Here is a 44766-nt window from a genome sequence, read left to right as displayed (position 1 = left end):
CTCGATCCTGGATGTAGTGGCTTTCCGGCGCTTCGTGGCCACTACATCCTGGATCGAGCATGACCTTGGTGGCCGCACGCACCCCGAACCCTGCTCCGGCCGGTCAGGCACAGGTTTGTCGTCAAGATCCGCGCAACATCAGGGATGTTGCTGCATCCCGCGCGTCGGAGGCAGCAACATCCGGGAAGTTGCGCGGATCTCGACGCGGGGCGCGGGGCGCGGGGCGCGGGGCGCGGGGCGCGGGGCGCGGGGCGCGGGGCATGAGGGGCGGACACGCGGGAGCCCCCGGTCCCGCTGGGGACCGGGGGCTCCGGACGTCGTCAGCTCAGCCGGCCTGCTCGGCGAGTTGAAGGAACTGCCGCTTGGAGGCGAGGGCCTGCTCAGCCTCCTTGATCCGGCGTGCGTCCCCGGCGCTCTGCGCCCGGGCCAGCCGGTCCTCGGCCTCCGCCACCTGTGCCCGCATCTGGGCGAGCAGGGGGTTGTCCTCCTTGGTGGTGCGGCGCCACGCCGAGTCCATCACGTCACGGACCTTGTCGTCGATGACGCGCAGTCGACGCTCCAGCCCGGCGGCCGCCTCGCGGGGCACCCGGCCGGCCTCGTGCCACTGGGCCTGGATCTCCCGAAGCTTGGCCTGGGCGCCCTTCGGGTCGGCGTCGATGTCCAACGCCTCGGCCTCGGCGATCAGGGCCTGCTTGCGCTCCAGGTTGCCGCGCTGCTCGTTGTCCCGTGCGGAGAAGACCTCGCTGCGCCGGCTGAAGAAGGCGTCCTGCGCACCCCGGAACCGTTCCCAGAGCTTCTGCTCGGCCTCCTTGGAGGCGCGCGGAGCGGCCTTCCACTGGGTCATCAGGTCCTTGAGCTGGTTGGCGGCGGCGGCCCAGTCGGTGGAGTCCGAGAGCTTCTCCGCCTCGGCGACCAACTCCTCCTTGGCGGTCTGCGCCTGCTTGCGCTGCGAGTCCAGGGAGGCGAAGTGGGCACCCCGGCGGCGGGTGAAGCCGTCCCGGGCGGCGGCGAACCGCTTCCACAGCTCACCGTCGGCCTTCTTGTCGACCCCGCGGATGGTCTTCCACTCGTCGAGGATCTCCTTGAGCCGGTCCCCGGCGGTCTTCCACCCGGTGGATTCGGCGGCCAGCTTCTCGGCCTCTTCGACCAGCGCGGTCTTGCGGGCCAGGGCCTCGCCGCGAGCGGCGTCCCGGGCGGCGCGCGCTTCGCCAGCCTTCTCCTCGGCGAGGGTCGCCAGCTTGTCCAGGCGGGCGGCCAGCGCGTCGATGTCGCCGACCACGTTGGCCTCGGGCAGCGTGGTACGGATCCGCCGGATCGTGCTCAACGAGTGCCCGGCGTCCGCCGCACCCGACTTGAGTCGCGCCTCGGTCAGGTCCACCTCGGTCACCAGGTCGGCGAAGCGACGGGCGAAGTGTGCCAGGCCCTCCTCCGGTGCTCCCGCCTGCCAGGATCCGACCACCCGCTCTCCCTCGGTGGTCTTGACGTACACGGTGCCGTCCGCGTCCACCCGTCCGAAGGCAGTCCAGTCGCTCATGTGCCCATCCTCGTTCTCCCGGCGTCGAGGGATCGATCCCCCGTCGCCGCCACGGCGCAGCCAAGTTGCTTCCGGCATTGTCACAGGTCCGACCCGGTCCGCGTCGAGCGCCTATCGCCGACCGTGACCATACGGTGTCCTAGGGGCCTAATGACCGGATCGGCTCGGAGACGCACCGGGGATTCCCGCTACGGTGGACGGGTGCCACTGGTCTCCGCCGCCGTCTGCCCGCATCCGCCCCTGCTCGTGCCCGAGGTGGCCGGTGCCGCGGCCCCGGAGCTGGACGATCTGCGGGCGGCCTGTGACACCGCCGTGCGCCGGCTGTTGGCCACCAATCCGGACATTGTGGTGCTGGTGGGCACCGGCCCGGTGACCGGCCCGATCCGCACCCCGGCGACCGGTTCGCTCCAGCCCTGGGGTGTCGACCTGGACGTGCCGCTGGTGTCGGGTCAACCGGACCGGGGCGCTGTGCTGCCGTTGAGCCTGACCATCGGCGCGTGGCTGTTGGCCCGCCACGGCACCCCACCGCCGGTGACCGCCGTGCAGGTGGCCGCCGATGCCGGCCCGGCCGAGCTGGCCGCGCTCGCCCAGGAGGTCGGCGCCACCGGTGACCGGGTGGCGTCGCTGGTGCTCGGGGACGGGTCGGCCTGCCGCGGCGAGAAAGCACCCGGGTACGACGACGCGCGCGCCCTCCCGTACGACCGGGGGGTTGCCGCGGCGCTGGCCGGCGCGGACCTGGACGCCCTGCTCGACCTCGACCCGGTGGTGTCGACGGAGCTGAAGGCCGCCGGTCGCGGCCCCTGGCAGGTGCTCGCCGGCGCGGCCCGCGCGGCCGGTGGTGGGTGGCGCGGCGAGTTGCTGCACGACTCCGCCCCCTACGGGGTGGCCTACTTCGTGGCGTCCTGGGGGCGGGTGTGACCACCGCCGGTGTCGGCACTGTCGTCGCGGTGGTCGGCCCGACAGCGGCCGGCAAGTCGGCGCTGAGCATCGCGTTGGCGCACGCCCTGGACGGGGAGGTGGTCAACGCCGACTCGATGCAGCTCTACCGGGGCATGGACATCGGCACCGCCAAGTTGACCCTCGCCGAGCGGGACGGGGTGCCGCATCACCTGCTGGACATCTGGGAGGTCACCGAGCCGGCGAGCGTCGCGGAGTACCAGCGACTGGCCCGCGCGGCGGTCGACGATATCCTGTCCCGGGGGCGGGTGCCGCTACTGGTCGGTGGCTCCGGGCTGTACGTGCGGGCGGTGCTGGAGCGCTTCGAGTTCCCCGGCACGGACGCCGCGCTGCGGGAGCGGCTGGAACGGGAGTTGGCCGAGGTCGGCCCGGCCCCGCTGTACGCGCGGCTGCGTGCCGCCGACCCGGTCGCCGCGCAGGGCATCCTGGCCGGTAACGGTCGGCGGATCGTGCGGGCCCTGGAGGTGATCGAGCTCACCGGCGCGCCGTTCGCCGCCTCGCTGCCGCAGCCCACGCCGTACTACCCGTCGGTGCAGCTCGGCGTCGACCTGGACACCGGCCCACTGGACGAGCGGATCGCGCTGCGGGTCGACCGGATGTGGGCCGACGGCCTGGTGCCGGAGACCCGTGAGCTGGTCGGGCGCGGCCTGCCCGAGGGGCGGACGGCGAGTCGGGCGCTGGGCTACCAGCAGGTGCTGCGCCTGCTCGCCGGTGAGCTGACCGAGGCGCAGGCGCACGACGAGACGGTCCGGGCGACGCGGCGTTTCGTCCGCCGGCAGCGGTCCTGGTTCCGGCGCGACCCGCGGATCCACTGGCTGGACTCGACGACCCCGGACCTGATCGGGGCCGCCCTGCGTCTGGTGCCGGCCGAGACGCGATAATGGGGCAGTGGAGTTCACCAAGGGCCACGGCACCGGCAACGACTTCGTCCTCCTGCCCGACCCGGACGGTCAGCTCGACCTGACCCCGGAGCTGGTCGCGGCGCTCTGCGACCGGCGTCGGGGCATCGGCGCGGACGGCGTACTGCGGGTGGTCCGCGCGGCCAAGCATCCGGACGGCGCGGGTTTGGCCAGCGAGGCCGAGTGGTTCATGGACTACTGGAACGCCGACGGTTCGTTCGCCGAGATGTGCGGCAACGGCGCCCGGGTCTTCGTGCGCTACCTGCTCGACACCGGGTTGGCCACGCCGGCCGGTGCGGCGCTGCCGGTGGCCACCCGGGCCGGCGTGGTGCGCGCGCTCGTCGAGGGTGACGTCGTGTCCGTCGAGATGCGCCGACCCCAGGTGTACGACAGTTCCGCCGCCACCCTCGGCGGGCTGACAGTGACCGGTGCTGTGGTGGACGTCGGCAACCCGCACCTGGTCTGCGTGCTGCCGGCCGGCGTGGAGCTGTCGGCGCTGGACCTGACCGTCGCACCCGGGTTCGACCCGGCGGTCTTCCCGAGCGGGGTGAACGTGGAGTTCATCGTGGCGGGTGACCCGGTCGACGGCACCGACGAGCACAGCCTGATGCGGGTGTACGAGCGCGGCAGCGCCGAGACCTTGTCCTGCGGCACCGGTGCCTGCGCGGTGGGTGCGGTGGCGCTGCGCGACGCCGGCCGGGACACCGGCGTGGTCGCCGTTGACGTGCCCGGCGGCCGCCTGACGGTGACTGTCACTGCCGACTCCTGCTGGCTCTCCGGCCCCGCCGTCCTGGTGGCCACCGGCGAGCTCAGCCTCCCCACGCTCCGCCCCTGACGCGTGCCCCACCGCCACCTGCGTTGATCAAGAGGTTTGCGTCAAGATTCGCGTGATTCCTGACGCAAACCTCTTGATCAACGGCATGGCTTACGGGGTGGCGCTGGCGCTGGCCGCGATCTCGGGGAGGTCGGCGGGGCCGGGGTCGGCGGCCGGGAGCGGGCTGGGGTTGTGCGCGGCGGCGCGGACGGCGGCGGCGACCGCCGGGGCGACCCGCGAGTCGAAGACGCTCGGCACGATCACCGTCGGGTTGATCTTGTCCTCCCCGACGACGTCGGCGATGGCCCGGGCGGCCGCGAGGGCCATCTCCTCGGTGAACTCCTCGGCATGCGCGTCGAGCATTCCGCGGAACACCCCGGGGAAGGCGAGCACGTTGTTGATCTGGTTCGGCTGGTCGGAGCGGCCGGTGGCGACCACCGCGGCGTGCTTGCGCGCCTCCCGCGGGTCCACCTCCGGGTCCGGGTTCGCGAGGGCGAAGACGATCGAGTCCTTCGCCATCTGCGCGATGTCGTCGCCGGTGAGCAGGTTCGGCGCGCTGACCCCGATGAACACGTCGGCGCCGCGGATGGCGCCGGGCAGGTCACCGGAGTAGTTCTCCTTGTTGGTGTTCTCCGCCAGCCACTGCCAGGCCGAGTTGAGCCCGGTCAGCCCGCGGTGCAGGGCGCCCTCCCGGTCGTACGCGATGATGTCGCCGACGCCCTGACGCAGCAGCAGCTTCATGATCGCGGTGCCGGCCGCGCCGGCTCCGGAGACGACCACCCGGACGTCTTCGAGCCGCTTGCCCACCACCCGCAGCGCGTTGGTCAGCGCGGCCAGCACGCAGATCGCGGTGCCGTGCTGGTCGTCATGGAAGACCGGGATGTCCAGCGCCTCGCGCAGCCGGGCCTCGATCTCGAAGCAGCGCGGCGCGGCGATGTCCTCCAGGTTGATGCCGCCGTAGGCCGGCGCGATCGCCTTGACGATCTGCACGATCTCGTCGGTGTCCTGGGTGTCCAGCACCACCGGCCAGGCGTCCACCCCGCCGAAGCGCTTGAACAGCGCTGCCTTGCCCTCCATCACCGGCAACGAAGCGGCCGGGCCGAGGTTGCCCAGGCCGAGCACCGCCGAGCCGTCGCTGACCACCGCGACGGTGTTGCGCTTGATGGTCAGCCGCCGCGCGTCGGCCGGGTTCTCCGCGATCGCCATGCAGACCCGGGCCACCCCCGGGGTGTACGCGCGGGACAACTCGTCGCGGTTGCGCAGCGCGACCTTCGAGGTCACTTCGATCTTGCCGCCGAGGTGCAGCAGGAACGTCCGGTCCGACACCTTGCGCACATCCACGCCGTCCAGCGCGGTCAGCGCGTCGACCACCTGGTCGGCGTGACCGGCGTCGGCGGTGTCGCAGGTCAGGTCGACGATCACGTGGGTCGGGTCCGAGTCCACCACGTCCAGCGCCGTGACGATCGCCCCGGCCTCGCCGACGGAGGTGGTGAGCCGCCCGATCGAGGAGGCGTCCGCGGTCACGGCGATCCGAATGGTGATCGAAAATCCGGCGCTGGGCATTCGGGTGATGGCCACGGGATCCCTCCGTAACGGCTGTGCGGCCGATCGGCCGCCGCCCGCATTTCTACCGGGTTGTCGCGGCCGACCAGCATTCGCCCCCACTTTTGGCGACCTTCACCATGGGCATATAGCAGGTGCGTTCGGCGTTGTGTCATGTCAGGATTACGTTCTACTTATCAAAACGGACAGGAGAACCGCTTGCGAGACCAGGAGAGCTTTGTCCCCGTCGAGGACGAGCTCGACGACGTCACCACCGGCGAGATGGAGCTGTCGGAGCGACAGTCCCTCCGACGCGTCCCGGGTCTGTCAACCGAGCTCACCGACGTCACCGAGGTGGAATACCGCCAGCTGCGGCTGGAGCGGGTCGTTCTGGTGGGCGTCTGGACCGAAGGTACCGTCGCCGACGCGGAAAACTCGCTGACCGAGCTCGCCGCGCTGGCCGAAACCGCCGGTTCGCAGGTGCTCGAAGGGCTCATCCAGCGTCGTACCCGACCCGACCCGGCCACGTACATCGGCCGTGGCAAGGTCGACGACCTCGGCGCAGTGGTGCTCTCCACCGGCGCCGACACTGTCATCTGTGACGGTGAGTTGTCCCCGTCGCAGCTGCGCAACCTGGAGCAGCGCACCAAGGTCAAGGTCGTCGACCGCACCGCGCTGATCCTCGACATCTTCGCCCAGCACGCCAAGAGCAAGGAAGGTAAGGCGCAGGTCGAGCTGGCCCAGCTCCAATACCTGCTGCCCCGACTGCGCGGTTGGGGTGAGACGCTCTCCCGGCAGACCGGTGGTTCCGGCCGGGGCGGCGGCGCCGGCGGCGGTGTGGGTGTCCGTGGTCCCGGTGAGACCAAGCTGGAGACCGACCGGCGGCGCATCCGTCACCGCATCTCCCGGCTGCGTCGCGAGATCAAGAGCATGAAGACGGTACGCGTGACCAAGCGCGCCCGACGTTCCCGCAACTCCGTTCCCGCGGTCGCCATCGCCGGCTACACCAACGCCGGCAAGTCCAGCCTGCTCAACCGGCTGACCGGCGCGGGCGTGCTGGTGGAGAACGCTCTGTTCGCCACGCTGGACCCGACCACCCGCAAGGCCACCACCTCGGACGGGCGGCTCTACACCCTCTCCGACACCGTCGGCTTCGTCCGACACCTCCCGCACCAGATCGTCGAGGCGTTCCGCTCGACGCTGGAGGAGGTCGCGGAGGCGGATCTGGTGGTGCACGTCGTGGACGGCACCCACCCGGATCCGGAGGAGCAGGTCCGGGCGGTCCACGCGGTGCTCGCCGAGGTCAGCGCTGACCGGCTTCCCGAGCTGTTGGTGGTCAACAAGACCGACGCGGCCGACGAGGACACTCTGCTGCGGCTCAAGCGGCTCTGGCCAGACGCGATCTTCGTGTCCGCGTACTCCGGGCGGGGCATGGACGAGCTGCGCGTGGCGATCGAGGAGCGGCTGCCGAGCCCGGCCGTGGAGGTCCGGGCCGTGCTCCCGTACGACCGGGGCGACCTGGTGGCTCGGGCGCACCGCACGGGCGAGGTGCTCAGCACGTCGCACCTGCCGGAGGGCACTCTCCTGCACGTCCGCGTCGGCGCGGAGTTGGCGGCGGAGCTGACGGCGTTCGACGTGGAGCGGCAGGGGCAGGCGGCCGGCAGCCGGTCCTGAGCGACCACGGCGTCATCCACCGGAAACGCGCGGCATGCGACACTGGCCGAATGCGCCGCGTTGTTTCCTCGGTCACGGTTGCCCTCGGCCTGCTCGGGGCAACCGTGGCGCTCGCCGGAGTCGCCGCAGCGGCTCCCGCCCCTGGGGCGTCCGGGCCGCCCGCCGCGAACCCTGGCCAGAAGCGGTGCACGATCGCCGACGAGCGCCTACGGGAGCTGTCCGGGCTGGTCGCCACCAAGAGTGGCTACATCGTCATCAACGACGGCACCGAGGTCCCGGAGCGTAAGCGGGTCTTCTTCCTCGACAGCAAGTGCAAGATCTCGAAGGAGCCGGTCCGCTACTCGGGGCAGGGTCCGTTCGACACCGAGGATCTTGCCCTGTCCAAGGACGGTAAGACCCTCTGGATCGCCGACACCGGTGACAACCCCGACTCGAAGGAGCGCCGCAGCCGCGTCGCGCTCTGGTCGATGCCGGTCACCGGCGCCAAGGCGCCGACGCTGCACCGGCTCTCCTACCCCGAGGCCAAGCCGCACGACGCCGAGGCGCTGCTCATCGGCGACGACGGAAAACCGGTGATCATCACCAAGGTGACCAGCGGCAAGGCCGAGATCTACACGCCGTCGGCGGCCCTCAAGAGCGGCGACACCGCCCCGGTGCCGATGCTTAAGGCCGGCGAGCTCACGCTGCCGAAAACCCAGACGGAGAACACCCTCAACACGTTCGGCCGGATCGCCATCACCGGCGCGTCCCGGGCACCGGACGGCTCCCGGGTGGTCCTGCGCACCTATGCGGACGCCTTCGAGTTCGACGTGACAGGTGGCGACATCGTGGGCGCGCTCACCACCGGCAAGCCGCGGGTGACGCCGCTGGCCGACCCGTTCGGCGAGGCCATCAGTTACACCTCGGACGGAAAGTCGTTCCTCACCGTCTCCGACGCGGGCCGGTTCACCGAAGACGAGCCGCTCGACATCCTCAGCTACGCCCCGTCCACGTCGACCGCGGTGCCACTGGCTGCCGAGGACGGCGCCAAGCCGGCCGCCTCGAAATCCTGGACCGACGGGCTGAGCCTCGACGACATCACGTACCTGGTCGGCGCGGTCGGGCTGATCGGCCTGCTGTTGGTCGCCGCCGGCATCTTCGGCATCGTTCGCGCCCGCCGTCGCCCGCCGACCGCTGACGCGTCCGACCCGTCGGAGCCGGATGGCGAGCCGTTCGGCCCGCGCGCGGGCCGTGCCGTCGACGGGTTCCCGGCCGACGATGACCGCAGGGGTGGTGTCTACGGGGGCGGCGCGCCGGCCGGCGGCGCTGTCTACGGCGGTGGTGCGGGTCGTGGCGGCCCAGCCCCCGCAGGTGGTGCGGGTCGCGGTGGCCCGGCCCCAGCGGGTGGTGCCGTGTACGGCGGTGGCGGTCGACCGGCCTCGGCTGACGGTGGCTACGGTGCGCCGCGACCGGACGGCGGCGGCGGCGGTGCTGGCGTGTACGGCGGTGGCGGACGCCCTCCGGCCAGTGGCGGTGGTCGTCCCCCGGCTGGCGGTGGTCGTCCCCCGGCTGGTGGTGGTGGACGCCCTCCGGCCAGTGGCGGCGGCCGTCCGCAGGGTGGCGGCGGTCGCCCCCAGGGCGGTGGCGATGGTCGTCCTGGCAGTGGCGTGTACGGCGGCGAGGGCGGTCAGCCCGGTCGCGCGGAGCCGCCACGGCGCGGTGGGCAGGAGCCCGACTACCGGGGTCAGCGGCCCGGCCGCCGACGCGACGACGACGACGCGCCGCCGGTGGACCCGTACGGGCAGTATCCCGGGGGCGGTCGCGGTCACCGGGGCGACCGTTACTGATCGGCGCTGAGGCGCTCACCCCGCCCTGAACGAGCGGTGCGGGTGGGCGCGCCGTCAGCACCCACCCGCCGATCGGTCAGATCCGGCGTAGCACCGCCACGACCCGGCCCATGATGGTGGCGTCGTCGCCGGGGATCGGGTCGAAGGCCGGGTTCTGCGGCATCAGCCAGACGTGCCCGTCGCGCCGCCGATAGGTCTTCACTGTCGCCTCGCCGTCGAGCATGGCGGCCACGATCTCGCCGGAGTCGGCGGTCGGCTGCTGCCGGACGACCACCCAGTCGCCGTCGCAGATCGCCGCGTCGAGCATCGAGTCGCCCTTGACCTGGAGCATGAAGACCTCGCCCTCACCCACCAGCTCGCGGGGGAGGGGGAAGATGTCCTCCACGGCCTGCTCGGCGAGGATCGGCCCACCGGCGGCGATCCGACCGAGCATCGGCACGTACGCCGGGGTCGGGCGCTGTGCCCTCGACAGCTCGTCGTCGATCGCCTCGCTGGGGGCGCGGACGTCCACAGCGCGCGGCCGGTTCGGGTCGCGGCGCAGGAAGCCCTTCTTCTCCAGCTCCTTGAGCTGGTAGGCGACGCTGGACGGCGACACCAGGCCGACCGCCTCGCCGATCTCCCGGACGCTCGGCGGGTAGCCGTGTCGTTCCACCCAGGTGCGGATGAACTCCAGGATGCGCCGCTGGCGGGCGGTCAGGTCGACCGTCGCCGGGTCGGGGAAGGCGCTGACCACCGGGGTGACCTGGCGCACGGCGGGCTGACCCGTCCGGCTGCGCGCGGCGCTGCGGCGTCGGGTGGCTGGAGGGCCCGCCTCGGTGATCTGCTGCGGGCTCTTCGGCCGGCTGGCCCGGTCCTCGGTCACGTCCGTCCTCCCTGGTCGGCGCTGGGTGCCTCGTCGGCTCGTGGTGCGTGCGGTGGTGCCACGTTGTTCATGACCGTATAGGTGAGATCAGTCATTTTCAAACATCTGTACGACCTCTCACCGGCGTGTCGGGGTGAAAAAGCGCTCCGCTCGTACGGATGTTCTGATAAATGGTACGTCAGGTAGCACTGGTGTTCGATCGTGGACCTTTTTCCGGGCGGATCCGGCCGGCTGGCCGGTAACCCGGCCGGGATCGTGACGTTGGGTCTTCGGGCGTTGTGCGGGGCGTGGATGACCGGGTGGTCCGTGACGCGCCGGACACGCCGGCCAACTTGACCCGGCTTCCCCGGCGACATACGGTCGACCCCTAGATGTAGTAGTGACACGGGCGTAAGTTGCCTACAGGTTGGGTCTGACTACCGACCGCACTCCCGTAACGTCGATCACGGCGGGCGTCGTCCGAGGATGGCACCGTCGGGGTCGGTCGTGCCCGGGAGTGTTCGGTGTGCTCGCAGTTGATCATTATTTGGAGGTGGGCGATGCGGTGTCCGTACTGCCGGCACGCTGACTCCCGGGTGGTCGACTCGCGGGAGGCCGACGACGGCCAGCTCATCCGACGGCGGCGGTCCTGCCCGGAGTGCGGCAAGCGGTTCACCACCGTCGAGGAGGCGGTCCTCGCTGTCGTCAAGCGCAGCGGGGTGACCGAGCCGTTCAGTCGCACGAAGATCATCGGCGGGGTGCGGAAGGCGTGCCAGGGCCGGCCGGTGGACGACGACTCACTCGCGCTGCTCGCGCAGCGGGTGGAGGAGACGGTCCGGGCCAAGGGGGCCGCCGAGATCCCCAGCCACGACGTGGGCCTGGCGATCCTGGGTCCGCTACGCGACCTGGACGAGATCGCCTACCTGCGGTTCGCCAGCGTCTACCGCTCGTTCGACTCGCTCGCCGACTTCGAGCGCGAGATCGAGACGTTGCGGGCCGCGGCGCGAGCCCGGGAGCAGGGCCGGGCCGATGCGGTTGAGGCCGCCGGCCGTACCAGCTGAGTCTTCACGGTTTTTCACAGAGATTGGGACGCGCGGTGGGTGACCGCGCAGACGAGGGGGGCGACGGCGTGACAACTAGCCGTTCACGGAACAAGGCAGGCGCGGGGCTGAAGATCGAGCGGGTGTGGACGACCGAGGGGGTCCACCCGTACGACGAGGTCTCCTGGGAGCGCCGTGACGTCGTGATGACGAACTGGCGGGACGGCTCGATCAACTTCGAGCAGCGTGGGGTGGAGTTCCCGGAGTCGTGGAGCGTCAACGCGGCCAACATCGTGACCACCAAGTACTTCCGGGGAGCGGTGGGGACCCCGGAGCGGGAGTGGTCGCTCAAGCAGCTGATCGACCGGGTGGTCACCACCTACCGCACAGCGGGCGAGGAGTACGGCTACTTCGCCAGCCCGGCCGACGCCGAGGTGTTCGCGCACGAGCTGACCTGGATGCTGCTGAACCAGGTGTTCAGCTTCAACTCGCCGGTCTGGTTCAACGTCGGCACGCCGTCGCCGCAGCAGGTCAGCGCCTGCTTCATCCTGGCCGTCGACGACTCGATGGACTCGATCCTCGACTGGTACAAGGAGGAGGGGCTGATCTTCAAGGGCGGCTCCGGCTCCGGGGTCAACCTGTCGCGGATCCGCTCGTCCCGTGAGCTGCTCTCCTCCGGCGGCAACGCCTCAGGCCCGGTCAGCTTCATGCGCGGCGCGGACGCCTCCGCCGGCACCATCAAGTCCGGCGGCGCGACCCGCCGGGCGGCCAAGATGGTCATCATCGACGTCGACCACCCGGACATCCAGGAGTTCGTGGTCACGAAGGCGCGCGAGGAGGACAAGATCCGCGCGCTGCGCGACGCCGGGTTCGACATGGACCTCGGCGGCTCCGACATCGTCAGCGTGCAGTACCAGAACGCCAACAACTCGGTCCGGGTCTCCGACGAGTTCATGTCGGCGGTCGAGAACGGCAAGGGCTTCGACCTGCGCGGCCGGCTGGACGGCTCGGTGATCGAGACCGTCGACGCCAAGAACCTCTTTCGCTCCATCTCCCAGGCCGCCTGGGAGTGCGCCGACCCGGGCCTGCAGTACGACGACACGATCAACGACTGGCACACCTGCCCGGAGACCGGGCGGATCACCGCGTCGAACCCGTGCTCGGAGTACCTGCACCTGGACAACTCCTCGTGCAACCTTGCCTCGCTCAACCTGATGAAGTTCCTCCGCGCCGACGGTGGCTTCGAGGTGGAGAAGTTCGTCAAGTCCGTCGAGTTCGTCATCACCGCGATGGACATCTCGATCTGCTTCGCGGACTTCCCGACCGAGAAGATCGGTGAGACGTCCCGCGCCTACCGGCAGCTCGGCATCGGCTACGCCAACCTGGGCGCCCTGCTGATGGCCACCGGCCTGCCGTACGACTCGGACCAGGGCCGCTCGGTCGCCGCGTCGATCACGTCCCTGATGACCGGCACCGCCTACCGCCGCTCAGCCGAGCTGGCCGGCGTCGTCGGCCCGTACGACGGCTACGCCCGCAACGCCGAGCCGCACAAGCGGGTCATGCGCAAGCACGCGGCGGCCAACGACGAGATCAAGCCGACCAGCCCGGTGGCCACCGCCATCGTGCGTGAGGCGACCAAGCAGTGGACCCAGGGCAACAAGATCGGCGACAAGTTCGGTTGGCGCAACGCGCAGGCGAGCGTCCTCGCCCCGACCGGCACGATCGGCTTCATGATGGACTGCGACACGACCGGCGTGGAGCCGGACCTGGCGCTGGTCAAGTTCAAGAAGCTGGTCGGCGGCGGCTCGATGCAGATCGTCAACCAGACGGTGCCGCGCGCCCTGCGCAGCCTCGGCTACCCCGAGGAGCAGGTCGAGGCGATCGTCGAGCACATCGCCGACCACGGCCACGTGGTCGACGCCCCGGGCCTCAAGCCGGAGCACTACCCGGTCTTCGACTGCGCCATGGGGGAGCGGACGATCGCCCCGATGGGTCACGTGCGGATGATGGCGGCCATCCAGCCGTTCGTCTCCGGCGCCATCTCCAAGACGGTCAACATGCCGGAGGCGGCCACCGTCGAGGACGTCGAGAAGATCTACTTCGAGGGCTGGAAGCTCGGCCTCAAGGCGCTGGCGATCTACCGGGACAACTGCAAGGTCGGCCAGCCGCTCTCGGTGGCCAAGTCCAACAAGTCCACCGAGCCGGCCTCCGTCGAGACCGCACCGGCCGCGCCGGCCGCGGTCGAGAAGGTCATCGAGTACCGGCCGGTGCGTAAGCGCCTGCCGAAGAAGCGCCCGTCCGAGACGGTCAGCTTCTCCGTCGGTGGCGCCGAGGGCTACCTGACCGCGTCGTCCTACCCGGACGACGGCCTCGGTGAGGTCTTCCTGAAGATGTCCAAGCAGGGCTCGACCCTGGCCGGCGTGATGGACGCCTTCTCGGTGGCCATCAGCATCGGCCTGCAGTACGGCGTGCCGCTGGAGACGTTCGTCAGCAAGTTCACCAACATGCGCTTCGAGCCGGCCGGCATGACCGACGACCCGGACGTGCGGATGGCGGCCTCGGTGATGGACTACATCTTCCGTCGCCTGGCGCTGGACTTCCTGCCCTACGAGCGCCGCGCCGAGTTGGGCATCTTCACCGCCTCGGAGCGGGCCGCGCAGCTGCGGGCCGAGGCCGACGCGGAGGCCGCCGGCGTCACCGGCGCCGAGCTCACCGCGATGGCGTCGTCCGCGCCGGTCGAGACCCCGGCCAAGCCGGAGGCTGTCGCCCAACCGGCCCAGGAGATGGCCGACGTGGCCGCCGCCAAGCCGGCTCCGAGCGTGGGTTCCAGCACCGAACTGCTGGAGGCCGTGATCGGCAAGGCCGCCGACGCGCCGCTCTGCTTCACCTGCGGTACGAAGATGCGCCCCGCCGGTAGCTGCTATGTCTGCGAGGGCTGCGGCTCCACCAGCGGCTGCAGCTGACGTAGAGCCCGCGGCAGGAGCACGGGAGTGAGTTGTACCTGATCTTCGCAATCGACTAGTTGTCAAGATCTAGGGCTATCACTTCCAAGGCGATGGGTGCTAAATCGCACGAACGAACACGGCCCGGTCCCTCGCCGTGAGGGACCGGGCCGATTCGGAGCACGAGTTGCCCGTACACCGACCGGGCGATTCGCTTGCCGCCGCCCACGGGGACGGCATCAGGTCTTCTCGGCCGGTCGGGATAGCCGGCGCGGGATGTTCAGAAGAAGGGGGCTGCAGAGGCCCAGACAAGTCAGCGGAGGGCCGGCCTGGCCGGGCCGGCCCTCCGTGGCACTGACAGACCTGTCAGATGCGGGCGATCATCCGTATCAGACCACTGTCTGCGCCGACTTGTCACATCGACGCGGGCAGGAGGTGAGAAATGTCTAGCAGGAACACCAAGCAGACCAGCGCCAAAGCGGCGCGGGCTGCAGGCAAGGTGCTGAGCAATCCGAAGGCGAGCAAGGCCGCGAAGTCGGCTGCCGCCAGCGCGTTGTCCCAGACGCCGAAGCGGAAGTGATTCCGGGGCGGTCCTCTCTTCGAAGGGGAGGACCGTCATCTGGCCGCAGCGCCGTAGCTTCTCACCTCGCTTAAGGAGTACCAGTGACACGAACCACCAGCAAGACTGCTGAGTTACTCGACATCATCCGTAGCCAGATCGCCCCAAAGGACGAAGCGCTTAAGGAGGCCCGGGGTCGCCGCGATGCCGTTCGCGGTGCCGCAGACGCCTTCGGTTCCACCAACCGCACCTTTGCCTCCGGGTCCATCGCCCACCGAACCGCGAACTGCCCAGTCCACCGGCGCGACGCTGGGCTGGACGCCGACTGCGGGGTGGTCTTGGACCGGCGCGCTTACTCCCACCTCGGACCAGACAGTCTGCTCGGGCAGGGTCCGAACAAGGTCGTGAACCAGATGGCAGACCACCTCCAGCGTGAGCTGAAGGGCACCTACCCCAAGGTCAAGGCCAAGGTGACTAAGCGCGCCATCCTGCTAGCCTTCGACGAGCCGCTGTCGGGCGGGGAAGATCCAACCGTAGATATCGTCGTCGGACTTGACCGTGCCCAACTGCCGGGCCTATGGATTCCAAACACCGAGAGCGATACCTGGGACCCTTCGCACCCGGAGAAGCACACCGAGTTGCTTACCGCCGAACCGGCGACTCTCCGCCTGGTCCGTCAGCACGCCATCCGCCTCGCGAAGGCCGAGAACAAGCGCACCGAGCGTCCGCCGCTGTGCTCGTTCAACATCGAGGCGTTCGGCTGGATGTTCGTCAGGCCCGGCATGAGCGACGCCGAGGCACTGCTGGCCATTTGGCGTGACGGAGCCGCGGACTTGGCGCAGAGGCTGACACCGGACCCGGCCCAGGTGTCGGCGGACATCAAGGTCGAGGACTGCGACTTGGCGCTGTTTCGTCTCAGGTATGCCGCCAGCCAGCTCCAGAGCGCCTTGGATCACGACGATGACGCGGAGTGGGTCCGCCGGGCACTCGCGCCGCTGTTCCCCGAGTTTGTACCGCCGGCCCTCGACGCCTTCTCGAAGGCACAGGTGGTCGCAGAGTCCCGTGACCCGGGCTCGCAGTTGCGCTTTGGAGCTGGCGGTGTCCTCGGGCTCTCCGGCGCACTGGTGAACACTTCGGTGCGGTCCTTCGGCGAGCAGGGCTGAGTGATTACGCCCCGCGGGACGCCGAAGCGGCCTTGGTCGTGGCTCGATGATCCGCTCCGTCGAGCGAAAACCGAGAGCTGCGCACGTCGTGAGCTTCCTGACCTGCACTACCAGCACCGGCGGCGCTTGTCGGGTTCGGTCGACATCTGGGTAGCAAGCGTGCTAATCGATCATGACCTGAGACGGATGGTCAGGATTGAGTTTCACCGACGATATCCAAGTCACCCAGATGTATATGCCGATGGGCCCACTGAGTCGCCGCACCGTTACTCGGAGCGAGGTCGGACAAGGCTGTGCTTGTGGCTGCCCGGCGATCAGCCGGAACGCCGTTGGCGGGTGGCGGAGGGTCTTCTGGCGCTGTTCGCCATTGCCGCACACCACCTGTTCAAGGAAGCGTGGTGGCGCGAAACAGGTGAGTGGCTGGGAGAGGAGGCGCCTCACGAAGACGACCTCCGCGATGAAGTCAGTCCTGCCTCGAGCTGAATGTCGTCTCGGTGCCTCCCTCCCGGGTAAGCCCAGACCGTGACAAGGTGAGGGGAGAAAATGGGTGGATCACCTGAGATTTTGGGACTGGAAGCTGTTCGACAACTTCACCTGGGCCAACGGCGCAACCCTCCTAGCTGCTCTCATCGCTGTGACAGGCGTTGCGATCGGGTTCGGTGTCACCAGTGCCCATAGCCGACGCGAACGGCGCGCCCAGACCTACGCCGAGTCCATTCAGGCGGTTTCGGAGTACGTCGAGGGCCCCTACCGCGTTGCTCGGTGTCACAACAACGCTACAGAGCGGGCATCGCTCTCAGCGGACTTCAGCGCCATCCAGGCCCGCCTTGACGCCCATAAGGTGCTGCTGCGTCTACATGCACCGAGAGGCGTCGCCGACGCGTACGACGCCTACGTCGCCGCTGCTCGCACCGAGGCCGGGAGGCAAATGAGCGCACAGTGGAACAAGCCGCCAGCCAAGCGACATCGTGACATGAACGTGGTCCGTCCCTTCGACCGCTCCGTGTCACTAGCGAAAAAAGAGGTGCTTCTAGTGGCCATGGGGCGCGACCTGGGCCGTCGGTGGTGGAAGTTCTGGCGGTGGCTCCAAGCCTGACCTACCTGGGTCATGGCCTATTGGCTTGCTGCATTGGCAGGGTCGCCGATCCCCCGCCATGCTGCCTGCGGTTTGAAGATGCACCCAGCATCCGCCTGCCAGTCTGCGAGAGCTGTGGCCGTAGCGGGCGTGCGCGGAAGGCCCCGCTGTCCCGGTCTCTCTTATCCGTGTAGGGGCAGCGCGGTTGCAGGATCCTCGGGAGTGTGCGGAAGATGCTTGCCGTTAGTCACGATGCTTTGAGTCATCAAGATGACTCAAGGCACTGAGCCCGGGCACCAACGGCCCTACTGATACAAATTCGGCGATCCTTGTCGCCCGCGCTTGAGAGAAGGGGCGGTTGCACCTGGCGATTCGTCTTCCGACAGATGCATGCATTCACCGCGAGCCCACAGCACGCTTACTGCGCCGTCGTTGAGCTACCGAGTACTCCGAACAAACCGCGACCAGGCGCTTCTCGTGAAGCGAAGGGTCGACCCGTTGGGATCCTTGCTGTCGCGTACCGCGATGCTCGTATCCACTTCGGCTACTTCGACACACGCGCCGCCGTTGTTGTCGCTGTAGCTCGACTTGTGCCAGACCAGGCGATCCGAGGTTTCCATGATCACTCTTTCAGGTCTGTTGCCGCTCCACGTCGTCCGCCATCCGCAGGATGAGCTTGCGCGACTCTACCGGCCCGAGAGCGGCTGCCCGGAGTCGGTCCCACAGTCGAGTGTAGGCGCGCACGGCGTCGGGCCGGTCAAGGTAATCCGCGTCGGTGAAGGTCTCGACGTAGACCACGTCGGATGCCGCGTCATCGCCGAAACGCAGGATGATGAAGCTGAACGACGCCGTCTCGTAGGTCTGCGCGTCGAACGGAAATACCTGCAACGCGACGTTGGGCTGTTCGCTGACCTCCGCCAGGTGCAGGAGTTGGCGGCGCATGGTCGTTCCGTCGCCGAGGCTTCGTCGGAGCGCCGACTCGCTGAGGATGAAGTTCAGGTCCGGCCCATCGTTCTGGCGCAGGATCGATTGACGTTCCATGCGGACGGCAACCTGCCGGTCGACCTCATCGGTGGACGGGCGAGGATGGGCGATCGCGTTCATGGCGCGGATGTACGGCTCGATCTGGAGAACTCCGGGGATGACCTCTGGCTGGTACCAACGGATCTCTGATGCGTCACTTTCGAGGTCCAGGTACTGGCGGAACCAGTCAGGTACGGCGTTCCGGTAGGTGCTCCAGCGTCCGCGTTGCCGCCCTGCTCGTGCGAGGTCGCGCAGTGGCTCGGCTTCATCGCCCCGGACCCCGTACAGATCGAGCAGCAGGTTCAAGTCGGTGAGCCTGATCCCCGACTGCCCAAGCTCAATCCTGCTGATCTTGCTTGCTGCCGCGTCGATGACAACAGCCGCCTCGTCCTGCGTCTTGCCTGCACCTTCGCGAGCTCGCTTGAGAGCAAGGCCGAGGCGCCGTCGCTGGATCGTCGGGTTCACCACCGGCTGATTATGGCCCCGCCGTAGCCGGTCATCGCGACACGCCGCGAAGAGGTTCCCAATTTAGGAGTCCAACTCTACCCTAGTTGTACCTCCAAAATAGGAGTCCAACTTTGGAGCCTAATGGGATCGCGTGTGCCATACGACGACTACCTGCTGGCGGTAGCAATGACTCTCGCCCGGCGGCACCGGCCGGTTTGGTCGTGGCAGCGATGGCGGCGGATCTGCCGCTGTGGGGCCGACCTGCCGTGCCGAGCCCGGCACCGCATCCCGATCCGGCGAGGCCACTGGCCAGGGGAGGAGCAGGAGTGACCGAGGATCAGGTCGGACGAATCTTGTCCGTGCACCTGCCCGGCGTCGACGGCCTCTGCGCCGGCTGTCGCTGGTGGTGGGCGCGACTATCCCCGTACCCCTGCTATCAGGCGGAATGGGCGGCCCGCTGGCACGCCCAGTCGGCCAGCCGGCGCTTCCTGGAAGGTCTGTCGTGACCACCCACGGCCCGGTCCTTCCGGTGTGGACCTGCGGTGGCTGCGCCGCGCCCTGGCCCTGCCGGACCCGGCGCACCGAGCTGCGTGCCGAGTTCGAGGGTGCACCTGGGTCGTTGGGTCTCTACATGGGGTCCTACCTGGTCTGGGCGGCCGAGGATCTCACCTGGGTGCCCGCCGGGCTGCTGCACCGGCGCTTCCTGGGCTGGGTTCGGTGAGTCTGATCCGGCGGGGAGACGAGCGGTTCCACTACAGCGACAACTCGCACAAGTGGATCCCGCCGGATCCGGACTACGACCAGGAGGTCTGGGACGAGATGGTCCGGCAGCACCAGCTCCAGCACATGGAGGAGATCTCCAAACGCAGGAAGCCGCCTCGATCACTTGATGCTGAGTAGTTGTGGACGAGCCGAAATGACTACCCAGCATCAAGTGATCTTGGCGATGACGGCGGAACCGGGCTACTGGCTCGCTCGCTCGGCGGCGCGCACGGCGTTGCGGAACAGCATCGCGACGGTGGTCGGACCGACCCCGCCGACCCGGGGCGTGATGGCGCCGGCGACCTCGGCGCACGCCTCGTCCACGTCCGGTAGGAGGCGCCGCCCTTCGTAGCGGACGCCGGCGCCGATGACGACGGCGCCGGGCTTGACGTGCTCAGGCTGCACGATCCGGGGTACGCCGGCGGCGGCGACGAGGATGTCGGCGCGGCGGGTGTAGCGGGCCCAGTCGGGCACCCCGGTGTGCACGACGGTGACGGCGGCGTTGGCGGTCGGGCGCTTCTGGGCGAGCAGCATGGCCAGGGGGCGGCCGAGGGTGGCGCCGCGGCCGAGGATGACGACCTCACGACCGGCGACGGGGATCTCGTAGTACGCCAGGAGAGCTTCGATCCCGGCGGGGGTGCACGGCAGGGGGCCGGGCAGGCCGACGGCGAGACGCCCCATGTTCAGCGGATGCATACCGTCGACGTCCTTGTCCGGGTCGATGGTCTGCAACGCCGCGTCGTAGTCCAGATGCCCCGGCACCGGGTACTGCACGAGCAGCCCGTGTACGGCCGGATCGCTGTTGAACCGGGCGATGGCCTGGTGCAGCTCGGCCTGGGTGGCGGTGGCGGGCAGGTGCACGTGCGGGGAGGCGAACCCGAGCGCGGCGGCCTGACGCTGCTTGATGGCGATGTAACCGGCGCTGGCGTCGTCGTCGCCGACGAGGATCGTGGCGAGGCTCGGTGTGATGCCGCGGTTGCGGAGGCGGGCGGCGGCGTCGGCGGTCTCGGCCAGGACGGCTTCGGCGACGGGTGCACCCGGCAGGAGTCGGGCCAGGCCCGACGGGGCGTGCTGTTCTGCGGATTGGCTGGTCGTGGTCATGACGGTCCCTCGACGCAGGCGCCCAGGCGGTCGACGCCCGCGAGAGGCTCCCCGATGGTTGCACCATCCCCGTGCCGCCAGTCGCCGGTGCCTCGATAATGCCGCATCACCAGGGCGGTTGCCCAACTGGACCAGCAGCGCCGCCGTCAGCGCCGGGCGGATCCGCACCCGCCGTCCGAATGGTTCGGTAACACTCGTGCTCTGCCGTACGAAGAAGGGGTGTGAGGGCTACGAGGGAGGACGGCCTGTGAATGAGCCGAGCCAAGCCGATGACGACATCTCCGGCATCGGAGCCGATCCGGTGGCCTTCGAGGTCTTCTACCGGCGGCATCTGGAGGCGGTAAGCCGGTTCGTGGCGCGGCGGGTCGACGATCCACACCTCGCCGCCGACCTCACCGCCGATGTGTTCCTGGCGGTGATCGAGTCGGCGGCCGGCTACCGGCCGGACCGGGGTAGCCAGATCGGCTGGCTGTACGGGGTGGCCCGCAACGTCATCGGCGACGAGCGGCGTCGGGCTGCCCAACGGCTGAGGGTGACCGGCCGAATGGCCGGACGGCGGGACCTGGGCCCCGATGACATCGCCCGCATCGAGGAGCGGATCGACGCCGAGTCGGTGGCCCGTCGCACCCATCGGGCGCTGAGCGAGCTGCCCGAGGGCACCCGAACGCTTGTCGAACTCGTCGCCGTTGACGGCCTCACCGTCGCGGAGGCCGCGACCGTGCTGGGGGTGTCGCCGGTCGCCGCTCGGGTCCGCCTGCATCGTGCCCGCCGCGTCGTCCGCGCCGTGCTCGCCCGCCCGGTCACCACCCTCGCCTGATGAGACGGAGATGACGATGAACGAGACCGAACGGTCGCCGCAGGGTTTCGAGGAGCAGCTCCTCAGGGATCTGACCGCACACGTCGCCCACCGGGCCGAGATGGCGGCGGCCCGTCCCGCCGGACGCCGTACCCGGTTCCTGCGCGGTTGGCGCCTCGCCGGAGCGTTCGGGTTGGCGGTCACGCTGACCGCCGGCGCGCTGGCGGTTCAGACGATGAGGCTGGGCGATCAGCCGCCGCCGACGGCCAGCGCGTCGGAGATCTTCCATCTGGCCGCCGACGCGGCCCGGCAACAGCCGGAGCTCACCGCCCGACCCGATCAGTACGTCTTCACGGAATACCTGGTGACGATCCGGGACCTGCCGGACAGCGGTCCCTACCAGACCACACGGAGCCAACTGTGGCAGTCGGCCGGCGGAGTCGCGTACGCGCAGGGACGCTACCGACCGGAGAACGATCCGAACGGGTGGGGTGAGCTGAGGGAGCTCCGGATGGGCGATGCTGCCGACCCCACGAAGAAGCTCGATGCGTTCCAGCCGCCGGCGTACCACGGCGACCTGCCCACCGATCCGGACGAGCTGCTTCGATACCTTCGGAAGAACCCTGTCGACCTGCACCTTCCCGAAGGGGCCGACGAGGAGGCCGTCTACGGGGACGAGAGCATGGTGTACACCACCGCGCGGTCGATGGTCCGCAGCGGCTACGTACCGCCCCGCGCGCTCGCGGCGCTGTTCGAGGTGCTGGCACGGGAGCCCGGAGCGGTGGTCATATCGGGCGACGTGGTGGACGCGGCTGGCCGGCACGGGGTAGCGATCCGGATGCCCGGGGTGATCGGCGGTAACGTGGATCTCATCTTCGATCGGGACTCCCACGTCTACCTTGGCACCCGCAATTCGGTGGTGCGCAACGGCAAGGAGTCCCTGGACATGGCTGTCGCGCTACTCCGCATCGCAATCGTGGACCGGCCGGGCCAGCTGCCCTGAGCGGTGGCGGGCATGCCCCAGCACTGGCCGGGCCGGTCACGTCGGACCGGTCAGGGCTGGGCGAACAGGGGTCCGTAGTTCGAGCGGAACATCTGCTCGCCGAGGCGGCGCATCACCAGGTCGCGCAGCGCGGGCGGGAGCCCGGTGGCCTTGTCCCGGCGGTGGGTCTGGCTGAGCACCCAGTCGGTCCGCGGGCGGCGCCGCGCCTCGAAACCACGCAGCGCGTCGGCGACGGAATCGGCGTTGGCCAACGACGACGCGAGCACGACGGCGTCCTCCAGGGCCATCGCCGCGCCCTGGGCCATGTTCGGTGAGGTGGCGTGGGCGGCGTCGCCGATCAGCAGCACCGGCCCCCGGAACCAGGAGTCGAGCACGACCTCCTGGTTCGGCCCGGCGTGCAGGGTGCTGTCGTCGTAGTCCAGGGCCTTGAGCATGGTGGCCACCGGCTCGGTGAACGTCTCGGCCAGCTCGTCGCGCCAGCCGGGCCGCTCGGTCGCCGGGCCGTCGTTGTAGTAGCAGTACGTCTGCTCGGTGCTGATCGGGATGGTCAGGAACTGCCGACCGCGCCCCAACTGCACGGACCAGACCGGCTCGTCGTCGACGCGGGGAGCGACCCACCGGTACGCGTACTGACCGAGGTCGCGGGCCGCCTGACCGGCGAAGGCGAGCCGGCGGACCGTCGAGTTCACCCCGTCCGCGCCGAGCACCAGGTCGTACCGTTCGGTGGCACCGTCGTCGAACTCGACGGCGACCACGTCGCCCTCCTCGGCGAGCGCGACCGGTTGGCGGCCCCAGCGGATCGGGGCGTCGCCGACACCGGCGAGCATCGCGCGGTGCAGCTGTGCCCGGGGCAGCGACACGCACGGCCCGACGCCCCGCCACAGTGCGGCCACGTCGATGTCGAAGAGGCGACGCCCGCGCTGGTTGGCGCTGCGCTGCCGGGTGATCTCCACGGCGACGTCGGCGACCGGCTCCCGCAGACCGAGTACGTCGAGCATCCGGGTCGCGTTGCCGGTGAGGTAGATGCCGGTGCCGGAGTCGGCCGGCCCGGGCGCCCGCTCGACCACGTCGACCGTCGCGCCCCACTCGCGCAAAGCAGCGACCGTCGCCAGTCCGGCGACACCTCCGCCGACGATCAGTACCCGGACACCGTCACCCCGCACGACACGTTCCTCCCTGTTGCCCCTGCCCGCACCCCAGCTGAGCTGCTGCTCAACGGTCCGGCCGCCGCAGCACTCTACGAGGCGGGTGAGTCAGCGCACGGAAATGGGGGCTGAATTACCGAGGAATGGGCTGCGACGATGAGGGCATGACGACCGCTGAGGCGTACGCCAGGTTCGGCAGCCACGAGGCGCGCGGGGTGTCGGCGACGTATGAGCGCCTGTCGCAGGCCGTCGCCCGCGACGACGACCTGCTCACCCTGCTCGACGGGCTTCCGCCGGCCAAGCGGCAGCCGAATCTGCTGTTCGGTGTCGTCCGCTGGCTCGGTGGCCCGGTCGACGACCCGGCCGCGTTCCACGAGTACGTGGTGACGCACTGGCCGGCCATCGAGACGCAGATGCGGGCCCGGGCCACCCAGACGAACGAGGCGGGCCGGTGCGCTGTCCTGTTGCCGGTGCTCGCCGCGCTGCCGCAGCCCCTGGCCCTGTTGGAGGTCGGCGCGTCGGCCGGGCTCTGCCTCTACCCCGACCGGTACGCGTACCGCTACGGCGACCATCAGGTCGGCGTCGGTGAGCTGGTCCTCGACTGCGCGGCCAACGGTCTGGTGCCGCCGGCGCGCGTACCCCAGGTGGTGTGGCGGGCCGGCCTGGACCTCAACCCGCTCGACGTGACCGATCCCGACGACGTGTCCTGGTTGGACGCGTTGATCTGGCCGGAGCACGCCCACCGGCAGGCCCGGCTGCGCGCCGCGGCGGCGGTCGCCGCAGCCGACCCGCCGCTGCTGGTCCGTGGCGACCTGGTGGACGACCTGCCGGCGCTGGCCGCGCGGGCGCCGACCGACGCGACGCTGGTGGTCTTCCACACGTCAGTGCTCTATCAGGTGCCGCCGCCGCGCCGCGACGCGTTCGTCCGGCTGGTCGGGGAGCTGCCGGGGCACTGGGTGGCGAACGAGGCGCCGGAGGTGCTCCGGCACGACGGGCTGCCCGACCCGCCGAGCGACGCCCTGCACAACGTCCTCGCGCTCGACGGAAAGCCGCTGGCCTGGGCCAGAGGCCACGGCCAGGCGCTGATCTGGTTCGGCTGACGTCACCAGGCCGCTGATGCGACACGGTCAGCTCAACGAGCCGGCTCGGGCATCCGGTGGCGCAGAGCCCGGATGAACCAGTCCACCGCGGGCGCCGTCGCATCGCCGGTCGACCAGCCGTTGACCACCGCCAACAGGTCGAGGTAGCGGTCCCGGCGGGGGTCGTTGGCCAGAACCAGTCGGTCGAGCAACCGCCGACGCAGGTCGGCCTCGTCGGAGTGAGCGTGCAGGTTCGCGTACCGGCTGGTGACGGCCGCGACCAGCGGATCGGCGTCCGGGCTGGTCGGATCGAGACCGGCGGCGAGGGCGGGGGCCACCGCGTCCCGGACCACCGCGACGGCGTCCGGGCGGGGCAGGCCCGGGACGTCGTGGTCGGCGGCGTGCTGCCGCGTCAGCCGCCGCATCCGGGCCCGGAACTCCGGGTCCCGGCACAACTCGGCCAGCTCCAGCCATGCCTCGACCTGCTCGGTGCTGGGGTCGTCGGGAAGCTCCGGTGTCATCGAGACGATCACCCCCGGGTACGCGGGCTGGTCGCCGAGGCCGGCGAAGACGCTGTCCAGGAAGTCGGTCACCAGCTGCCCGCGTTCGCGGGTGGTGAGCTGGGCCAGCCGGTGCAGCTCGTCCACCTCGGCGGGGCCCGACCCGCGCCTCCCCGCGACGGTGAGCACCGCCTGACGCAGCCGCAGCACCCGGATCTGCACTGCCAACGCCTCGGCGTGCGCAGCCGCCACCTCGTGCAGGGGCACCTCGTGGTCCACCACCCGCCGGATGGTGGCCAGGTCCAGGCCCAGGTCACGCAGCGTCCGGACCAGCTCCAACCGGGCCACGGCCGCCGTGCCGTACCGCCGGTAACCGGCCGGGCTCCGGTCCGTCGGCGGCACGACCCCGCTGTCGGCGTAGTACCGGATGGTCTTGACGCTCAGGCCGGTCCGTCGGGCCAGGTCGCCGATAGTGTGAAACGTCTCCCCGCTCATGCCCCCACCCTCGCGTCTCCCCCCGGTGGAGACTCAAGCCGCCGCGCTCACCGGTCAGCGCGCCCGCTCGTGGCGGAGCAGGACCACGCCGTTGCCGAAGACCCGGCTCTCCACCAGCCGCAGACCGGTCGGAGTCTCGGCGTCGGGGAAGAGCCGACGGCCCCGACCGACCAGCACCGGGTGGACGTAGATTCGATACTCGTCGATCAGGTCGTGCCGGGCGAACGTCGCGGCCAGGTCGGCCCCGCCGAGCGCCAGGTCGCCGCCTGGTTCTGCGGTGAGCTTGCGGACCTGCTCGACGTCGACGTCGCGCACGACAGTGGCGTTCCAATCGGCGTGGTCGAGGGTGCGCGAGTAGACGATCTTCGGCATGTCCCGCCAGATCTGGGCGAACTCGCGCTCCGGGCCGCTGGCGGCCGGGTCCTGATCGGCGGTCGGCCAGTAGGCGGCCATCAGCTCGTGGCTGACCCGGCCGCTGAGGAACCCGCCCATCGGGGCGATCACGTCGTTGAAGTGCTGGTGCAACTCCTCGTCGACCTGGTGCCAGCCGATGTCGCCGCCCGGGCCCTCGAAGAACCCGTCCAGCGACAGACTCATCTGCACAACAATCTTCCGCATCACGTCTCCTCGGTATGCGTCCACGGGTGTTGAACCCGATCGTCGTCGGACCGTACGACGAAACGACGACTCACCGCGACGCCTGCGGGGGCATGTCGGGTATCAAGGCAGCGGGAGGCCGACAACGAGTGATCCCTAGACTGCTGCGGTGACCGGAGAGCGACGACCCCTGGCCGACCGGCCGCTCACCGAGCCGCACCCGTCGCGGCTGCCGTCCGACCACCCCGACCGGGCCCGGATCCTCGCCGCGCACACCGCCGCGTTGGCCGCCGACGAGGCCGGTTACCTCGACCCGGCGAGCGGGCTCTTCGTGCTCAGCGCCGCGTTTCTGGCCCGCCGCGGCACGTGCTGCGGGCGCGGCTGCCGGCACTGTCCGTACGTGGACGATCCACCCTCGGAATAGGCGTAGGACGAGGGGTTCCGCGCGACACCGACACCCCGTACGGTGTCCGACGGACATCTGGCGGGCGCCTTCCGCCGTCGGTCGGCGAGAGGGTGGAATGTGCGCGGGCGGATCGTGGTCGCCGGGCTGGCCGGGTTGCTGGTGAGCGGCTGCTCCCACGAGGCGGAGCCGGTGGCGGTGCCGCCGCCGGTCCCGATCGCTGTGGATGTGGTGGCGGCCTCCTCGGGCGGCGCCTGCCGGCTGCTGGACTTCACTGTGATCGAGCAGGCGGTGAAGGTCCGCTTCGACGTGGCGGCGGCCAGCGAACAGGGCGACACCCACACCTGTGTGGTCCGGACCGCGGGTGCCACCCTGCCGGAGCTGACACTCAGCGTGACCGAGACCACGATCGACAAGACCACCTTCGGCGCGGACGTGGTGCCGGACAAGGCGGCGAAGGTCACCGGGTTGGGTCAGCAGGCGTACAAGCGGACCACCGCCGCGGCGAGCGGGCGCGGACCGGTCGCCGAGGTGGGCTGGCTGGCCGGCGACGGACGGCTCGCCACCGTGAGCTGGACCGCGGCACGTGGCAGTGAGCGCTCGGCGGTGGAGAAGCTGACCGGTGACCTGGCCGCGCTGGCGAAAAAGGTGGACACCCGGGCGTTGTGACGCCCGGGTGTCCGATTGGTCAGGTTGGTCAGTTGGCGGCGACGAAGACCCGGGAGGCGACCTCGCGGGGCAGTCGCACCCGGTCACCGGAGCGGTCGATCGACACCCCGTCGCGCTCCTGGGCCACTGTCACAGTGGCGCCCGGGTCGACACCGGCGGCGTGCAGTTGGCGCAGCACGTCGGCGTCCTTCTGCACGCTCTCGCAGATCCGGCGCACCACTACCGACCCGGAGAGGCCGGGGAAGGCCAGGTTGCGCTCGCCCTCGGGGGCCTCGGTGGTCTCCTCGGCCGGCGAACCCAGCTCCTCAAGCCCGGGGATCGGGTTGCCGTACGGGGATCGGCTCGGCCGGTTGAGCAGGTCGTAGACCCGCTTTTCCACTGCGTCGCTCATCACGTGCTCCCAGCGGCAGGCCTCCTCGTGGGCCTCCTCGTAGGGCATCCCGATGACGTTGACCAGCAACAGCTCGGCGAGGCGGTGCTTGCGCATCACGGACACGGCGCTGCCGCGACCCAGGGCGGTGAGCGTCAGGTGCCGGTCTCCCTCGACGGTGAGCAGGCCGTCGCGCTCCATCCGGGCGACGGTCTGGCTCACTGTGGGGCCACTCTGCTGCAGCCTTTCGGCGATCCGGGCACGCAGCGGTGGCACCCCCTCTTCTTCCAACTCGAGGATGGTGCGCAGGTACATTTCGGTCGTGTCGACCAGGTCGTGAGACTTCATAAGGTCAGCGGCCCTCCGGTGCACGATGTTACCTCGGTGAACGGCTGGCGACCTTCGCCGAACCGCGTGCCGTCTACGCGAATGGTGTTGGATGGTCGCCATGTCCGGTACCCAGGAGCCGTTGGTCGAGGTCGATCGGCTCGTCGCCGAGCTCGGCCAGGCCGATCCGCCCACCCTGCTCGACGTCCGCTGGCGGCTCGTCGGCCCGCCCGGGCGCGACGACTACCTCGCCGGCCACCTGCCCGGAGCGGTCTTCGTCGACCTGGACACCGCGCTCTGTGGGGCGCCGGGCGCCGGCGGCCGGCACCCGCTGCCCGACCCGGCCGCGTTGCAGGCCGCGCTGCGGGCCGCCGGCGTCCGCGCTGGTCACCCCGTCGTGGTGTACGACGGCGGCGACGGCTTGGCCGCGGCGCGGGCCTGGTGGACGCTGCGCTGGGCGGGGCACCGGTCGGTGCGTGTGTTGCACGGCGGCTACCCGGCCTGGGTCGGCGCCGGCCGGCCCATCTCCACCGACGCGCCCGCCCCACCCCCCGGTGACGTCGTGGTGCGCCCCGGTGATCTCCCGGTGCTCGACGCCGGGCAGGCCGCCGCGCTGGCCGCCGCGGACGACGCCGTGCTGCTCGACGTCCGGGCGGCGCCCCGCTACCGGGGCGAGGTCGAGCCGATCGATCCGGTCGCCGGGCACGTGCCGGGAGCGGCGAACCTGCCCGCCGGTGAGTACGTCGGGCCGGACGGCCGCTTCCTGGCCGCTGACGTGTTGGGCGAGCGGTTCGCCGCCGCCGGGGTGACCGAGGGGCGGGCCGTCGGGGCGTACTGCGGCTCGGGGGTGACCGCCGCCCAGGCGGTGCTCGCGCTGCACCTGGCCGGCCGCACGGACGCCGCGCTCTACGTCGGATCGTGGAGCAACTGGGTGGCTGACCCGTCCCGGCCGGTCGCCTCCGGGTCGACACCCGGCCGCTGACCAGCGCGTGCGGTGGGCCGGCGCCGGTCCTCGTGCGACGATGGGCTCATGTCCGACGACACGGTGGTGGTGTGGGACGAGTCGCTGCTCGCCTACGACATGGGTGACCATCCACTCGACCCGGTTCGGGTGGAGCTGACCATCGCGCTCGCCCGCGAGTTGGGCATCCTGAGTCGGCCAGGGGTGCGGATGGTCAAGCCGGAGCCCGCCGACGATGCACTGCTCACCCGGGTGCACGAGCCGGCCTACCTCGCCGCGGTGCGTAACGCGCCGCGCGACCCGCTCTTCGCCGGGTACGGGCTGGGCACGTCCGACAACCCGGTCTTCGAGGGGATGCACGAGTCCAGCGCGCTCATCGCCGGCGCGACTGTGGCCGCCGCCGAGGCGGTCTGGCGCGGCGACGCCCGCCGGGCGGTGAACGTGGCCGGTGGGCTGCACCACGCGATGTCCGCCCGAGCCTCCGGCTTCTGCGTCTACAACGACCCGGCGGTGGCCATCGCCCGCCTGCTCGACCTGGGCGCCGAGCGGGTCGCGTACGTGGACGTCGACGTGCACCACGGCGACGGGGTGCAGGACATCTTCTGGAACGACCCGCGGGTGCTGACGGTCAGCCTGCACGAGACCCCGCTGGCGCTCTTTCCGGGCACTGGTTTCCCGGACGAGACGGGTGGGCCGGGCGCGCAGGGCACCGCTGTCAACATGCCGTTGCCGCCGGGTGTCGACGACAGCGGCTGGCAGCGCGCGTTCCACGCGATCGTGCCGTCGGTGCTGCGCGCGTTCCGGCCGCAGGTGCTGGTCAGCCAGTGCGGCGCCGACGGGCACCGGCTGGACCCGCTCGCCGACCTGAACCTGACTGTGGACGGGCAGCGGGCCACCTACCTGGCGATGCGGGCGCTCGCCGACGAGTTGTGCGAAGGCAGGTGGGTGGCCACCGGCGGCGGCGGGTACGCGCTCGTCGAGGTGGTGCCCCGGGCCTGGAGTCACCTGTTGGCAGTGGCCACCGGTGACCCGATCGACCCGGCCACGCTCACCCCACCCGCGTGGCGGGACCTGGTCGCCTCCCGCCGTCTGGGCCGGGAGATACCGCTGCGGATGACCGACGACGCCGACCCGTCGTACGAGCCGTGGCAGCCGACCGGCGAGCCGAACGCTGTGGACCGGGCGATCGCGGCCACCCGCAAGACGGTCTTCCCGCTGCTCGGGCTGGACCCGCACGATCCCCGGGACTGAGCCGGGCCGGGGGAGGGCGGTGCGGTGACGACCGTGGACCAGCCGGTCGACGTGCTGCTCAGTGATGGCAGCACCGTCCAGTTGCGACCGATCGACCCGACCGACGCGCCGGGCATCGTGGCGATGCACAGCCGGTTCTCCGAGCGCACCCGCTACCTACGGTACTTCTCGCCGTACCCGCGTATCCCGGAACGGGATCTGATCCGTTTCGTCACAGTGGACCACCACGACCGGGAGGCGTTCGTGGTGCTGGCCGCCGACCAGATCGTCGCGGTCGGCCGCTACGAACGACTCGGCCCGCAGGCCCCCGAGGCGGAGGTGGCCTTCGTGGTCGAGGACGCCCACCAGGGGCGTGGCATCGGCTCGGTGCTGATGGAGCACCTGGCCGACGCGGCCCGCCGCAACGACATCATGAGCTTCGTCGCGGAGGTGCTGCCGGCCAACGGGACGATGCTGCGGGTCTTCGCCGACTTCGGCTACCAGGTCCAGCGCGAGTACGCCGACGGCGTGGTCCACCTGAGCTTCCCCATCGCGCCCACCGAGGCCAGCCTGGAGGTGCAGCGCGGCCGGGAGCACCGGACCGAGGCCCGCTCGATCGCCCGGCTGCTCGCCCCGCGCGGCATCGTCGTCTACGGCGCCAGCGCCACCGGCCAGGGTGTCGGCGCGGCGGTGCTCGGGCACCTGCGCGACGGCGGGTTCACCGGTGCTGTGGTGCCGGTGCATCCGAGCGCGTCGACAGTGGCGGGCCTCCCCGCGTACCCGTCGGCGGTTGACGCCAGAGCGCCGGTGGACCTGGCGGTGGTGGCGGTCCCGCCGGAGGCGGCGACCGCGGTGGTGGCCGACGCCGCCGCCGCGGGGGTGCACGGCCTGGTGGTCATCTCGGCCGGCTTCGCCGAGGCCGGCGGCGAGGGCGCGGCCACGCAGCGGGCGCTGGTCCGCGCGGCGCACGCGGCCGGGATGCGGGTCGTCGGCCCGAACTGCCTGGGCGTGGCCAACACCGACCCGACGGTACGCCTCAACGCCACCCTCGCCCCGGCGTTGCCGCCGGCCGGCCGGGTCGGCATCTTCAGTCAGTCCGGTGCGTTCGGGGTGGCGCTGCTCGCCGAGGCGGACCGGCGTGGCCTTGGGCTGTCCAGCTTCGTCTCGGCCGGCAACCGGGCCGACGTTTCCGGCAACGACCTGCTGCAGTACTGGCAGGACGACCCCGGCACCGACGTGATCATGCTCTATCTGGAGACCTTCGGGAACCCGCGCAAGTTCGCCCGGCTGGCCCGCCGGATCGGCCGCGCCAAACCGGTCGTCGCGCTCGCCTCGCCGGCCCGCCCGCCCGGGGTCGGTGACGCCACCGGGCCGGACGAGGTGGCGGTGGCGGCGCTCTTCGCCCAGTCCGGGGTGATCCGGGTGGACACCGTTCCGGAGCTGCTCGACGTGGGTGTGCTGCTGGCCAACCAGCCGCTGCCGGCCGGCGGCCGGGTCGGTGTGGTGGGCAACTCCTCGGCCCTCACCGGGCTCGCCGCGACCGCCTGCGTCGGGCACGGCCTGAGCGTGGCCGATGGCTATCCCCGCGACGTCGGGCCGAGTGCCGGTGCCGCCGAGTTCGCCGCCGCGCTCGCCGACACGGCCGCCGACGAACGGGTGGACGCCCTGGTGGTGGTGTTCGCCCCGCCGCTACCCGGCCAGTTGACCGAGGTGGACGCCGACGTGACCGCCGCGCTGCCGGCCGCCCTCGCGTTGGGCAAGCCGACAGTGGCGACGTTCCTGGTCGGGCGGCTGCCACCGGGGGTGCCCGCGTACGGCGGTGTGGAGGAGGCGGTCCGCGCGCTCGCCCGCGCGCACCGGTACGCCGAGTGGCTTCGCCGCCCGCCCGGGGTGGCACCGGAGATGCCCGGCCTCGATCGGGCTGCCGCGCAGGCCGCGCTCCGGGCCGACGCCACCGACCCGGGTGCGCTGCTGGCCGCGTACGGCATCGACGTGGTGGCCTCGGTGTCCGTCGACTCGGCCGACGCGGCGGTCGACGCGGCGTCGCAGCTGGGTTTCCCGGTGGCGCTCAAGGCGGCCGCCCCCGGGCTGCGGCACCGGCTCGACCTCGGCGCGGTCCGGCTGGACCTGCCCGACGAGCCGACCCTCCGCCGGGCGTACGCCGACCTGGCGGCGACCTTCGGCGCGGACGCGCTGGTCCAGCCGATGGTCCCGCCCGGGGTGGCCTGCGTGGTGGAGGTGGTGGAGGACCCCGCGTTCGGGCCGGTGGTCGGGTTCGGCCTGGGCGGGGTGGCCACCGAGCTGCTCGGCGATCGGGCCTGGCGGGCGGTGCCGTTGACCGACCGGGACGCGGCCGAGCTGGTCGACGAGCCTCGGGCGGCGCCGCTGCTGCGCGGGCACCGGGGTGCCGCGCCGGTCGACCGGGCGGCCCTGGCCGATCTGCTGCTGCGGGTGGGTCAACTCGCCGACGAACAGCCCCGGGTGCGATCCCTGACCCTCAACCCGGTCCTCGCCCGTCCGGATGGCATCTCGGTCCTGCACGCCCAGGTGGGGGTGGGTGGCGTGGCCGCCCGCCCGGACACCGGCCCCCGCCGCCTGTGAGCGGGCCCGGTCAGGCGCGGCTGGAGATCTGTTGGACGCCCCAGGTGTTGCCGTCCGGGTCGGCGAAGAAGACGAAGCCGACATTGTCCAGCGGGTCCGGCACCGGCCGGGGGTTCTGACCCACCACCTGGATCTCGCTGACCTCCACACCCCGCCCGACCAGCTCCTCGTGGGCCCGCTTCAGGTCGGGCACCACAAGTTGCAGGCCCTTGAGTGAGCCGGGAGGCATCTCCGGGACGACGCCCTTGCCGATCACAATCGAGCAGCCGGAGCCCGGTGGGGTCAGCTGGACGATGCGCGCCTCGTCGTTGATCACCGTGTCATGGTCCACAGTGAAGCCGAGCTGGTCGGCGTAGAACTTCTTCGCCCGGTCCACATCGGAGACCGGCACGATCACCACTTCCAACGTCCAGTTCATTGTTGCTCTCCTCCTGTCGTCGCTGTCGCGCGCAGCAGCTCAGCGAGCCGCGTGAAACTCTGCCCGACGCCCCGGGCCATCGGGTACCGCAGCACGGTGTCCCGCCCTCCTGCGGTGGCGTAGAGCAGGGTGGTGGTGACTGTCGTTCGCCCGGCAACCTCGGAGAACTCGTGGTTGACCAGCGTCTCGCCCGGATAGGACTGGTCGTCGAAGAGTTCGGTGTAGACCAGCCGGCGCGTTGGCTCGACGTGCCGGTAGACCCCAGCCTGGACCATCCGGGCGCCCTCCGGGCCCAGCGACACGAACCGCCACCGTCCCTCGACCCGCAGGTCGATGTCGCACTCCGCCAGCCTCCAGCCGCGGGCGCCGTACCACCGAACCAGCAGTTCGGGTTGGGTGAAGGCGCCGAACACCAACTGCGCCGGTGCCTCGAACAGCCGACTCAACACGATCTCCCGATCGCCCGAGCTGTGGACGACGAGCGGATCCTCGACGCCGGTCACCCTCCCGTCCCGTCCGGTTGCTCGGGCCGAGGCGCGACGTCGGTGCTGTCACCGGCTTGGAGTTCGTCGAGGAGCGCGTCGAGGCGTTGGTAGCTCTCCGCCCAGTAGTCGCGGTAGTCGGCGAGCCAGGCCGTCGCCTCGCGCAGTGGTCGGGCCTCCAACCGGCACGGCCGGCGCTGGGCGTCCCGCCCCCGGCTGACGAGGCCAGCGCGTTCCAGCACCCTGAGGTGCTTGGAGATGGCCGGCTGGCTCATCTCAAAGGGCTCCGCCAACTCCGTCACGGTGGCCTCGCTCCGCGCGAGCCGGGCGAGGATGGCCCGCCGGGTCGGGTGGGCCAGCGCAGCGAAGGTCGCGTCCAGCAACTCCGCACCCATTGCTCATAACCTCCTGGTTAAATAACCAATTGGTTCTATCACTGCGTGACGTCGCCGTCAAGCACCGCACAGCACGGAAGGCCCCGGCGAACCGCCGGGGCCTTCCGTGGGAACCGGGTGCGTCAGCAGGCGTACGCCTCCAGGCGCTGGGCCCGCTCCGGGGCGCGCAGCTTCAGCAGCGTCACCTTCTCGATCTGCCGGATCCGCTCCCGGGACAGGCCGAACTCCCGGCCGACCTCGTCCAGGGTGCGCTGGCGGCCGTCGTCCAGGCCGAACCGGAGGCGGATGACCGCCTGCTCCCGCTGGGACAGGGTGGAGAGCACGACGCTGACCTCGTTGCGCAGCTCACCCTGGGCGGCGGCGTCGCCCGGCTCGGTGCGCGGGTCCACCGAGGCCACGAAGTCGCCGAGGGCGCTCTCACCGTCGTCGCCGACGGCCTGGTCCAGGCTGACCGGTTCCCGGTCGTAGGAGATCAGCTCGATGACCTGGATCTCGGGGATCTCCAGTGCGCGGGCCACCTCGGCGACAGTCGGTTCGCGGCCCAGCGTCACCGACAGTTCGCGGCGGGCCCGGACCATCCTGTTGACCTGCTCGACCATGTGCACCGGGATGCGGATGGTGCGGGCCTGGTCGGCCATGGCGCGGGTGATGGCCTGCCGGATCCACCAGGTGGCGTACGTGGAGAACTTGTAGCCCTTGGCGTAGTCGAACTTCTCCACGGCCCGGATCAGACCGAGGTTGCCCTCCTGGATCAGGTCGAGAAACGCCATGCCACGGCCGGTGTAGCGCTTGGCGATGCTGACCACCAGCCGCAGGTTCGCCTCCAACAGGTGGTCCTTGGCCGCCCGACCCTCGGCGACGATCAGCTGCAGGTCGGCTCGCAGTTCGGCGGAGACCGGGGTGCAGGTGGCCAGCTTCTCGTCGGCGAACAGACCGGCCTCGATGCGCCGGGCCAGGTCGACCTCCTGCGCGGCGGTCAGCAGCTTCGTCCGGCCGATTCCGTTGAGGTAGGCCCGGACCAGGTCGGTGGAGATGCCGCGCTCGTCGGTGGCGTCCAGGTCGACGAGGGCCTCGGGCGCCCCGTCAGTGTCGGTCGTGGTGGCCGGGCGCGTCCGGTGTTCCGTCATCTGCAGGACCATCTCTGTCTCTCCCCGTTTCCACGTCGGTGCCGTGTTCCCGGCCCAGTGGTGCCGGTGTGACAACAGCTTGGCGGGCGGGGCGTAAAACGGGAGTGAGGCGATCGGGCACCCGACAGGAATCGCGTCGGATCGCTGGCGCGGTGTGTCGTCGGAGTGTGTGGTTGCCCGCCCCGGCTACGTTGCGGACGGCCGGCCACCTCTGGTCGGCCGAAACGACAGATGGAGGACGGTGTGGTCTTCAAGCGGCTCATGAAGGCGATGGGCGTGGGCGGCCCGTCGGTGGAGACGGTGCTGGCCAACCCGCACTGCCGCCCGGGCGGCCAGTTGGAGGGCCGCATCCAGGTGATGGGCGGCGACCACCAGGTCGACATCGACCACGTCGCCCTCGGCCTGGTCACCCGGGTCGAGGTCGAGAGTGGTGACAACGACTACGACACCACTCAGGAGTTCCACCGCCAGCAGATCACCGGCGCGTTCCGGCTGGAGCCGGGGCAGCGCTACGACCTCCCGTTCCGCTTCGACGTGCCGTGGGAGACACCGGTCACCGAGCTGTACGGGCAGCACCTGCACGGGATGACGATGGGTCTGCGTACCGAGCTGGAGGTCGCCCGCGCGGTCGACAAGGGGGACCTGGACGCGGTGTCGGTGCACCCACTGCCGGCGCAGGAGCGGCTGCTGGACGCGTTGCTGCGGCTGGGCTTCCGGTTCGGACGCGCCGATGTGGAGCGTGGTCACATCTACGGCGTACGCCAGACGTTGCCGTTCTACCAGGAGATCGAGTTCAGCCCGGCGCCGCAGTACGCCCGCTCGATCAACCAGTTGGAGGTAACCTTCATCGCCGACGCGCAGCAGATGCAGGTGGTGCTGGAGGTCGACAAGCGCGGCGGTGTCTTCACCGAGGGCCGGGACGCCTTCGGCCGGTTCACTGTCGACCACGCCACCGCCGACCGCACCGACTGGACCGCCGAACTCGACAACTGGCTCCGCCAGTCGCTGTCCCGCCGAGGCCTCTTCTCCTGACCCCAACTACTCCCACCCACCCACCCCGCCCCACCCCGCACCCCGCCCCGCTGATCATGAGGTTGACCGGCGGTTCGATCTCTAAGAGGTCCGTCAACCTCATGATCAACCGGGCTGGGTGGGGTGGGTCAGAGGTCCAGGAGGAGGGTCTGGGGGCCGATGTTGATGCTCTCGACCAGCATGTGGGTGCGGAAGCGGCCGGTCTCGACCTTCGCTCCTCGTTCCCGGAGGGCGTCGACCACAGCTGTCACCAGTGGCTCGGCGACCTCGGCGGGGGCGGCGGCGGTCCAGCTCGGTCGGCGGCCCTTGCGAACATCGCCGTAGAGGGTGAACTGGCTGACCACCAGGATCGGCGCGCCCGTGTCGGCGGCGCACCGCTCACCGTCCAGGATGCGTACCTCGTGCACCTTGCGGGCCATCGTCTGAGCGGTCTGCGTGGTGTCGGTGTGGGTCACCCCGAGCAGCACCAGCAGGCCGTTGTCGATGGCACCGACCACCTCGCCGTCCACCGTCACGCTCGCCCGCCCGACGGTCTGCACCACCGCCCGCATCAGGCGCTCACCGGCTCGATGAAGCCGCGCTCCACCAGGTGCGCCACGATCGGGCCGGCGGCCTCGGCCATCTCGTCGGGCTCGACGTCGTGCGCGGCGGCGAGCAGGGCGAGCTGGTCACGCAGCGGCAGCCGGCCGTCGGCGCCACCGACCAGCGCCAGCACCAGCGGGTCGATCTCCTCGGTCCAGCGCAGCCCGTGCGGCATCGCGAGGACCTGCCGGTCCACCCCCCAGCCCTCGTCGCCCATGGTGGCCTCCTGTCGCAGTTGGAGGCCCTCGGCGGCCCGGTAGCGCTCGGCGAGCAACGCTTCGGTGTCGCGTACCCGGAGAAAGTCCTGGCGGTCGAACCAGGCGGCGACCTGGTCGCCCAGCGGTGGCTGCACCCGCTGGCGCAGGTCCTCCACCCGGACCACCGGGTCGGCGTGCCCGCCTCGACGCAGGGACACGATGCCGAAGCCGATGCCCTCCACCTTGTGTGCGTCGAACCAGTCCAGCCAGGCGGCCATCCGCTGCGGGTCGGGGGTCTCGCCGACGTCGGTGAGCCACAGGTCGACGTACGCCATCGGGTCGGCCACCTCGCGCTGGATCACCCAGGCGTCCAGGCCGGTCCCGGCGAACCAGCCGGCCACCCGCTCGTCCCACTCCTCGCCGGCGACGTGCACCCAGTTCGCCAGGTACTGCATGGTGCCGCCCTCGGTGAGCAGGCCCGGGGCGGCGGCGGCCAGTTCGGCGCCGATCGCGTCACCGACCCGGCCGGAGTCGCGGTACACGTGCGTGGTCGTGCCCGGGCCGACCACGAACGGCGGGTTGCTCACCACCAGGTCGAACCGCCGACCGGCCACCGGGGCGACCAGGTCGCCCCGGAGCAGCTCCCAGTCCTGACCGTTGAGGGCGGCGGTGGTCGCGGCGAAGCGCAGCGCCCGCTCGGAGAGGTCGGTGGCGGTCACGGACCTGGCATGGGTGCCCAGGTGCAGGGCCTGGATGCCGGAGCCGGTGCCCAGGTCCAGTGCGGTGTCGACCGGCCGACGCATGGTCGCGCCGATCAGGGTGTGGGTCGCCCCGCCGACGCCGAGGACGTGCTCGGCGTGCAACGGGCGGCCCGGGCGGGCGCTGGCCGGCACGTCGGCGAGCACCCACCAGTCCTCGCCGTACGGCTCCAGGTCGACGCCGGCGCGCAGGCCGTCGCCGTACCGCTCGACGAGCCCGCCAGCGAGGGCCTCGTCCAGGCTCAGCGGCGCCAGCGCGGCGGCCACCGCCGCCTCCGACTCGGTCTGGGCGCAGATGAACACCCGGATCAGGGTGCCCAGCGGGTCGCCGTCCTCGGTGGCGCGCAGCGCGGCCCGGTAGTCGTTGCGGGAGACCGCCGCGGTCGCCTGGGCGCCCAGCCGCTCGGCGATGCCGTGGCTGGTGAAACCGGTCCGGGTCAGCGCGGTGCGCAGCGCGTCGACGCCGGCGGGGGAGAGCAGCATGTCGTGTTCGTCCACCCCGACATCCTGCCTGCCGTCGCGTACCGGGTCGGCGTCACCCGCCGGAAGGTGTCGGAGCGTCGGTGTCCGTCCGGCTCGGCGCGCCAGGCAGGATGGTCCGCATGACGCTTGTGCTGCCCATCGACCCGGAGGCCAACCGGCTGCTGGAGCGTAGCCCGCTGGCCCTGCTGGTCGGCATGGTTCTTGATCAACAGGTGCCGATGGAGAAGGCGTTCTCGTCGCCGTACGTGCTCCAGCAGCGGCTCGGCCATGAGCTGGACGCGGCGGAGCTGGCCGGGTACGACCCGGAGGCGCTGGTCGCGCTCTTCGCCCAGCCGCCCGCGCTGCACCGCTTCCCGAAGGCGATGGCGGCCCGGGTGCAGGAGGTCTGCCAGGTGCTGGTGGAGCGCTACGACGGCGAAGCGGCTCTGCTCTGGGCCGAGGTCGCCGACGGGCCGGAGCTGCTGCGTCGGGTCTCCGCGCTGCCCGGCTTCGGCAAGCAGAAGGCACAGATCTTCGTGGCCCTGCTCGGCAAGCGGTTCGGGGTGACCCCGCAGGACTGGCGGAAGGTGGCCGGCGACTACGGCGACCCGGGCGCGTACCGGTCGGTGGCCGACGTCACCGACGCCGACTCGCTGCGTCGGGTGCGGGAGTTCAAGCAGCAGATGAAGGCGGCGGCCAAGGCGAAGACCGCCGGCGGCTGACCTGCCCGCTGGCGAGTGGCCGTCTGCTCAGGCGGCGGTGGGATGAGCCAGTGAGGCCAGCGCGCGCCGGACGTCGGCCAGCGAGACGGTGGCCGAGTCGTCCAGGTCGGCCAGGCCGGTCTCGATCCACTGGCGCATCAGCGTGGTGACCCCGATGCCCCGGGCGTCGGCGGCGGCGCGGACCCGCTCGTAGGTGTCCAGTGGCAGCCGTACCGAGCGGCTCACCATCGGCACGTCGCTGTCGGGGGTGGGCAGCTCGGCCGCCGGGCTCTCGTCGATCAGCTCGGCGATGCGGTCGCCGCCGTCGTGGAACTGCTTGGTCGCGTCGTTACGGTGCATCGTCACGGCCTCCTCATCTACCGAGATCTCCGCACGGCCTCGTCGTAGCGCTTGGACTCGACGTCGCTCAACTCGCGGGCGGAGAGAATGTCCCAGTCGTTGTCGGTGCCATCGGCCTCGGCGAGCAGCACCGCCAGCCGGCGGCCCCGACGGGCAACGGCGTAGACCACCATCACGTCGTCACCCAGATGGCGGATGACCCGTCGGGCGCTGTGCAGCGCCTCCCAGACTTCCCCAGGTGTGACGTCGTAGACCCTCAGGTTGGCCAACGCCTCGTCGGTGAAGCTGAACCTGCTGCCCACATCGCGGAGCGTACCACGTACGTAACACGCGGCGGGATGGTTCGAAGTTCGCTGATCACGGGCCTGCGGTGACAGGATGAGGCGTAACCCCCTCGAGGAGGTCCATGGTGAAGCGTCAGGCGTACCAGCCGATTCTGATCACCGACGCCTCGCGCAGCCAGGACGATCAGCTCAACAGTCGCCAGCGCCGCTATGTCCTGATGATGGGCATCCGAGTGTTGTGCATCATCGTCGGCGCGATCCTGGTCGGTGCGAACGCCCCACTGCTCTGGCTCTGGCTGCCACTGTGCGGCCTCGGCATGGTGCTCATCCCCTGGCTGGCCGTGCTGCTGGCCAACGACCGGCCGCCGAAGGAAGAGCACCGGCTGGCCAACAGGTTCCATCCCCGCCAACAGGACGACACCCCGCCGATGAGCCTCACCGCCGAGGAGCGCCCACACAAGGTCATCGACGTCGAACCCTGACCCGCGCACGGGCCAGGGTTCGAGCAGTCGGGGCTGCGGCCGTGCGACGGCCGCTACGCCTGTGGCCGAGCCCCGGCGGTGGAGACGGCCAGCGCGCCCAGGTCGGTGGCGCGGCTCAGCGCCGCGGTAGGGGTGGCACCGGCGAGCCACGCGGTGAGCAGACCGGCCGCGAAGGCGTCGCCAGCGCCCGTGACGTCCACCACCGCCACCCGGCGGGCCGGAGCCACGCAGACCGGCGTGGTGCGGTCGACCCAGACCGCGCCCGCGGCACCGCGCTTCACCACCACCCGCCGAGCCGTCGCCGACAGCGCCCGCCCCTGCGCCGCCGGGTCCAGCCCGCCGGCCAGCACCGTGGCCTCGTCCGCGTTGACCAGGAGCAGGTCGATGTCGCGGACCCAACTCAGGAACACCGCCGCCCCGACCCGCCGCAGCGGCGCCGCGGAGGCCGCGTCGACGCTGATGGTGAGCCCGCGCTCGCGGGCGGCGGCCAACGCCCGCAGCCCCGCGCCGCGCGACTCCGCGTCCAACAGGGTGTACGCGGACAGGTGCAGATGCCCAGCGTCGGGCGCCGCCGCGAGGGCCAGCTCGACGTGCGCGGCGCTCAGCCGCAGGTTCGCGCCCCGCTGGCTGACCATGGTGCGCTCGTCGTCGGCGGCCAGCACGATGACAGTGCCGGTCGGTGCTCCCTCGACCCGCTCGATGGCGCAGTCGACGCCCGCCCGGTCCAGCTCGGCCACCCGGGTCCGCCCGGCGTCGTCGTCACCGACGGCCCCGACGAGCGTGACGTCCACCCGCTGCGCGGCGATCCAGGCGGCGGTGTTGGCCGCCTGACCGCCGCCACCGAGACTGATCGAGGCCCCGGTGTCCGAGCCGGCCGCGAGCGGCCCGGACAACACGGCGACCACATCGGTGATCACGTCCCCGACGACGACCACCCGGGCCGGTCGGGTCATGCCGGGACGGCGGTGCCGCGGGCCACCGAGGCGACAGCGATCCGCGCGGCCAGGTCGGCGTTGCGCAGGATGATCCGCACGTTCACCGCCAGGCTGGCGCCCTCGGTGGACGAGTGGAAGTGCGCGAGCAGGTACGGGGTGACGGCCTTTCCGGTGATCCCGTCCCGCTCCAGCAGGGCCAGGCCCTCGGTGAGAGTCCGGTCGTGCAGCTGCGGGTCGAGTTGCTCGTCGACCGGCAGCGGGTTGGCGATGAGCAGCCCGCCGGTGTGCACGGCGTGCTCGTCCCGGGCGGCGAGCACCGCGGCGACCTGCTCCGGCGAGTCCACCGACCAGTCCAGGTCGAAGCCGGCGTCGGTCAGGTAGAAGCCGGGGAACCGGCGGGTGCGGTAACCGACCACCGCGACCCCGAGGGTCTCCAGGCGCTCCAGCGTCGCGCCCACGTCGAGGATCGACTTGACCCCGGCGCAGACCACGGCGATCGGTGTCTGCGCCAGGGTCACCAGGTCCGCCGACTCGTCGAAGGTGTGCGCGGCCTCCCGGTGCACCCCACCCAGCCCGCCGGTGGCGAACACACCGATGCCGGCGGCGGCGGCCACCGCGCTGGTAGCGGCCACCGTGGTCGCGCCGTCCGCTCCGGCCGCGGCGGCCACCGCGAGATCGCGGACGGAGAGCTTGGTCACGCCGTCGACAGTGGCGAGCCGGGTCAGCTGTGCGTCGTCCAGGCCGACCACCAGCTCACCGGCGATCATGCCGATGGTGGCCGGAACGGCCCCGGCGTCCCGAACCGTCCGCTCGATCTCCCTGGCCACGCGCAGGTTCTCCGGCCGGGGCAGACCGTGCGAGACGATGGTGCTCTCCAGGGCGACGACGGGCCGGCCGTCGCGCTGGGCTTCGGCGACCTCGGTGCCGTAGCTGATGCGAAAGTCAGTCACACGGGCACCGTACGGGGTGGGGCCTCGGCCGGCCTCAAGTGGACCCGGCCGTGATGACCTGCCAAACTTGTCGGTTGGAGGTGCAGACGTGAGCACAGAGGTTCTCGAGCGTCCGGAGCTGAAGGACGCCGATACCGGTCCCGAGATGTTCCACTACGTCCGCAAGGAGAAGATCGCCGAGAGCGCCGTCATGGGCACTTTCGTCGTCGCTCTCTGCGGCGAGACCTTCCCGGTCACCAAGGCGGCCAAGCCGGGTTCACCGGTCTGCCCCAAGTGCAAGGAGATCTACGACTCGTACCGTGAGTGAACCTCGGCCGGTGCTTCGGCCGGCGACGTAGCCTGCGGCGGTGACCACCTCCACCGCCCTGCTCCTCGCCGACCTGACCGGGGTGGCGGTCTTCGCCGCGTCCGGGGCCTCGGCGGCGGTGGCCAAGCGACTGGACCTGTTCGGCGTCGCGTTCGTCGGCTTCGTGGCCGCCCTCGGCGGTGGGATCTTCCGGGACCTGGTCATCGACGAGGTGCCGCCGCTGGCCTTCGCCGACTGGCGGTACGTCGCCACCGCCGCCATCACCGCGCTCGCCGTCTTCTGGCTGCACCCGCAACTGGCCCGACTGCGCACCACAGTGCTGGTGCTGGACGCGGCCGGTCTGGCGCTGTTCACCGTCACCGGCACGCTCAAGGCGCTCGACGCCCGGGTGCCGGCCGTCGGGGCCTGCCTGATCGGCATGCTCACAGCGATCGGCGGCGGGCTCGGCCGCGACCTGCTCACCGCCGAGATCCCGGTGGTGCTGCGCCGGGAGATCTACGCGCTGGCCGCACTGGCCGGTGCGGTCCTGGTGGTGCTGCTGTACGTCACCGGGCAGACCGGGCCCGCACCGCTCACCGCCGCCGCCGTCCTGGTCTTCGGGCTGCGCCTGATCGCGCTGCGTCGACGCTGGTCCGCGCCGGTGGCCACGCTGCGCCCGCCACGCGCCGACGGGGCGGATCCACGCGCCGACCGGGAGTGGTGAGACGGCCGGGCCGCTGTTCGGTCGGGTGCGGGATTGTGACCAGCGTGGCGTCGCCTGGGCCCGACGGCCCGCTCTGGTTATGCTGAGTCGGCCTTCGCGGCAGCTTCTGCGCGGAGGCGTTTTCATGGGCGGCGGATCCTCGTGGCCCTCGCCCGGGGTCCGCCATCGTGCGGTCGGAGAGGAGCTTCGCGTGGCAGCCCGGACGCCGGTGCTCGAGACGTTCCCGGCACTACGCGCCTGGCAGCGCAAGGCCCTGGTGGAGTACCTGCGTCGCCGTAGCGAGGACTTCACAGCGGTCGCCACGCCCGGTGCCGGCAAGACCACCTTCGCCCTGCGGATCGCGGCGGAGCTGCTCGGTGACGGCACCATCGAGGCGGTCACGGTGGTCGCGCCGACAGAGCACCTGAAGAACCAGTGGTCCGACGCCGCGGCCCGGGTGGGCATCCAACTCGACGCCGCCTTCCGCAACGCCGACCTGCACTCCGCTGCCGACTTCCACGGCGCGGTGGTCACCTACGCGCAGGTGGGGATGGCCCCGCAGGTGCACCGGCGGCGCACCATGACCCGACGCACCCTGGTCATCCTCGACGAGATCCACCACGCCGGCGACTCCCGATCCTGGGGCGACGGGGTGAAGAACGCATTCGAACCCGCCGTACGCCGACTGATGCTCACCGGGACACCGTTCCGCTCCGACGACAACCCGATCCCGTTCGTCAGCTACGAGCGGGGCGGAGACGGGCTGCTGCGCTCCCGCGCCGACTCGGTGTACGGCTACTCCGACGCGCTGCGCGACGGCGTGGTCCGGCCGGTGCTCTTCCTGGCGTACTCCGGAGAGACCCGCTGGCGTACCAACGCGGGGGAGGAGTTGGCGGCCCGGCTGGGCGAGCCGATGACCCAGGACCTGGTGGCCCAGGCGTGGCGCACCGCCCTGGACCCGGCCGGCGACTGGATGCCACAGGTGCTGCGGGCCGCCGACGCCCGACTCACGGTGCTGCGCAACGCGGGCATGGCCGACGCCGGTGGTCTGATCATCGCCACCGACCAGCAGACCGCCCGCTCGTACGCCAAGCTGATCGAGCAGGTGACCGGCGAGAAGGCCGCCGTGGTGCTCTCCGACGACCAGGGCGCGTCCGCCCGGATCGCGACGTTCGCGGCGTCCGAGCAGCGGTGGCTGGTAGCTGTGCGGATGGTGTCCGAGGGGGTCGACATCCCGCGACTGGCGGTCGGGGTCTACGCCACCAGCGCCAGCACGCCGCTCTACTTCGCCCAGGCGATCGGCCGGTTCGTGCGGGCCCGCCGGCCCGGGGAGACCGCGTCGGTCTTCCTGCCGAGCGTGCCGCACCTGCTCGGGTTGGCCAGCGAGATGGAGACCGAGCGCGACCACGTACTCGGCAAACCCAAGGAAGCCGACGGTTTCGACGACGACCTGCTGGAACGCGCGCAGCGCGATGACCAGGCCAGCGGTGAGCTGGAGAAGCGGTTCGCCGCGCTCTCGGCCACCGCCGAGCTGGACCAGGTGATCTTCGACGGTGCGTCTTTCGGCACCGCGGCCCAGGCCGGCACCCCCGAGGAAGAGGAATACCTCGGCCTGCCCGGTCTGCTCACCGCCGACCAGGTTTCCCTGCTGCTGACCAAGCGGCAGGCCGCACAGCTCGCCGCCCAACGCCGTCGTACGGTCGACGGGGCCTCTCAGCCGGCCGCTGCGGCCACGGCGGCGCCACCCGCACCCATGAGCGCCGCCCAGCGTCGGGTGGCGCTCCGACGCCAACTGAACGCTCTGGTGGCCGCCCGACACCACCGCACCGGCCAGCCGCACGGCAAGATTCATGCCGAGCTGCGCCGGCTCTGCGGTGGCCCGCCGAGCGCCCAGGCCACCATCGAGCAGCTTGAGGAACGCATCGCCACCCTGCAGACCCTCTAGACCCGCCAGCCGCAGCCGGCTGGCTGGGGCGTCGAGGTTCTGCGGCGAGGTCTGTGGCCGGGCTTGCCTCCGGCGTGATCCACTCGGTTTTGGTGAAAACGCGGTATCCGAGCGCCGAGGAAAGCGCGACTTCCGTGAAATCGAGTGGATCACGGGCTGGCCTGGGGAGACCGAGGTTTACGTGCCCGGGATGCCCGCGGGTGCCCTCTGCGGAGCGTCCGTGCTTCAAGATCGCGCAGTATGCGGGATGTAGTGGCATCGGCGCGTCGATGAGGCCACTACATCCAGGTTC

General features: G+C 71.0%; 47 protein-coding genes and 1 riboswitch. Of the genes, 27 read left to right on the top strand and 20 right to left on the bottom strand.

From position 1 onward, the window contains the following. Positions 1–325: 325 nt before the first annotated feature. On the bottom strand, positions 326–1534 hold the full coding sequence (locus tag NIE79_RS27310; RefSeq protein ID WP_238681290.1) for a DUF349 domain-containing protein: 1209 nt from the start codon (positions 1532–1534) through the stop codon (positions 326–328). 150 nt (positions 1535–1684) lie between these two features. Between NIE79_RS27310 and NIE79_RS27305 the strand changes: the two genes are divergently transcribed. Genes NIE79_RS27305 through dapF form a run of 3 tightly spaced genes read left to right on the top strand, consistent with a single transcriptional unit; the run spans position 1685 to position 4225 of the window. Further along, a complete protein-coding gene (locus NIE79_RS27305) occupies positions 1685–2452 on the top strand; it encodes a class III extradiol ring-cleavage dioxygenase family protein (RefSeq protein ID WP_238681289.1) in 768 nt (255 codons plus the stop codon). Further along, positions 2437–3372 (top strand): tRNA (adenosine(37)-N6)-dimethylallyltransferase MiaA, encoded by a 936-nt coding sequence (gene miaA, locus NIE79_RS27300; protein WP_274524736.1) that lies wholly within the window; start codon positions 2437–2439, stop codon positions 3370–3372. Before NIE79_RS27305 ends, miaA begins: the two co-directional genes overlap by 16 nt. Positions 3373–3379: 7 nt before the next feature. Continuing rightward, complete coding sequence (dapF, locus tag NIE79_RS27295) at positions 3380–4225, top strand: diaminopimelate epimerase (RefSeq protein WP_238681287.1); 846 nt, start codon at positions 3380–3382, stop codon at positions 4223–4225. A gap of 90 nt (positions 4226–4315) precedes the next feature. Here the strand turns inward: dapF and NIE79_RS27290 are convergent, their stop codons facing one another. After that, positions 4316–5782, bottom strand: a complete 1467-nt coding sequence (locus tag NIE79_RS27290; RefSeq protein WP_238681286.1) for an NAD-dependent malic enzyme — start codon at positions 5780–5782, stop codon at positions 4316–4318. A 183-nt stretch (positions 5783–5965) separates the two neighbouring features. Here NIE79_RS27290 and hflX point away from each other — a divergent pair, with 183 nt between their 5' ends. Both hflX and NIE79_RS27280 read left to right on the top strand, forming a co-directional pair. After that, positions 5966–7420, top strand: coding sequence for a GTPase HflX (gene hflX / locus NIE79_RS27285; protein ID WP_238681285.1), 1455 nt, complete (start codon positions 5966–5968; stop codon positions 7418–7420). A 50-nt stretch (positions 7421–7470) separates the two neighbouring features. Beyond that, complete coding sequence (locus NIE79_RS27280; protein WP_238681284.1) at positions 7471–9246, top strand: hypothetical protein; 1776 nt, start codon at positions 7471–7473, stop codon at positions 9244–9246. Positions 9247–9322: 76 nt separating this feature from the next. Here the strand turns inward: NIE79_RS27280 and lexA are convergent, their stop codons facing one another. Then, entirely contained in the window at positions 9323–10108 is a 786-nt protein-coding gene (gene lexA, locus NIE79_RS27275) for a transcriptional repressor LexA (RefSeq protein WP_030337371.1), read from the bottom strand. 539 nt (positions 10109–10647) lie between these two features. Here lexA and nrdR point away from each other — a divergent pair. From nrdR to NIE79_RS27250, 6 genes are all read left to right on the top strand, one after another. Next, entirely contained in the window at positions 10648–11148 is a 501-nt protein-coding gene (gene nrdR / locus NIE79_RS27270) for a transcriptional regulator NrdR (protein WP_091400542.1), read from the top strand. Positions 11149–11183: 35 nt separating this feature from the next. Beyond that, positions 11184–14090 (top strand): vitamin B12-dependent ribonucleotide reductase, encoded by a 2907-nt coding sequence (locus tag NIE79_RS27265; protein ID WP_238681283.1) that lies wholly within the window; start codon positions 11184–11186, stop codon positions 14088–14090. 421 nt (positions 14091–14511) lie between these two features. Further along, entirely contained in the window at positions 14512–14649 is a 138-nt protein-coding gene (locus tag NIE79_RS27260) for a hypothetical protein (protein WP_238681282.1), read from the top strand. Positions 14650–14732: 83 nt separating this feature from the next. After that, positions 14733–15791: a nucleotidyltransferase family protein gene (locus tag NIE79_RS27255; protein ID WP_238681281.1), complete on the top strand. Its 1059-nt coding sequence runs from the start codon at positions 14733–14735 to the stop codon at positions 15789–15791. Positions 15792–15977: 186 nt separating this feature from the next. Further along, entirely contained in the window at positions 15978–16274 is a 297-nt protein-coding gene (locus tag NIE79_RS34315; protein WP_504894153.1) for a type II CBASS E2 protein, read from the top strand. Between the two features lie 64 nt (positions 16275–16338). Further along, entirely contained in the window at positions 16339–16887 is a 549-nt protein-coding gene (locus tag NIE79_RS27250) for a hypothetical protein (RefSeq protein ID WP_238681280.1), read from the top strand. A gap of 416 nt (positions 16888–17303) precedes the next feature. Here NIE79_RS27250 and NIE79_RS27245 read toward each other — a convergent pair whose 3' ends face one another. Together NIE79_RS27245 and NIE79_RS27240 are read right to left on the bottom strand one after the other, a co-directional pair. Continuing rightward, the gene (locus NIE79_RS27245) at positions 17304–17486 is read right to left on the bottom strand and encodes a DUF397 domain-containing protein (RefSeq protein WP_238681279.1); all 183 of its coding nucleotides are present in this window, start codon (positions 17484–17486) and stop codon (positions 17304–17306) included. Between the two features lie 10 nt (positions 17487–17496). Beyond that, a complete protein-coding gene (locus tag NIE79_RS27240) occupies positions 17497–18357 on the bottom strand; it encodes a helix-turn-helix domain-containing protein (RefSeq protein WP_238681278.1) in 861 nt (286 codons plus the stop codon). 481 nt (positions 18358–18838) lie between these two features. On the opposite strand from NIE79_RS27240, the gene NIE79_RS27235 reads away from it, so the two are divergent. Both NIE79_RS27235 and NIE79_RS27230 read left to right on the top strand, forming a co-directional pair. After that, positions 18839–19057 (top strand): hypothetical protein, encoded by a 219-nt coding sequence (locus tag NIE79_RS27235; RefSeq protein ID WP_238681277.1) that lies wholly within the window; start codon positions 18839–18841, stop codon positions 19055–19057. Beyond that, positions 19054–19236, top strand: a complete 183-nt coding sequence (locus NIE79_RS27230) for a hypothetical protein (RefSeq protein WP_238681276.1) — start codon at positions 19054–19056, stop codon at positions 19234–19236. Before NIE79_RS27235 ends, NIE79_RS27230 begins: the two co-directional genes overlap by 4 nt. A gap of 63 nt (positions 19237–19299) precedes the next feature. On the opposite strand, the gene NIE79_RS27225 is transcribed toward NIE79_RS27230, so the two are convergent. Beyond that, positions 19300–20199, bottom strand: a complete 900-nt coding sequence (locus tag NIE79_RS27225; RefSeq protein ID WP_238681275.1) for a bifunctional 5,10-methylenetetrahydrofolate dehydrogenase/5,10-methenyltetrahydrofolate cyclohydrolase — start codon at positions 20197–20199, stop codon at positions 19300–19302. Positions 20200–20212: 13 nt separating this feature from the next. Beyond that, positions 20213–20294: riboswitch (ZMP/ZTP riboswitch) on the bottom strand. Positions 20295–20446: 152 nt separating this feature from the next. Here NIE79_RS27225 and NIE79_RS27220 point away from each other — a divergent pair. Together NIE79_RS27220 and NIE79_RS27215 are read left to right on the top strand one after the other, a co-directional pair. Further along, positions 20447–21016, top strand: a complete 570-nt coding sequence (locus NIE79_RS27220; RefSeq protein WP_238681274.1) for an RNA polymerase sigma factor — start codon at positions 20447–20449, stop codon at positions 21014–21016. Positions 21017–21032: 16 nt separating this feature from the next. Continuing rightward, positions 21033–21998: a CU044_5270 family protein gene (locus NIE79_RS27215; protein ID WP_238681273.1), complete on the top strand. Its 966-nt coding sequence runs from the start codon at positions 21033–21035 to the stop codon at positions 21996–21998. A 50-nt stretch (positions 21999–22048) separates the two neighbouring features. On the opposite strand, the gene NIE79_RS27210 is transcribed toward NIE79_RS27215, so the two are convergent. Further along, positions 22049–23161, bottom strand: coding sequence for an FAD-dependent monooxygenase (locus NIE79_RS27210; RefSeq protein ID WP_238681272.1), 1113 nt, complete (start codon positions 23159–23161; stop codon positions 22049–22051). Positions 23162–23307: 146 nt separating this feature from the next. Between NIE79_RS27210 and NIE79_RS27205 the strand changes: the two genes are divergently transcribed. Beyond that, entirely contained in the window at positions 23308–24243 is a 936-nt protein-coding gene (locus NIE79_RS27205) for a DUF2332 domain-containing protein (RefSeq protein ID WP_238681271.1), read from the top strand. A 32-nt stretch (positions 24244–24275) separates the two neighbouring features. Here NIE79_RS27205 and NIE79_RS27200 read toward each other — a convergent pair whose 3' ends face one another. Beyond that, positions 24276–25217: a MerR family transcriptional regulator gene (locus tag NIE79_RS27200; RefSeq protein ID WP_238681270.1), complete on the bottom strand. Its 942-nt coding sequence runs from the start codon at positions 25215–25217 to the stop codon at positions 24276–24278. 54 nt (positions 25218–25271) lie between these two features. Continuing rightward, the gene (locus NIE79_RS27195) at positions 25272–25835 is read right to left on the bottom strand and encodes a dihydrofolate reductase family protein (RefSeq protein WP_238681269.1); all 564 of its coding nucleotides are present in this window, start codon (positions 25833–25835) and stop codon (positions 25272–25274) included. 148 nt (positions 25836–25983) lie between these two features. Between NIE79_RS27195 and NIE79_RS27190 the strand changes: the two genes are divergently transcribed. Beyond that, entirely contained in the window at positions 25984–26238 is a 255-nt protein-coding gene (locus tag NIE79_RS27190; protein WP_238681268.1) for a DUF5522 domain-containing protein, read from the top strand. A 99-nt stretch (positions 26239–26337) separates the two neighbouring features. Beyond that, the gene (locus NIE79_RS27185) at positions 26338–26886 is read left to right on the top strand and encodes a hypothetical protein (RefSeq protein ID WP_238681267.1); all 549 of its coding nucleotides are present in this window, start codon (positions 26338–26340) and stop codon (positions 26884–26886) included. Between the two features lie 28 nt (positions 26887–26914). Here NIE79_RS27185 and NIE79_RS27180 read toward each other — a convergent pair whose 3' ends face one another. Next, positions 26915–27604 (bottom strand): iron-dependent transcriptional repressor DtxR, encoded by a 690-nt coding sequence (locus tag NIE79_RS27180; protein WP_238681266.1) that lies wholly within the window; start codon positions 27602–27604, stop codon positions 26915–26917. Between the two features lie 100 nt (positions 27605–27704). On the opposite strand from NIE79_RS27180, the gene NIE79_RS27175 reads away from it, so the two are divergent. Genes NIE79_RS27175 through NIE79_RS27165 form a run of 3 tightly spaced genes read left to right on the top strand, consistent with a single transcriptional unit; the run spans position 27705 to position 32375 of the window. Continuing rightward, positions 27705–28565: a sulfurtransferase gene (locus tag NIE79_RS27175; protein WP_238681265.1), complete on the top strand. Its 861-nt coding sequence runs from the start codon at positions 27705–27707 to the stop codon at positions 28563–28565. Positions 28566–28613: 48 nt separating this feature from the next. Beyond that, positions 28614–29795, top strand: a complete 1182-nt coding sequence (locus NIE79_RS27170; RefSeq protein WP_238681264.1) for an acetoin utilization protein AcuC — start codon at positions 28614–28616, stop codon at positions 29793–29795. Between the two features lie 24 nt (positions 29796–29819). Next, a complete protein-coding gene (locus NIE79_RS27165; protein ID WP_238681263.1) occupies positions 29820–32375 on the top strand; it encodes a bifunctional acetate--CoA ligase family protein/GNAT family N-acetyltransferase in 2556 nt (851 codons plus the stop codon). A gap of 10 nt (positions 32376–32385) precedes the next feature. On the opposite strand, the gene NIE79_RS27160 is transcribed toward NIE79_RS27165, so the two are convergent. The 4 genes from NIE79_RS27160 to sigB all read right to left on the bottom strand — a co-directional run bounded on the left by NIE79_RS27160 (position 32386) and on the right by sigB (position 34809). Beyond that, positions 32386–32793 (bottom strand): VOC family protein, encoded by a 408-nt coding sequence (locus NIE79_RS27160; RefSeq protein WP_210815954.1) that lies wholly within the window; start codon positions 32791–32793, stop codon positions 32386–32388. Beyond that, positions 32790–33296, bottom strand: a complete 507-nt coding sequence (locus NIE79_RS27155) for an SRPBCC domain-containing protein (protein WP_238681262.1) — start codon at positions 33294–33296, stop codon at positions 32790–32792. The genes NIE79_RS27160 and NIE79_RS27155 overlap by 4 nt, the downstream gene beginning before the upstream one ends. After that, the gene (locus NIE79_RS27150; RefSeq protein WP_238681261.1) at positions 33293–33670 is read right to left on the bottom strand and encodes an ArsR/SmtB family transcription factor; all 378 of its coding nucleotides are present in this window, start codon (positions 33668–33670) and stop codon (positions 33293–33295) included. The genes NIE79_RS27155 and NIE79_RS27150 overlap by 4 nt, the downstream gene beginning before the upstream one ends. 122 nt (positions 33671–33792) lie before the next feature. Beyond that, positions 33793–34809, bottom strand: a complete 1017-nt coding sequence (gene sigB, locus NIE79_RS27145) for an RNA polymerase sigma factor SigB (protein ID WP_372471827.1) — start codon at positions 34807–34809, stop codon at positions 33793–33795. A 231-nt stretch (positions 34810–35040) separates the two neighbouring features. Here sigB and NIE79_RS27140 point away from each other — a divergent pair, with 231 nt between their 5' ends. Beyond that, positions 35041–35829 carry a sporulation protein gene (locus NIE79_RS27140; protein WP_238681293.1) on the top strand — a complete coding sequence of 263 codons (789 nt, stop codon included), beginning with the start codon at positions 35041–35043 and terminating at the stop codon, positions 35827–35829. A 128-nt stretch (positions 35830–35957) separates the two neighbouring features. On the opposite strand, the gene dtd is transcribed toward NIE79_RS27140, so the two are convergent. Then, positions 35958–36380, bottom strand: a complete 423-nt coding sequence (gene dtd, locus NIE79_RS27135) for a D-aminoacyl-tRNA deacylase (RefSeq protein WP_238681259.1) — start codon at positions 36378–36380, stop codon at positions 35958–35960. Continuing rightward, entirely contained in the window at positions 36380–37864 is a 1485-nt protein-coding gene (locus NIE79_RS27130) for a DUF7782 domain-containing protein (protein WP_238681258.1), read from the bottom strand. Before NIE79_RS27130 ends, dtd begins: the two co-directional genes overlap by 1 nt. Positions 37865–37959: 95 nt before the next feature. On the opposite strand from NIE79_RS27130, the gene NIE79_RS27125 reads away from it, so the two are divergent. Continuing rightward, entirely contained in the window at positions 37960–38550 is a 591-nt protein-coding gene (locus tag NIE79_RS27125; protein ID WP_238681292.1) for an HhH-GPD-type base excision DNA repair protein, read from the top strand. A gap of 27 nt (positions 38551–38577) precedes the next feature. Here the strand turns inward: NIE79_RS27125 and NIE79_RS27120 are convergent, their stop codons facing one another. Continuing rightward, positions 38578–38889: a YlcI/YnfO family protein gene (locus NIE79_RS27120; RefSeq protein ID WP_238681291.1), complete on the bottom strand. Its 312-nt coding sequence runs from the start codon at positions 38887–38889 to the stop codon at positions 38578–38580. Between the two features lie 17 nt (positions 38890–38906). Continuing rightward, positions 38907–39191 (bottom strand): hypothetical protein, encoded by a 285-nt coding sequence (locus NIE79_RS27115; RefSeq protein WP_238681257.1) that lies wholly within the window; start codon positions 39189–39191, stop codon positions 38907–38909. A gap of 104 nt (positions 39192–39295) precedes the next feature. Between NIE79_RS27115 and NIE79_RS27110 the strand changes: the two genes are divergently transcribed. Further along, a complete protein-coding gene (locus NIE79_RS27110) occupies positions 39296–39655 on the top strand; it encodes a DUF3099 domain-containing protein (protein ID WP_030337423.1) in 360 nt (119 codons plus the stop codon). 53 nt (positions 39656–39708) lie between these two features. Here the strand turns inward: NIE79_RS27110 and NIE79_RS27105 are convergent, their stop codons facing one another. Both NIE79_RS27105 and NIE79_RS27100 read right to left on the bottom strand, forming a co-directional pair. Next, positions 39709–40608 (bottom strand): carbohydrate kinase family protein, encoded by a 900-nt coding sequence (locus tag NIE79_RS27105; protein ID WP_238681256.1) that lies wholly within the window; start codon positions 40606–40608, stop codon positions 39709–39711. Beyond that, on the bottom strand, positions 40605–41540 hold the full coding sequence (locus tag NIE79_RS27100; RefSeq protein ID WP_238681255.1) for a pseudouridine-5'-phosphate glycosidase: 936 nt from the start codon (positions 41538–41540) through the stop codon (positions 40605–40607). The genes NIE79_RS27105 and NIE79_RS27100 overlap by 4 nt, the downstream gene beginning before the upstream one ends. An 88-nt stretch (positions 41541–41628) precedes the next feature. Here NIE79_RS27100 and NIE79_RS27095 point away from each other — a divergent pair, with 88 nt between their 5' ends. The 3 genes from NIE79_RS27095 to NIE79_RS27085 all read left to right on the top strand — a co-directional run bounded on the left by NIE79_RS27095 (position 41629) and on the right by NIE79_RS27085 (position 44474). Next, the gene (locus tag NIE79_RS27095) at positions 41629–41847 is read left to right on the top strand and encodes a DUF3039 domain-containing protein (protein ID WP_007456912.1); all 219 of its coding nucleotides are present in this window, start codon (positions 41629–41631) and stop codon (positions 41845–41847) included. Positions 41848–41887: 40 nt separating this feature from the next. Continuing rightward, positions 41888–42550 carry a trimeric intracellular cation channel family protein gene (locus NIE79_RS27090; protein WP_238681254.1) on the top strand — a complete coding sequence of 221 codons (663 nt, stop codon included), beginning with the start codon at positions 41888–41890 and terminating at the stop codon, positions 42548–42550. A gap of 190 nt (positions 42551–42740) precedes the next feature. Then, positions 42741–44474, top strand: a complete 1734-nt coding sequence (locus NIE79_RS27085) for a DEAD/DEAH box helicase (RefSeq protein WP_238681253.1) — start codon at positions 42741–42743, stop codon at positions 44472–44474. Positions 44475–44766 lie beyond the last annotated feature (292 nt).

Origin of the sequence: Micromonospora trifolii, from assembly GCF_022229005.1 — a bacterium.
In the GTDB taxonomy this organism is placed as follows: Bacteria; Actinomycetota; Actinomycetes; order Mycobacteriales; family Micromonosporaceae; genus Micromonospora; species Micromonospora trifolii.
The sequence above is the reverse complement of the archived record's forward strand: the minus strand, read 5'-3'. Positions and strand labels throughout refer to the sequence as shown.

Excerpts from the sequence above, each read along its gene's own strand:
- NIE79_RS27110 (WP_030337423.1), top strand. The coding sequence starts at position 39,296 with ATGGTGAAGCGTCAGGCGTACCAGCCGATTCTGATCACCGACGCCTCG.
- dtd (WP_238681259.1), bottom strand. The coding sequence starts at position 36,380 with ATGCGGGCGGTGGTGCAGACCGTCGGGCGGGCGAGCGTGACGGTGGAC.
- NIE79_RS27150 (WP_238681261.1), bottom strand. The coding sequence starts at position 33,670 with ATGGGTGCGGAGTTGCTGGACGCGACCTTCGCTGCGCTGGCCCACCCG.
- NIE79_RS27225 (WP_238681275.1), bottom strand. The coding sequence starts at position 20,199 with ATGACCACGACCAGCCAATCCGCAGAACAGCACGCCCCGTCGGGCCTG.
- NIE79_RS27260 (WP_238681282.1), top strand. The coding sequence starts at position 14,512 with ATGTCTAGCAGGAACACCAAGCAGACCAGCGCCAAAGCGGCGCGGGCT.
- NIE79_RS27310 (WP_238681290.1), bottom strand. The coding sequence starts at position 1,534 with ATGAGCGACTGGACTGCCTTCGGACGGGTGGACGCGGACGGCACCGTG.
- NIE79_RS34315 (WP_504894153.1), top strand. The coding sequence starts at position 15,978 with ATGGTCAGGATTGAGTTTCACCGACGATATCCAAGTCACCCAGATGTA.
- NIE79_RS27280 (WP_238681284.1), top strand. The coding sequence starts at position 7,471 with ATGCGCCGCGTTGTTTCCTCGGTCACGGTTGCCCTCGGCCTGCTCGGG.
- NIE79_RS27180 (WP_238681266.1), bottom strand. The coding sequence starts at position 27,604 with ATGAAGTCTCACGACCTGGTCGACACGACCGAAATGTACCTGCGCACC.
- nrdR (WP_091400542.1), top strand. The coding sequence starts at position 10,648 with ATGCGGTGTCCGTACTGCCGGCACGCTGACTCCCGGGTGGTCGACTCG.
- NIE79_RS27175 (WP_238681265.1), top strand. The coding sequence starts at position 27,705 with ATGTCCGGTACCCAGGAGCCGTTGGTCGAGGTCGATCGGCTCGTCGCC.
- NIE79_RS27200 (WP_238681270.1), bottom strand. The coding sequence starts at position 25,217 with ATGAGCGGGGAGACGTTTCACACTATCGGCGACCTGGCCCGACGGACC.
- NIE79_RS27105 (WP_238681256.1), bottom strand. The coding sequence starts at position 40,608 with ATGACCCGACCGGCCCGGGTGGTCGTCGTCGGGGACGTGATCACCGAT.
- sigB (WP_372471827.1), bottom strand. The coding sequence starts at position 34,809 with ATGGTCCTGCAGATGACGGAACACCGGACGCGCCCGGCCACCACGACC.
- NIE79_RS27170 (WP_238681264.1), top strand. The coding sequence starts at position 28,614 with ATGTCCGACGACACGGTGGTGGTGTGGGACGAGTCGCTGCTCGCCTAC.
- NIE79_RS27245 (WP_238681279.1), bottom strand. The coding sequence starts at position 17,486 with ATGGAAACCTCGGATCGCCTGGTCTGGCACAAGTCGAGCTACAGCGAC.
- NIE79_RS27195 (WP_238681269.1), bottom strand. The coding sequence starts at position 25,835 with ATGCGGAAGATTGTTGTGCAGATGAGTCTGTCGCTGGACGGGTTCTTC.
- NIE79_RS27160 (WP_210815954.1), bottom strand. The coding sequence starts at position 32,793 with ATGAACTGGACGTTGGAAGTGGTGATCGTGCCGGTCTCCGATGTGGAC.
- NIE79_RS27205 (WP_238681271.1), top strand. The coding sequence starts at position 23,308 with ATGACGACCGCTGAGGCGTACGCCAGGTTCGGCAGCCACGAGGCGCGC.
- NIE79_RS27305 (WP_238681289.1), top strand. The coding sequence starts at position 1,685 with ATGACCGGATCGGCTCGGAGACGCACCGGGGATTCCCGCTACGGTGGA.
- NIE79_RS27120 (WP_238681291.1), bottom strand. The coding sequence starts at position 38,889 with ATGCACCGTAACGACGCGACCAAGCAGTTCCACGACGGCGGCGACCGC.
- NIE79_RS27215 (WP_238681273.1), top strand. The coding sequence starts at position 21,033 with ATGAACGAGACCGAACGGTCGCCGCAGGGTTTCGAGGAGCAGCTCCTC.
- NIE79_RS27125 (WP_238681292.1), top strand. The coding sequence starts at position 37,960 with ATGGTCCGCATGACGCTTGTGCTGCCCATCGACCCGGAGGCCAACCGG.